Source organism: Paenarthrobacter sp. NPDC057355 (assembly GCF_042667405.1).
GTDB lineage: Bacteria > Actinomycetota > Actinomycetes > Actinomycetales > Micrococcaceae > Arthrobacter.
Window position 1 is genome coordinate 1 of record NZ_JBHVAL010000014.1, and the last position, 56,211, is coordinate 56,211.

Consider the following 56,211-nt stretch of genomic DNA (forward strand, 5'->3'; position numbering starts at 1 on the left):
ACAAGATGAGCGGCCCCCGGAACAAACCCAGGAGCCGCTCATCCATGCCTCTTGACACCAGAACCTACATATCAGTCGGATGATGTTGACCACCAAATTCCAGGCGCCCCATGGTTCTTCACGTTTCCGTTTTGAATCCATGCCGACACCTCCTCCCGGAGGAACAGGGCACGGCTCGCACTGATAGTCGGCGCAACAACGTTGCGCCCTACGTGCGTAGGGCCATAGACTCATAGTGTTCGGATTTGAGGTTCTATGGCCCTCTTGCCGCACCAATGAGCGAACCGCTCAGAACAAAGACCCGATTGCAGTCGGGTCTTTCGTTCGTTAACGGCACAGCAGGCTGTTGCCTGATGATGTAATCCTAGGGCAGTTACCCCGCTACTCCCTGTACATCCGCTCGGCATACGACGGGCCGTAGTAGGTCTCAAGATCCTCCAGCGGCGTCTCCGGCTGCGTGTACGCCTGGGCGAGCACCGCGATGCTGGGAAGGCCCTCGGATTCCCACGTTTCCGGCTGCCAGAGGCTGCTGCGCATGAAGGCCTTGCCGCAGTGCGTGAAGACTTCCTCCACGGAAACGACGACGGCGGCTCGCGGCCGGTGCCCCTTCACCACCATGTGATCGAAGAAGTCCGCGTCGCGCACAATCCGGGCCGTGCCGTTGATCCGCAGGGTGTCAGTCCGACCCGGAACTACGGAGAGGATGCCGACGTTCGGGTTCTCCAGGATGTTGTGGAAACCGAAGGCAAGCTTGTTGCCGGGGCGTTCGGGGATGGCGATGGTGTGCTCGTCAAGGACGTGGATGAAGCCCGCCGGATCGCCCTTGGGGGAGGCGTCCACGCGGCCCCGCGCATCCGTCGTGGAGAGGACGCAGAACGGGCTGGAAGCGAGCCATTGCCGGTCGAAGTCACTAAGTGCTGTCCGCACCTTCTTGCGCACCCGCTCAAGGGGCAATCCGATCAGGTCTTCGAGTTCAGCGGCAGTGGAAATCGTGTCCATGGCCCCAGCCTAACCGGCTGGCTCTGGACATGGGTTTCGCCGTGGGCAAACATGGAACAAGTGGCCGCCAAATCAAACTTGAGCGTAGTAGACTCAACTTTGAAAGTATTGGTCACTCTCCAGAAAGGGAGCACTCTTTGGACGTCAAATTCACTACCAAAAGCCAGGAGGCCCTTTCTGCGGCCGCCATGAACGCATCAACCGCAGGAAATCCTCAAGTGGAGCCCGCCCATTTGCTGAAGGCGCTCATGGATCAGCGGGAGGGCGTCGCTGTTGCCCTGCTCCGCGCGACGGGGGCCGACCCTGATGCCGTGAGCGTCCAGGCGAGCTCGGCCATCAAAACCCTGCCGTCGTCGTCGGGCGCTTCGGTGCAGCAGGCGCAGTTGTCACGCCAGTCCCTGCAGGCTATCCAGGCCGCCCAGAACGAGGCCGACAAGCTCGGGGACTCGTTCGTTTCCACCGAGCACCTGCTGTTGGGGCTCTCGGCCGGAAGCGACGCCGTCGGGAAGTTAATGCGCGACGCCGGCGCCTCCCATGAGGCGCTTCTCGCCGCCCTGCCGGGTGTCCGTGGCGACCGGAACGTCAACTCCCCGGATCCGGAAAACACCTTCCAGGCCTTGGAGAAGTTCGGCACGGACCTGACCGCTGTGGCCCGTTCCGGCAAGCTCGACCCCGTTATTGGGCGCGACAGCGAGATCCGTCGCGTAGTCCAGGTCCTGAGCCGCCGTACCAAGAACAACCCGGTACTGATCGGTGAGCCCGGCGTCGGCAAGACCGCCGTCGTCGAGGGCCTCGCGCAGCGCATGGTGGCCGGTGACGTTCCGGAGAGCCTTCGCGGCAAGACCCTCATCGCCCTGGACCTCGCGTCCATGGTGGCCGGTGCCAAATACCGTGGCGAGTTCGAGGAGCGGCTCAAGGCTGTCCTGGAGGAGATCAAGAACTCCAACGGACAGATCGTCACGTTCATTGACGAGATCCACACTGTGGTTGGCGCCGGTGCCACGGGCGAGAGCGCCATGGACGCCGGGAACATGCTCAAGCCCATGCTGGCCCGCGGCGAACTCCGCCTGATCGGTGCCACCACCTTGGATGAGTACCGCGAGAACATCGAGAAGGACCCTGCCCTGGAGCGCCGCTTCCAGCAGGTCTACGTTGGAGAACCCAGCGTCGAGGACACCATTGGCATCCTCCGTGGCCTGAAGGAGCGCTACGAGGCCCACCACAAGGTAGCCATCGCGGACTCCGCCCTGGTCGCCGCCGCGACACTGTCCAACCGCTACATCTCAGGCCGCCAGCTGCCCGACAAGGCCATCGACCTCGTGGATGAAGCCGCGTCCAGGCTCCGTATGGAAATCGACTCGGCGCCGGAAGAGATCGACCAGCTCCGCCGCGCCGTCGACCGTTTGACCATGGAAGAGCTCGCCCTCCAAAACGAAACCGATCCCGCTTCCGTTGAGCGGCTTGCCGCCCTCCGCGCCGACATGGCGGACAAGAAGGAAGAGCTCAACGCCCTCAACGCCCGGTGGGAGGCGGAGAAGGCAGGATTGAACCGCGTCGGTGATCTGAAGGCCAAGATCGACGAGCTGCGCTCCGCTGCCGATAAGCACCAACGCGAAGGTGACCTGGAATCGGCGTCGCGGATCCTGTACGGCGAGCTGCCCGCCCTGGAGCGGGAGCTGAGTGCCGCTGCTGAGGAGGAGTCGGCGCGCGGTGAATCGAAGCCGGAGCTGATGGTTGCAGAGGAAGTCACTGCCGATGACATTGCCGAGGTCATTTCTGCCTGGACGGGTATCCCGGCTGGCCGCATGCTCCAGGGCGAGTCGCAGAAATTGCTGCACATGGAGGAAGAACTTGGCAAGCGCCTGATCGGACAGGCCAAGGCAGTACAGGCCGTGTCCGACGCCGTCCGCCGTGCCCGTGCCGGGATCAGCGATCCCAACCGGCCCACTGGTTCGTTCCTGTTCCTGGGGCCCACCGGCGTTGGTAAGACTGAGCTGGCCAAGGCCTTGGCTGACTTCCTGTTTGACGACGAACGGGCCATGATCCGGATCGACATGTCCGAGTACAGCGAGAAGCACGCCGTGGCCCGCCTGGTGGGTGCCCCTCCGGGATACGTGGGCTATGAAGAGGGCGGCCAGCTCACCGAAGCTGTCCGGCGCCGGCCATACTCCGTGGTGCTGCTGGACGAGGTCGAGAAGGCCCACCCTGAGGTCTTCGACATCCTCCTGCAGGTTCTCGACGACGGCCGCCTCACCGATGGGCAGGGCCGCACCGTGGACTTCCGGAACACCATCCTGGTGCTGACGTCCAACTCGGGCAGCCAGTTCTTGGTGGATCCGTCACTGGATGCCAAGGCCAAGCGGGAAGCCGTCATGGCAGTGGTCCAGGCTTCCTTCAAGCCGGAGTTCCTGAACCGCTTGGACGAGATCGTGCTCTTCGATCCGCTGTCCGTTGAGGAACTTGCACGGATCGTGGAGCTGCACGTTGACGAGCTCAGCAGGCGGCTTCGGGACCGTAGGCTCACGCTCGAGGTCACCGATGGTGCCCGCGCGTGGCTGGCCATGTCCGGTTACGATCCCGCCTACGGTGCCCGGCCGCTGCGTCGACTGGTCCAGCGCGAGATCGGCGACCGCCTGGCCAAGGAAATCCTGGCCGGCGAAATCAGCGACGGCGACACCGTGCTGGTGGATACTGCAGCGGACTTGGATGAGCTCACCATCGACGGTTTGGAAGCGTTGTCAAACGCCGACGGCGGCGCTCCCGCAGGCACGGGGCTCACCGTCCGCAGGAAGTAGTGCGGTCCGGCACTACTTCTCGAGGAGGTCTTCCTTGATGGTATTGCCGGAGTCCACCACTATGAAGCAATCAACGCGGCGGTCGCCACGGTCCCAGCTGGAACTGCTGGGGTACACGTTCTGCTGGAGCAGCACGTAGTTGGCGGCCGCATCGTTGAGCTTCACGGTCTTGCACACTTCCCGGCCCTTGTCCCGCAAAGCGTTGGCGCCGGGGAAGGACTCGTCCGCACCGTAGCTGAAGACGGCACCGAGTTGGGCAGAGTGTTCGGTGTCGCACGCAACGGCCGTGGCTTCACTGGCTTTGGGGTCGAAGCTGGCAAAGCAATCGCCTATCTGGAAATCCTTCGCGTTCGTGTCGCGGGGAAGCGGGCCAAGCGTTGCCGTGGCACTGGGACTCGCCACTGTGGCTTCAGGTCGGTTGCCCAGCAGGTTGAGCAGGACCCAGATCACCACGCCAATCAGGACCAGGACGCCGACCACGATTCCGCCAATGACCAGGCGCTGACGTTTGACCGGATCGCCGTGCGGCTCGGGTTGCCATTCCTGGCCAGGTTGCTGGCCGGGGTAGGGCTGGCCCGGGTCCTGGGCTGGATATGGCTGGCCGCCGTAAGGCTGGCCCGGCTGTGGCTGGTTTGACCGTGGCTGGTTCGAATACGGCAGTTGCCACGGGTAATGCGGCTCGTCGCCGGAGGGCGTTTCGCCGTTTTTCGGGGGTAGTGCCGGATCAGGCTGGTCCGCCGGGTCCGGGACGAAGTCAGGGTCGAGCTCAGGTGCGGGATCCGGCTGGAGACCCGACGGCGTTGTCCCCGGCCCAGCTTCGAGCTGTTCGCCGGATGCCGGACGAGGTGTTTCAGGCACGGGGGACGCGCCCTCCTTGCCCTGATCGTGTGGTGAACCATCACGCGGTGAGGTGTTGTCCTGGCTCATATTCCCGGGTGTGCCTTCCTGCTGTGGAGCCGCATTGAGCCCGACTCTACCCAATTTTCCGCCTGCTTGGAGGTGCATCCGGCTGGTTTTGATGGTGTTGGGCTTGGACTCGGGGCCGATGTGGCGCACAGGCACCCCCGAAAGCATGTAATCTAGACATACGACAAATTGACCAAACATTCCGGGGCCTCACCGATAGCCAAGGTGACCACCTCCGGTCCAAGTACAAAAGGGGGTCACGCCATGGGGCGCGGCCGTCAAAAGGCAAAAGCTACCAAGCAGGCTCGGGACATCAAGTACTACTCCCCGAACACTGACTACTCGGCACTTGAGCGTGAGCTCACGGGGCCATCCAGTCGTGTCAAGAGCCACTTCCCCGACGATCCTCCGGAGCCGGACTACTCGGCTTACGAGGACAAGTACGCGGAAGATGATGACGACGAGGTAGACACCCGCCGTATCGGATAGCTGTCGCAACCAACAGGTGCCGCTGGCACTGAGTTGCGTACCGCCGTCGTACATAAGGTCATCGAGCATCCCCGGATGCCGTACATCTTTTGAAAAGGGCCCCAGGGCAGCCGTTCATTGGCGTACTCCGGGGTCCTTTTTTGCTGTGGCCGGCGTCGTCAACGTGACAGGATGAATGGCATGAGTGAGAGAAAGCACTACGCCGGCGGCGAGCCGTGTTGGGCGGACCTGCAGACCAAGGACGTTGCGGCTGCCAAGGATTTCTACCGGCGGGTGTTCGGGTGGTCGTACAAGGACCTGCCCACTCCGGATGGACGCAGTTACGCGCAGGCGTTCGTGAAGGACAAATTGGTGGCAGTGATCGCACCGCAGAACCCCCTGCAGGAGTCTGCCGGGACGCACGGACAGTGGAATATCTACCTGGCCGCGACGGACACTGAAGAGGTGGCCGAGGACGCCGCCCATGCCGGCGGCAAGCTGCAGTTCGGTCCGGAGGCTGTTGCCGATACCGGAGTGCTGGCGTTCATCGAGCCGGCCGGCGGAGGAACTACGGGAATCTGGCAGGCGGGAACGCACCTCGGCAGCCACCTGTTCAACGAGCCCGGCGCCTTGGCATGGGCCGAACTTCTGACGCCTGAGCCGCAGGCCGCCGTCGCGTTTTTCCAGCAGCTTTTCGGCTACGAGGTCACCGAATACCCCCAGGACGACGGCGGCAGCTACAGCACGCTGATGGTTTCCGGCAATGAGGTGGCCGGCATTGTCCCCGCTGAGGAGGGCGAAGAAGCTGCGTGGCAGGTGTACTTTGGGATCGCCGATGTCCGAAAGGCCGCTGACGCGGCCGTTGCGGCCGGGGGAGAGCTCCTGGTGGAGCCTGAGGACCATCCCGAGGCCGGTTCATTGGCCACCATCCTGGATCCCCAGGGCGGGGTTCTGAGCCTGATCCAGGTCTAATACCCAACTAGGTAACAGCAACTGTCGTAATGAGCCCCCATTACGACATGTGCTGTTACCCAGTTGGGGAACGAAAAAGCGGCCCGGCAGTTGATCCCAACTGCCGGGCCGCTTCGTTCAGGCGATGTGACTCTTAGGCGTAGGCGTTCACCAAACGGACCGCGCCGCCGTCGACACCCTTGGCGCCCTGGACGTAATCCGGGCCGGTCTTGTCGATAGAGTCCGAGTTTTCCGTAACGGTACCCATGACCCAGGACGGCAGGCCGCGCTCGTTGAGGCGGGCAACGGCGGCGTCGGCAGCTTCCGGGGAAACGATCGCAACCATGCCCACGCCGAGGTTCAGCGTGCGCTCCAAGTCGGCCAGCGGGACGTTGCCAAGCTCGGAAACCAGCTTGAAGATCGCGGGGAGCTCCCACGTGGCGCGGTCAACCGTGGCGACCAGGCCCTGCGGGAGGACGCGTGCCAGGTTGGCGGCCAGGCCACCACCGGTGACGTGGCTGAAGCCGTGGACAGCGGCCCCGGCGGAAACCGGGAACGTACGGGCCAGGTCCAGGCAGTCGGCAGCGTAGACGCGGGTCGGCTCCAGGAGTTCCTCACCCAGCGTGCGGCCGAGTTCGGAAACCTGGCGGTCCAGTGCCCAGCCGGCGTGGTTGATGACGCGGCGGACCAGGGAGTAACCGTTGGAGTGCAGGCCGGAGGAGGCCATGCCGATCACGACGTCGCCGGCACGGACACGGTCCGGGCCGAGCAGTGCGTCAGCTTCGACAACACCGGTGGCGGCACCTGCGACGTCGTATTCGTGCTCACCCAGGAGGCCCGGGTGCTCAGCGGTTTCGCCACCCACCAGGGCGGTTCCGGCAACGGAGCAAGCCGAAGCGATGCCGCGGACAATGTCAGCGATGCGCTCCGGAACAACCTTGCCGCACGCGATGTAGTCCGTCATGTAGAGAGGCTCGGCGCCCACCACTACGATGTCGTCCACAACCATGCCCACCAGGTCGAAACCGATGGTGTCGTGGATGTCCATGGCCTGCGCAATTGCCACCTTGGTACCAACACCGTCGGTGGAGGTTGCCAGGAGCGGCTTCTTGTAGGTGAGGAGCTTGGAGACGTCGTACAGGCCAGCGAAACCGCCGACGCCGCCAATCACCGATGAGTTATGGGTCGCCTTGACGGCGCCCTTCATGAGTTCGACTGCGCGGTCTCCCGCTTCGACGTCGACACCTGCCGAAGCGTAGGTGATGCCGGCGTTGTTGTCAGCGGCGGGGGTTGCGGAGGTCATACAGACTCTTTCTTGTCGGCGTCGGTCAAACGATCAGCGTCGGTCAGGAGGTTCTCGAATTCGGCATCAGGCCCTGGATCGCAGCCCGTAGCGCCCGGCTTCTCAGCCGGATCCTCGGTGTCTTCCACGGAGTCTTCAGCAGGGGTGAGACCGCCCAGGTCGGTGCGCTCCAGCAGGTTCTTCCCCAGCTTGTCCGCGTGCGGCAGCTCGATGGGGTACTTGCCGGTGAAGCAGGCGGTGCAAAGGCGTTCGCGCGGCTGCTGGGTTGCACCGATCATGCCGTCTTCGGAGATGTAGGCCAGCGAGTCAGCGCCGATGGCCTGGGAGATCTCGTCGATGGTGGCGCCGTTGGCGATCAGCTCCGCGCGGGAGGCGAAGTCGATGCCGTAGAAGCAAGGCCACTGGACCGGGGGAGAGGAGATCTTGACGTGGACCTCTTTGGCGCCGGCTTCCCGCAGCATGCGGACAATGGCGCGCTGGGTGTTTCCGCGGACGATCGAGTCGTCCACCACCACGATGCGCTTGCCACGGATCACGGATTCCAAGGCGTTGAGCTTGAGCCGGATACCGAGCTGGCGCAGGGTCTGTGAAGGCTGAATGAAGGTACGTCCCACGTAGGCGTTCTTGACGAAGCCGTGTGCGAACGGAATCCCGGACTGTTCGGCGTAGCCAACAGCGGCGGGAGTGCCGGACTCGGGCACAGGAATCACGAGGTCAGCCTCGTGGGTGTTTTCGCGGGCCAGCTGGCGGCCCATCTCCACGCGGGACTCGTAGACCGAACGGCCGGCGATGGCGGCGTCGGGACGGGCCAGGTAAACGTACTCGAACACGCAGCCGGCCGGGGTGGGCTCGGCGAAGCGCTGGGAACGGACGCCGTCCTCGTCGATGGCGATGAACTCGCCCGGCTCGATCTCGCGGATGAAGCTGGCGCCGACAGTAGCGAGGCCGGCCTGCTCGGAGGCGACAACCCAGCCGCGCTCCAGGCGGCCGAGGCACAGCGGGCGGATGCCGTAGGTGTCCCGGGCTGCGTAGAGGGTTCCCTCGTCCATGAAGACGAAGCAGAAGCCGCCCTTGATCTTGGGCAGCAGTTCCAGCGCCGTCTGCTCCAGGGTCTTGCCCTCTTCACCTTCAAGGAGGGCCGTCACCAGGGCGGTGTCGGAGGTGTTGCCCTGCTTCATCTCGCCGGTCAGCTGGCCCTCGTTGCGCTCGAGGATCATTTCCCGGAGCTCAGCGGTGTTGGTCAGGTTGCCGTTGTGGGCCAGGGCAACCGTGCCGGTTGCGGTCGCACCCAGGGTCGGCTGCGCGTTGGCCCAGTGGCTTGCACCGGTGGTGGAGTACCGGCAGTGGCCCACGGCCAAGTGCCCGGTCAGGGTGTTCAAGGTCGTCTCATCGAAGACCTGGGACACAAGGCCCATGTCCTTATAGACGTTGATGCGCTTGCCGTCACTGGTAGCAATACCAGCCGATTCTTGTCCGCGGTGCTGCAGCGCATACAGCCCGTAATAGGTGAGTTTTGCTACTTCTTCACCGGGAGCCCAGACACCGAAGACGCCACAAGCGTCCTGGGGGCCTTTTTCGCCGGGGAGAAGATCATGAGAAAGTTTTCCGTCGCCACGTGCCACTGGTCGATTGTCTCATGTCGCGGGCGTGGTACGTTCCCCCGCAGCCTATATGACCCCGGCAAACGGCGGAGAACAGGCGTGTCGGGCCGAAAATGCGGTGTGTCTCACACTGGCTCCCCTGCGAAGGGCGGGCCGGGCGCCTGACTTAGCGGACGCCGTCGTTCTCTGGTCCCTCGTCGGGAACCGAATCCGGAACGGCTTCCACCACGGCGCGCTCGGAGCGCTTGACGCTCATGCGGTCCAGGACCAGGGCCAGGATGGAGAAGAGGATGACGCCGCCGCCGGCGCAGACGGTGAGGAAGAACCCGAAGACTGTGCTGGCGTCGAAGGCGGGATCGGCCGGGCGGCCGTAAGCGATGATTGCGGCCACGATTGCGCCAACCACCGCGCCCAAAATCATGAAGGGAACGAACTTGGGTGCCCGGCGAACCGTGATTTCGCGGCGGGCGGTGTTGGGGTTGGTGTCCTCTGAAGCCATGTCTTCAAGCGTACCTTTCCGAGTTTGTGTACAGATAATGCCCCTAAGAAGACTCCTTAGGGGCATTATCTGTACAAAAACTCGATTGTTTAGCTGCCGCGGTACGTCGAGAAGGCGAACGGGCTCAGCAGGAGCGGCACGTGGTAGTGCTCGCCGGCGTCGGAAACTGTGAAGTTCAGGTCCACTTCCGGGAAGAACGTCTCGGTGCCGAGACCTTCGAAGTACGCGCCGGTGGCGAAGTTCAGGCGGTAGGCGCCGCCCGGGATGCGCTCCGGGCCAAGGGTCTTGATGCGGCCGTCGGCATCGGTTTCGCCCTTGGCCACCAAGGTCCACTCGTCGCCTTCGCGGACATAAAGCACGACGGCGACCCCCGCCGCCGGGCGACCCGAACCGGTGTCCAGGATGTGCGTGGTTACTTGTGAAACGCTCATGCGTTGACTCCTTCGCTGACCAGGCCGGAGAGACGCAACAGTGCGATCTCCCGCAATTGTCCGGCCACAATCGTGTCTTCTTCTTCGGGGGTGTGGTTGAGGCGCTCCTGCAGCGTGCTGAGGATTTCCTGGGCGCTGCGTCCTGCCGCGCGGATCAGGAAGACGCGGCCGAACTTCTCCTCGTAGGCACGGTTGCCCTCGGCCAGCGCGGTTGTAATCCGGTTGTCCCCGGGGTCGACGCCGGCTTGTTCCGAACGCGACATGGCCGCCTCGGTGGTTTGCGCCTTGGGTCGTTCGCCGATGCGCGGGTGGTGGGCCATTGCTGATTCCACCTCGGCCGCAGTGAAGGGCTCAGCGGCGCGTTGGGCCTGTGCCAGGAGTTCGTCGACGCTGGCGTAGGGACGCGCGTCGACGATGGTTTCCACCCAGCGGCTGATATCCAGGCAGGGGGTGAGGGTCGTGATGGCCTCGTCCCGGTCGACGCTGTTGAATACTGCAAGCTCCATGCTTGTCATCCTCGTGCAAAATGCTGGCATCCATGGTGTGGGCTATGCGGAACTCCTGGTGTTTCAGGAGGAAGCCTTGTGCTTTCAAGCTTCCGCATCATGGAACTGTTATTTCAGCATACGTAATTCAGTTAAGCCGAGTCGCCCGGCTGGTGTCAAGAGACTACCTCGTGGTGACGCCGCGTGCGCACTGTGAGATAAAGCCTGTGGGCGGTGATGACGAGCGCGAGCCAGGCGATACCGATAGCCCACGCAGCAAGGACATCCGTCAGCCAGTGGTGGCCAAGGTACACCCGGCTCAAGCCCATGGTTGCCGCGAAGACGGCGGCGATGACTATTGTGATGACCCTCGCCCGGGTTGTCTTGAGCCGCAGGATGATCAAGTACGCCACGATGCCGGCGATCACGATCGAGTTCAACGAGTGACCGCTGGGGAATGACGCCGAATGCTCATAGGGAGGGATCGCGTCCGCCAGGTCGGGGCGGGTGCGGCCGAAGAGCGGCTTTCCCAGAACCGTGATCAGGAGCGACCCCAGGCCGGCTGAGAGCATCAGGATGACCGGAGTCCAGGAACGCCTGCGGGTTGCCAGGAAAATCATGATGCCCACCGCAATGAGGGGCATGCCCACGGTTCCGCCTACGTTCGTATAAGCGGTGATGGCCACATCCAAGGCGGGCGAACGAACTGTTTTGGCAGCGTCCAGGACCGGATGGTCGAAGCTCGCAACGCCGTCGGCTTCTGTGACGGACTCATAGACTTCACCGAAGACCCATGCCAGCGCCAAGGTGATTCCGAGACCCACCAGGAGCGTGATGATGAGCGCCGCGTAGGGGCCCAGGAACTTGGTGACCCGCTCCGCGCCCTTGGCCAAGGTCCGGCCCGCCGGGGACTTCCACCGCGTAAGGTCCTGTCCGGCGACAAAGCGGTCCTCGTTTACCTCACCCCGTACGCCCGTTTCTGTGGGCCTGTTTCCCTCAGTCGTCACTCTCGTCCCCTATCGTGGCGGCTTCGATATTAGTGAGTAACCTTAGCAGTTTGGGCTTGGGCGTTTCCGGTGTCTTCTGCGGCGCTGTATAGGGTTCAACTACGCGGAGAGGAGGGGAGAGCCTTGGTTCCAAGGTTCCTCAAGGAGCCCTCCAACACGTTGCTGCCCTTGATCTGCACAAGGCAGCTCACGCCGCCGTCGGCGTCTCTTGAAAGCAGCTCGAGTCTTGCCTCATAACGGCTGAAGGCATCTGCCATGTATGCATCGGCCTGCGAACGACAGTTCCCCGCCTCGGTGCCCGGGCCCGTGTAGACCACTTCAGCTGTATGCGTTTGGTCGCAGCTGAGATCACGGTCCGCGAACCGGTCCCAGCACTGCCTGAGCGCAGCATGGTCCGGGCCCGACAGGCCGTTCCGTATGGTGGAGCTGAGCCCCGAAGGGACGATCACCACGCAACCCACCCCATCCTGCACCGTGGGAACAAGGTCACGCCGCAAAGTGTCGGCGGGGACATTTCCTCCCGCGAACTGGGTCAGCGCCGGAAGATCGCACGGACCAGCGTCCGAAACGAGTTCGGCCGCATGGGTCCGGTCGCAGGATGCGGACGCCCACGATCCATTTAGGCAGTGTCCCTCAACAGCAGTAGGGCCAGGATCCGTGGACCTTGGGGTTTCAGTCCGAACGTTTGCCTGGCTCGATGCGGCCGTGCTCTGCCCGGGTACGCTCGCTGCCCCCAGGCCGGAAGCCGGCCCGAAGAACTGCAGCACGAACGTGGCAACCGCCACCAGGAGGGCAGCAATTGTTGCAAGGGCGGCCATCGTCCCAAGATTCAGCCACGATTTCTTGGCGGGAGGATGCTCAGGCGGGGCTGGGATGTTCATCGGCGTCAGTCGACAACGACGTCAGAGACCACAGCCTGAATGGATTTAGAATCACTCGAAGGAGTGTCATCCAAAGACAATTCAATTTTGAGGGCGTTTACACCCTTTGCCGGTACGGAGATTTCCTGAATGGTGTTGAAAGGAACCTTGCGGACATCAAGTTGCTTGCCGTTGCCTACAACCCTTACCAGAAGAATCTTGTCCGAGGACTTGGAATCATTGGCCTGGCCTACGTTGAATGTCAAGCTGTTGAAGTTATTGGCCAGGCGCAGTTCAAGGGTTTCTGCGCTTCCGTAGCTGCTGATGGTCGTGGCGATTCCGCTGACCCCCGATTTGTCCGCAACGTCATAACGGTTCTCCGTCCAGCTGCTCTCCGGCTCGAAGAAGTTGGACAAAGACAATGACGAGCCGGCTTTTTCTGTGGCAAGGGCCCCTGAGGAAGCGCCCGCGCTGGATGAGTTTGTGTCAGTTGGACGGGTCGACGACTGGCTCTTGGAGGGCGACGGACTGGAGCTGGCAGACGCAGAAGCTGATTGACTGGTTGCGCTGGGGCTGGGGGTGTTCGATCCCGGCTGCTCGGAGGTTGTCGGCGCCGGCGCGGCAGGGGCAGCGCATGAGGAGGTGGCCACAGCCGCGGCAATGATAAGGACAGCTTTGAGGCCCACAATACGTTGTTTCAAAAGATCCCCTTTTCTTCAAGCAGGCAGAACAGTATCGGCTTCCACACCGCCCGGTTCGCGCCCACATTGTGGTATTCCCCAAACTAAGGCCATGATGCCATCTGCTTGAGAAATCCATCCCTATTCTGCAGATTATGTCGCAAGGAAATTCAGTTTTCGTGGTTCGCTTCCCAAGCCCGGCTCGGGCAGAATGACCTCAACTGAAGGAGTTCGCATGCCCGACATTCTGACATCCAGGTTCCTGTTCGGTCCCGGTCCGAGCAATTGCTATCCCGAAGCCATGGCCGCTTTGGCCTACCCGGTGCTGGGCCACCTTGATCCTGTGTTCATCGAGCGCCTCGACCACACTTGCGATGGGCTCCGGACTGTCTGGGGAACCGCCAACGCGCGGACCCTTCCGTTGAGTGCCACGGGTTCCGGCGGCATGGAAGCGGCGTTCGTGAACACCGTGTCCGACGGCGACGTGGCAGTCATCGCCGTCAACGGACTTTTCGGGGCGCGCATGTGTGAGGTCGCCCGGCGCTGCGGCGCGACAGTCATCCGGGTGGACCACGAATGGGGCCAGCCGGTGGACGCCGACCGCGTCCTCTCCGCCCACCCAAACCCCAAAGTCATCGCTGCCGTGCATGCTGAGACGTCGGTCGGCGTGCTCTCCGACATCGCCGCGCTCGGCGCCGGCAAGGGCGACGCCCTGCTCATCACCGACGCCGTCACGTCCATCGGCGGACTTGAGCTGCTGGCAGACGACTGGGGTGTCGACGTCGGATACGCCGGAACCCAGAAGTGCCTCGGCGTCCCGCCGGGACTCTCACCCTTCACGGTGTCGGACCGCGCGTTCGAGCGCCGCGTCAGGGATCCCCGCTCCTGGTACCTCGACATTGGCCTGCTCGGCGGTTATGTTGGCGCGGCGAGCGGGGCCCGGACGTACCACCACACCGCGCCCGTCACGATGATCGCCGGCCTCGAGGCCGCACTGGACCGGATCCTTGCCGAGGGTCTGGACGTTGTGCAGGCCCGGCACCGGGCGGCCGGGGCTGCTCTTCAGGCCGGGCTTCAGGAGATGGGGCTGGAACTCTTCGCCGCTGAAGGCTCACGATTGCCGAGCCTCACCACGGTGAAAGTGCCCGACGGCGTCAACTCAGCAGGCGTCCGCGCTTACCTTTTGGAGCACTTCAGTATGGAGATCGGCTCGGGAGTTGGGGAGTTCGCCGACACTGTGTGGCGCATCGGCATGATGGGCCCGAATGCCAACAGTGCTTCAGTGACCCTGGTGCTGGGAGCGCTGGCGGAAGCCCTCTCTCACGTTCCGCGGGTTTGAGCCGGACGCTCGCTCAGGTTCCGCGGGTTTGAGTGCGTCGCTCGTTCACGTCCCGCGGGTTTGAGCCGGACGCTCGCTCACGTCCCGCGGGTTTGAGCCGGACGCTCGCTCACGTCCCCCGGGTATGAGCCGGACGTTCGCTCACGTTCCTTCATTTTGCTGGGATTTGCTTCTCCTCCAGTGCGCCAAGATGTTCGGTGCGCAAAGCATCGTATGTCGTGAAATTCTCCGCCACCGGTGCTGAGCTCGCGGGCATAGGAGGGGCGCTTGTTGATTTGGCCGATGTGTTTCCGGAGTAAGCAGTGCAGCCAGCCGGCGTGCGTGAGGGCTTAAGGCACGACGACGGTCCCTACCGAATGCCCTCAAGCAGCCGGCCGCGCGTCCGGCAATGGGAGAACGACCCACTCGCCCGAGTGAGCGAGCGTCCAGCGCAAGCGGGCGGGATGTGATCGGGCGTTGGGTTCAAGCGGGTGGGGTGTGAGCGGGCGTTGGGTTCAAGCGGGTGGGGTGTGAGCGGGCGTTGGGTTCAAGCGGGTGGGATTGTGATGGACGGTTGGGCCCAAGCACGGGGGATGTGAGCGAGCGACGGGCCCAAGCACGGGGGATGTGAGCGAGCGACCGGCCCAAGCGGGTGGGACGTGAGCGAGGGTTGGGCGCAAGAGCAGGGGATGTGAGCGAGGGTCAGGTTTCGCGGGTCAGGATCCACGTGTTCGTGCCGTCCTGGCGTTCGAACGTCACTGTCGTCACCAGCGCCTCGATCAGTGCCAACCCCCGCCCGGACTCGGCATCGGAATCGGGCATGGAAGCTTGCATGTCGTCGGCGAACGGTTCCCTGGCATTAAAAGCGCTGACCCGTGCCACCAAGCGGGCAGGGCGCACGCTGATGTCGACGTCGATCTCCACGGGCTTCTCTGCCACTGGAAGCGCGTGCTGCACGATGTTCGCCGCTGCTTCAATGACAGCGGTAGCGAACGTCATGCGGTCCAAGTCGGGCACGAACGAGGCGTCGTCCCACAGGGAGTCCAGCTCGTTGTGGATGGCTTCGATGGCGTCGTCGTTGGATGGCCCGTGGAAGCCCCGGCGGGCAACTACATCAGTCATTGCCGAAAGCGTCTTCGGCCGTGGGGTACGCGGTGAGGACCCGGTCCATGTTGGTCAGTTCCAGGACCATCTTGACCTGCGGCTGGACGGCGGCAATGCGCAGGTCACCACCGGCCTGACGGGCAGCTTTGAGGCAACCGATGAGCGCCCCAAGGCCCGATGAATCCATGAAGTCCGTCTCGGCCAGGTTGACCACCACTCGGCTCGAGCCAGCGGCAACAACCTCGGCCACCACTTCGCGAAGCTTGGGCGCGGCCACCATGTTCAGCCGGCCCACGCTCTTGACCTCTGCGTAGGAGTCCTTGACCTCATAGCTAAACTGCATCTGCATTCCTTTCCTCTTGGCTCTCCGGCCCACTTTCAGGCTCAAAACCCTTGTACAAAACTGCTTTGACCAGCACGCTCAGGACCACAAGGTCGAACGCCACCCACGCCACGTTCACCAAGGTGCCCAGCGGCTCGGACATTCCGGCCAGCAATCGGATGAGGCCGACAACCAACGCCACCGTCAGCAGGACCGCCACGATGATCTGCGGCCGGATCAGGCTCCAACTGGGTCCACCGCTCTGGCGGGCTTTGGGGGTAACCGCGAACCCAAGGGGACGGCCGAACCAAACGTTGCGTGCCGCCGTCGTGCAGGCTTTGATCCAGGTGGGGAACAGCGCGAGGCTGTACTGCTGGCCGCGCCAGGTGGGAATGCCGTGCCCGGCCACCAGGAACAGCAACTGGTTCACCACCATGAACGGGATGAAGCGGATGAAGAAGTCGTAGCTGAGGCTGCTCACCGGGAGGATGCCGAGCGTCAGGTAGATGATGGGCGCGGCGAAATACACGACGGCGGCGAAACCGCTGAGGTAGCTCCACATCGTTGAGAAATACATGAGCCGCTGGCCCCATTTGAGGCGGCGCTGGACCAACGGGTTCTCGCGGAGGAGGACCTGCATGGTGCCCTGGGCCCAGCGGAGGCGCTGGGTGAGCATGGTCTTGAGGTCCTCGGGAGCAAGGCCGTTGGCGAGGATTTCGTGGTGGTACACGCTCTTCCAGCCCAGGCCGTGCAGGCGCATTGCCGTGGCCATGTCCTCGGTGACGGAGATGGTGGCCAGCGGCATGATCGGCTGGGCTTCGTCGGTGCGTTCCACGGAGATGGCGTCCAGGACCGCGTGGACGGATTCGAGCGCACCCAGCGGGGACCAGTCACGTCCGGACATACGGTCGACGGCGTCACTCGCCACAGTGGTGACGCCCGAGTCCCCGACGTGGGCAAGTTCCATCGCGGCGATTTCTTCGAGGTCCGATTGCAGCGCGGAGAAGTCCGCAGCCACGAGGGTCCGGACGGCTTCGTCCACTTGGCGGCGCACCCGGTAGGTGATCTCGCTCAGGGAGGCACCGGCGTCGAGTTCCTTCTGTGCTGACTCGGTGGCGGCTTCAACCTCGTTCAGCATCTGCTCAACCAGCGGATTCTCGGCCTCGGGGGAGCGGCGTGCCTTCTTGATGGCGGTGCGCGAGGCGGCCAGGGCACGGCGGATGCTCTTCTCCGTGGCCTTCACGTACCCCACCAGACCCAGCTGCATGAGGGCTTCCCGGCGGAGGATGGCGTTGGATCCGCAGAAGAACGCAGCGTTCCAGCCGTCCTTGCCCTGCTGGATAGGGCCGTAGAAGAGGGGTGCCTGGCTGCCCAGGGGGTCGTCTTCGGGAACGTTGATGAAGTACTGCGGGGTCTGGACCAAGGCCACGAGGTCGTCGTTGAAGTAGCCCAGCGTCTTGTCCAGGATGTCCGGCTCGGGGATCTGGTCGGCGTCGAGAATCAACAGGTATTCGCCCGAGGTGAGCATGAGCGCGTTGTTCAGGTTGCCCGCCTTGGCGTGCCGCGGCATATTCGGCGTCCAGTCCGCCGTGCGGGTCACGTAGCCAATCCCGTGGGCTTCGGCGAGTTCACGCATCTCGGGCCGGTTGCCGTCGTCGAGAATCCAGGTACTGTGCGGCCAGGTGATGTCCTTGGCGGCCAGCGCCGTGGTCATCACCAGGTCCAGTGGCTCGTTGTAGGTGGTGATGAAGACGTCCACGGTGGCCGTGTCGGGGGCCGGGGGCGGTGGCTTGCGGAACTTGATGTTCCACACCGTCAGGCCGAACAGCATCACGTCGATCAGGCTGTACGTCTCAGCGATCACCAGCGGAACCGCGATCCACCAGGCATCCCAGTTCAGCGACGCCATCCAACGCCACGCCACATAGTTAACGCCCAAAATTACTGTCAGGACAACGATCAACCGAGTCCAGAAACGTGTCAAAGTCCCCCCTTTTGTGGCTTTAGTGCGTTGCGTCAGGTCTACGGCGAACGACGACCGCGGTCACGTCGTCTTCGGCTGTTGCCGCCGGTGCCAGCTCCAGCAAGGCGGCGCAGACATCGTCCGAAGTAGGGCCGGTGCGCGCCGCTTTCTCGACGTTCCGCACGAAGTCTTCCAGCGATTCGTGTGCGTCCAGCACGCCGTCACTGACGATCACCAACGAATCGCCGGGTTCCAGCTCCAGCTCGGACGCCGGCCAGTGCTGGCCATCAAGGATGCCGACGGGCGGACCTGCCGAGACGAGCCTCTGAGCCGAACCCTCTGCCGGAATGTAGAGCGCGAGCCCGTGTCCGGCGTCGATGTAGCTGAGCTTTCCGGAGGCGCTGTCCAGACGGGCGTGGAACATCGTGGCGAAGGAGCCGGACGGATCCAAGTCGGAGGTGATGGTGAGGCTGGCCGAAGCGAAGGCGTCATCGATGGCCGGGGTGTCGGCCACGGAGCGCATCACGGCGCGGACGGTCGCGGCGATCAGAGCGGCGCCCATTCCCTTGCCCATGGCGTCGGCGAAGGTCAGGTGCATGCCGTCGCGGGTTTGGTACCAGTCGTAGAAGTCCCCGCCAACGCTGCGCGTCGGACGGAAGGCGCCAGCGACGTCGTATCCCTCCAGGCGGACTGTTTCACGCGGGAGGAGGCTATGCTGCACAACTGCCGCCCGCTCAAGTTCGTCGGCCTGGCGCGGGTCCTCGGCAGGCACTGCGGGCGTGCGGGCCCGGCGGAACAGTGCGCGGATGCGGGCCTGGAGTTCCCGCGGGCTGAAGGGCTTGTTGATGTAGTCGTCCGCACCGGTATCCAGGCCGTTGAGGCGGTCAATTTCGTCGGCGCGGGCCGTGAGCATCAAGACGTAAGCGTCCGAGAATTCCCGGAGGCGGCGGCAGACTTCCATGCCGTCGATGTCCGGGAGGTTGATGTCCAGGGTCACCAGTTCGGCGTTGGTCCTGCGGACGGCCTCGACGCCGGAAAGACCGTCGGGCGCTTCTGTCACCACGAAATCGAGCTGCTCAAGGACCAGTACGAGGAGGCCGCGAATGTCGGCGTCGTCTTCGACAACGACGGCATGGCGCGGGGGCGAGGTTGAGACCATGGCTCCATTAACTAATGCTGCTGCCTATTTGTCACGTTTAGTAAAGACACACGTAACGCCCGCTCACTTTTGGTGAGCGGGCGTTACAAGATTTGTGCAGTTATGTGAGCGAGCGTCCGGCTTAAGCACGGGGGACGTGCACGAGGGTCCGGCTCAAGCGCGCGGGAGGTGCAGGAGCGTCCGGCTCAAGCACGGGGGATGTGAGCGAGGGTTAGACGCCCAGCAGCTCTTCCTTCAGCGCCTGAACGTGGCCCTGGGCGGCGACCTGGTACTGGGTGAGCCGCACGGTGCCTTCGCCGTCCACTACGACAGTGGAGCGCACCAGGCCTTCGACGATCTCGCCGTCGACCAGCTTTTCGCCCCATGCACCGTAAGCGAGGGCCACGGCGTGGTCTTCGTCGGAGAGCAGCGGGAAGGTCAGGGCGAAGTCGCCGGTGAACTTGGCCAGTGCCTCGGGGCCGTCGGGGGAGATCCCAAGGACCTCGTAGCCGGAGCCCTGCAGGCTGGCGAGGTTGTCGCGGAAGTCGCAAGCCTCGGTGGTGCAGCCGGGGGTGGCTGCCTTCGGGTAGAAGTACACAATGACGTTGCGTCCGCGGTAATCGGACAGCGAGACCTTGTTGCCGTCGGCGTCGAGCAGCGTGAAGTCAGGTGCTTGCGTTCCGACGATGAGTTTCTGGGTCATGGCGATCCTTTACATTCAACCGGTGTGCACCGGCGTTTGGTCATTCAAAATAAAGCGGATTCGAGATGTAGAACAGCGAACCTAGATGCTGTATTCCGCAGGTCCGCGCACTGTGGCATAGGGGCCTGGCACGAACTGGTAGCCACCACCACGGACGGTGGCGACGGTGTGGCGCGCGGAGCCGAGCTTCCGCCGCACCCTTCCAACATAAACGTCGATCGAGCGAAAAGCCGCGCCGGGAAGGTCAAATGACTCCAGGAAACGTTGCAATTCTTCACGACTGATGGCCCGGGAGCAGTTCACCACCAGGTAGCGCAGCAGCTTGTATTCCATGCCAGTAAAGGAAACCGGCTCGCCATCAAGGAGGACTACTTCAGCGGCAAGGTCCACCGCAAGTTGGCTGCGACGGCTCGCCAACGTTACGGGCTCGACGGCGGTGCTGCCGCCCGCTTCGGTGCGGTCGCCGAAGTCGGACGCGGCTTTTGAACGGGCCTCGGCCAGGGCATCGGCGAGGGTGAGTGTGCCGTTGGTACCGGCGTCGGCGGCTTCCTGCGGAGTGCCGCCCCAGGAAGTGTCGCCGACGCCGGAGTGCTGTGCCCCGATGGCGGGCCAGATGCGGACTTCCGCCTCCGGGGCAAGTTTCATGGCTCGGGCCAGCACAAGGCGTGCTGCCCGCTCCCAAATCTCAGGATCCACAGGGTCGCCCTCGGCCGGGTTGACCCAGAGCGCGAGACCGTGTGCTGTGAGGCCGTGCTGCCGCGCGGCCCCCGGCGCTCCGTTGCTGGAGCGCCGGGGGAACCGTGCAGGCGGCGGCCCATAGGCATTGACTGCCATGGTGGTGGGCCTAAACGTTGCCGCGGCGGAGCAGCTTGCCGCCGGGGTTTTGGCCGTCGATCGGGGTGCCGCGCAGGTAGGTCTTGCGGACGACGCCGGCCAGCGGACGGCCGTCGTACGGCGTGATCGGGTTCTTGTGCTTGAGCTTGGTGACGTCCACAACGAAGGCTTCGTCCGGGGCGAAGATGGAGAAGTCGGCGTCGTAGCCCAGGGCGAGCTGGCCCTTGTTGTGCAGGCGTGCCAGGGCGGCGGGCTTCTCGGCCATCCAGGACACAACCTGCTCCAGCGGGATGCCGCGGTGGCGGGCTTCGGTCCAGATCAGGGACAGGCCCAGCTGGAGGGAGGACACGCCGCCCCAGGCCACAGCGAAGTCGCCGTTCTCGAGGTCCTTGAGGTCGAGTGTGGAGGGGGAGTGGTCCGAGACGATGCAGTCGATGGTGCCATCCTGCAGGCCCTTCCAGAGGAGCTCGCGGTTGGAAGCCTCGCGGATGGGCGGGCAGCACTTGTAGGCGGTGGCGCCGTCGGGGATTTCCTCGGCCATGAGCGTCAGGTAGTGCGGGCACGTCTCAACGGTGAGGTTGACGCCGTCGCGCTTTGCCGAAGCGATCATGGGGAGCGCGTCGGAGGAGGAGAGGTGCAGGATGTGGGCGCGCGCGCCGGTCCAGCGGGCTCGTTCGATGACCTCGGCGATGGCCTTGTTCTCAGCGCCGCGGGGGCGGGATGCGAGGAAGGTTTCGTAGTGGTCGCCGCCGGGGTGCGGGGCTCGGTCGATCGCGTGGGAGTCCTCGGCGTGGACGATCATGAGGGAGTCGAAGGACTTCAGTTCCTTCATGTCCTCTTCCATCTCATCCGCGTCCAGGTGCGGGAACTCGTCCACGCCGGAGTGCAGGAGGAAGCACTTGAAGCCGAACACGCCTTCGTCGTGGAGCGGGCGGAGGTCGGACTGGTTGCCGGGGATGGCACCGCCCCAGAATCCGACGTCGACGAAGGCCTGGTCCTTGGCGACCACGCGCTTCTGCTCCAGGCCGTCCACGGTGGTGGTGGGCGGGATGCTGTTCAGCGGCATGTCGATGATGGTGGTCACGCCACCGGCAGCAGCGGCACGGGTGGCGGAGGCGAAGCCCTCCCACTCGGTTCGGCCGGGCTCGTTGACGTGGACGTGGGTGTCCACCAGGCCGGGGATGAGGGTTTCGTCGTCCGCGAGTTCGATGACCTCATTGCCCGTCAGGCCGTTGCCCAGGGGTTCGATGGCGACGATGACGCCGTCGCGGATGCCAACTTCGCGTGCTGCGAGGCCGGCGGTGGTCAGGATGCGCTGTCCCCGGATGACGAGGTCATAGGCGCCGATTGCTTCAGACATTGAGGTACTCCTTGTTTTCGGTCCGTTCCGCCAGGTACACGCCTATGTGCTTACCTAATTGTTCAAGCAACGGACCTGCTTCAGCGATACATTTTTGGACGTCTTTTTCCAAGTCGGTCAGGGCGTGGACCGTGTGGAAGCCGGCGTCGTTCAGTTGTTCCCTGCTCAGCGTACTCCGGCCGCAGACTGCGATCACGGGAACGCCCTGCCGCGTTGCTGCCCTTGAGACGCCCATGGGGGTCTTGCCCAGGAGGCTTTGTTCGTCCAGGCTGCCTTCACCGGTGATCACCAGGTCGGCGCCCTTCAGTTTGTTTTCCAGCTCAGTGAATTCGAGTACGACGTCGATGCCCGGCCGCCGCTCCGCCTTCAGTGCCGCGATGGCAATGTAGCCAACGCCGCCCGCCGCGCCTGCGCCTTCAGCTTTGGCCGCGAACTTGGCGTGTTGCCCGGTCGCTGCGGCGAGGACCTCGACGAAGTGGCTTGCTGCCGCGTCCAGTTCGGCGACGTCGTCCGGCGTCGCGCCCTTCTGCGGACCGAAGATGGCTGGTGCTCCGCTGGCCCCCAAAAGGGGATTGTCGACGTCGGACGCCAACACGAACTCCGTGGCTTCGATCCGGACGTCGAAGTTGGCGAAGTCGATGCTGTCGAGCTGGGCAAGGGCGGCACCGCCGCCGGGGAGCTCGTTGCCGTTCTCGTCCAGGAACACGGCGCCGAGGCCCTGCAGGACTCCTGCGCCGGCGTCGGTGTTGGCGCTGCCGCCCACACCCAGGATGATCTTCCTGCAGCCGAGGTCCAGCGCGGCGCGGATCAGTTCGCCCGTGCCGATGCTGTTGGCGGTCTTGGCCGTTTGGCTGGACGGGCTCTCGGGGAGGAGGGCCAGGCCGGAAGCTGCCGCCATCTCGATGACAGCTTCCTCGCCGCGGATGGCGAAGTCGGCCTTGACCGGTTCGCCAAGTGGGCCGGTGACGGTGGTGGTCCGGCGGGTGAAGCCGGAGCCGATGGCGGCGTCGATGGTCCCTTCGCCGCCGTCGGCCACCGGAATGCGTGTTGCTTGTATGCCCTGGCCGAAGCCCGCCAGCAGACCCGTTGCCAGGTGCTCGGCGACCTCGGGCGCGGACAGCGAGCCCTTGAATTTGTCCGGGGCGATGACAACACGCATTCCGGTGCCTCCTTACTGTTTTTCTCTAGGCTTTGGTCAGGATCGCGGTGGGGGCGTCCGCCGCGGTCTCGGCCAGCTCTTCGAACTCGTTCACGCCGTTGATTTCAACGCCCATGGAGATGTTGGTGATCTTTTCCAGGATCACTTCAACTACCACGGGAACCTTGAATTCGCCGGCCAGTGCCTTGGCCTTGTCGAAGGCGGCGGGCAGGTCGTTCGGGTTCTCAACGCGGATGGCCTTGCAGCCCAAGCCCTCGGCAACCTTGATGTGGTCCACGCCGTAGCCGTTGGTCTCCGGGGAGTTGATGTTCTCGAAGGCCAGGGAAACGTTCTGCTCCATGTTGAAGCCGCGCTGGCTCTGACGGATCAGGCCCAGGTAGCTGTTGTTCACCACAACGTGGATGTACGGCAGGTTGAACTGTGCGCCTACGGCCAGTTCTTCGATCATGAACTGGAAGTCGTAGTCACCGGACAGGGCAACAACGGTGGCGTCCGGGGTGCCGCGTACAACACCCAGGGCTGCCGGTGCGGTCCAACCCAGCGGGCCGGCCTGGCCTGCGTTGATCCACTTGCGGGCACCGAACACGTGCAGCATCTGGGCACCGGCGATCTGGGACAGACCGATGGTGGACACGTAGGTGGTGTCCTTGCCGAAGGCCTTGTTCATCTCCTGGTACACGCGCTGCGGCTTGATCGGCACGTTGTCGAAGTTGGTCTTGCGGTGCAGGGAACCCTTGCGCTCCTGGCACTCGGCAACCCAGCCCGAGTAGTCCGGCAGGGTCTTTGCAGCCTGGCGCTCACGGGCCAGTTCCAACAGACCGTCCAGCGCCGCACCGGCGTCGGACGCAATGCCCAAGTCCGGCGAGAAAACGCGACCGATCTGGGTGGGCTCGATGTCGATGTGAACGAACTTGCGGCCAGCCGTGTAGGTGTCCAGGCCGCCGGTGTGGCGGTTGGCCCAACGGTTGCCGATGCCGATCACGAAGTCGCTCTGCAGGAAGGTCTCGTTGCCGTAGCGGTGCGAGGTCTGCAGGCCAACCATGCCAGCCATCAGCTGGTGGTCATCCGGGATGGCGCCCCAGCCCATCAGGGTGGGGATGACCGGAACGTTGAGGATCTCGGCCAGTTCAACCAGCTGGGCCGAAGCGCCGGCGTTGATGATGCCGCCACCGGCAACGATCAGCGGGTGCTTGGCTGCGGTCAGCAGGTCCAGTGCCTTTTCCAGCTGCTTGCGGGAAGCCTTGGGCTTCTCCACGGGCAGGGGCTCGTAGGCGTCGATGTCGAACTCGATCTCGGCCATCTGAACGTCGATGGGCAGGTCCAGCAGAACCGGGCCCGGACGACCCGAACGCATTACCTGGAAGGCCTTCTGGAAAGCACCGGGAACCTGGCCCGGCTCCAGGATGGTCATGGCGAACTTGGTGACCGGCTTGGCGATGGACTCGATGTCCACGGCCTGGAAGTCTTCCTTGTGCAGCTTGGCTACGGGTGCCTGGCCGGTGATGCAGAGCATCGGGATCGAGTCGGCCTGGGCTGCGTAGAGGCCCGTGATCATGTCGGTGCCAGCAGGGCCGGACGTGCCGATGCAGATGCCGATGTTGCCATCAGCTGCACGGGAGTAGCCGTCGGCCATGTGGCTGGCGCCTTCAACGTGGCGGGCCAGCGTGTGGCGGATGCCGCCGTGGGCACGCATCGCCGAGTAGAAGGGGTTGATTGCTGCGCCTGGCAGGCCGAACGCCTCGGTGGCGCCTTCCTTTTCCAGGATGGCGACTGCCGCGTCAACGGTGCGCATCTTAGCCATGGTGTGCTCCTTGTTTTTGCCCTCTGGGGGCGAAGTCTGGGGTGTTTTTGGGTGTGCTGAAGCGAGTTTTCGTACACCTAACGCCCTTAAGAAGGGGTTTTCCGGGCGTTAGGTGTACAAAAACTCTTTGGTGCTGAGTGGCTTACTTCCGGCCGCTGAGCTGGAGGACCTGCTTGAAGAGGCCCGAGTGGTCGAGTCCGCCGTCGCCCTGGTTGACGGTTGCGGCGACGAGCTGTGCAACGACGGCGCCGAGCGGGACGGCGACGTTGGCTTCGCGGGCTGCGGAGGTGACGATGCCCAGGTCCTTGTGGTGGAGGGCGAGGCGGAAGCCGGGGTCGAAGTTGCGGTCGAGCATCTTCTGGCCCTTCTGGTCCAGGACCTTGGAGCCGGCCAGGCCGCCGCCGAGGACCTTCAGTGCTGCGTCGGTGTCTACGCCGTAGGCCTCAAGGAAGGCGATGGCCTCGCCGAGGACCTGGATGTTGACGGCGACGATGAGCTGGTTGGCTGCCTTGACGGTCTGGCCGGAGCCGGACGGGCCGACGTGGACGATGGTCTTGCCCACTGCGTTGAGGACATCCTGTGCTGCCTCGAAGTCTGCTTCGTCGCCGCCGACCATGATGGACAGGACGGCGTCGATGGCGCCCTGTTCGCCGCCGCTCACGGGGGCATCGAGCGGGCGGATGCCAGCTTCTACTGCTTCTTCCGAGAGGCGCTTGGCGACGTCGGGGCGGATGCTGGATGCGTCGATCCAAAGGGTGCCCTTCTTCGCGTTGGCGAAGACGCCGTCCTTGCCGCTGACTACACCCTCAACATCGGGGGAGTCCGGGACCATGGTGATGACGACGTCGGCGTCCTTGACTGCGTCGGCGATGGAGCTGGCGCCCTGGCCGCCCTCGGAGACGAGCTTGTCGATCTTGTCCTGGCTGCGGTTGAAACCGGTGACCGTGTGGCCGGCCTTGACGAGGTTGATGGCCATGGGGAGGCCCATGATTCCTAGGCCGATGACTGCAACGTTGCTCATTGTGGTTCTCTTTCTTAAGTCTTTTTAGCTCAGGTGTGCTTGTTGAGCCGGGTGCTTAGTTGGCGTTGGCGCGCTGGCGGATGGCCCAGCTGAATGCCGTCTCCTGCGGTTCCTTGTATTCCAAACCGATGTAGCCCTCGTAGCCGAGTTCGCGGCTGCGGGCGATCCACTCGCCGAGGGGGAGGTTGCCGGTGCCGGGAGCGCCGCGGCCGGGGTTGTCGGCGATCTGGATGTGGCCGAAGTCCTTGGCGTGGTTCTCGATGACGGATTCGACGTCGTCGCCGTTGACTGCCAGGTGGTAGAAGTCGGCGAGGAGCTTGATGTTCTGTGCACCGGATTCCGCCTTGACGCGGGCGATGACCTTCAGCGCGTCTTCGGCGGTGAGGAGCGGGTACTTGGGTGCGCCGCTCACCGGCTCGAGGAGGACAGTTCCGCCAATACGTGCGACGCCGGCAGCTGCCGCGGCGAGGTTCTTGGCGGCGAGTTCGTCCTGCTCTTCAGGGGTGAACTCGTCCTGGCGGTTGCCGTAGAGGGCGTTGAAGGCCTTGCAGCCGAGGCGCTCACCGATGCCGGCGACGACGTCGATGTTGTCCTTGAACTCAGAGCAACGTCCCTTCCAGGAAACCAGGCCGCGGTCGCCGCCGGGCATGTTGCCGGCGTTGAAGTTCAGGCCCGTGAGCTGAACGCCGGCGTCCGTGATGGCTGTTTCAAACTCTGTGGTCTCTTTGTCGGTGGGGACCGAAGTGGCGAAGGGCCACCAGAACTCGACGGCGTCAAAACCGGCTGCCTTCGCGGCGGCGGGGCGCTCGAGCAAGGGCAGCTCCGTCAGGAGGATGGAGCAGTTCACTGTGTACGTCATCGTAGGTCCTTCCGAGGAGGGGCTTTGATCTATCTTCCCGTGTGCTTCGTCTTGGCCTTGGTGCTTGGCCTCAGTTTCCGCTTTGTGGAATTTAGATTCTGCTTTATGAAAAGTTTAGGGAAGGTGGGGGTGCGAGTCAAGGGGGTGGGTGGGGTGGTGGGGGTTTGGGATACCAAAAGGGTCCACGCTTCGTTCGATCGAACCAAAATGAAGGTGCGTGTTGTCCGGTCGCTAGTACTTGGCAATCAAAGTGGACCTGAGCCGGGTGTGTTCGATTAGAAGGAATCTGCTGCCCCGGCACTTCCTGCCTCAAGGTTACAAGTGGCGGAGTAGTGAGCGCTCGTTATTTTGGACCACGGCGGCAACTACATCAGGGGGCAGGTTCCATACATGCGAGATTGTGTCGATCGCCAGTGCGGCATCCCATGGCGCCAGTGGGCGTCCATTACGACCGGTGAAGGGTCCGTCGGACTCCAATAGCACTCGGTTTCGGGGCATGGCAGAGACAAGACCTCGGCCCTTTGACCCAGCAAGCATGGACGGTCCCACGCTGAACCAGCATTCCCGAGCAATGGCCCGGCGGAGCTCGGGTTGGGTGCCAGAGAACCAATGGAGAATCGGTGTTCCAGACCGGGGATGTTGCTCTAGCTGATCCATTACAGCGGAGGCCGCCCGCCGGCTATGAACGCTGACCACTTTGCCGCCTGCCCGCTCGCAAGCTCGTAGTATCTCCCGAAATACAAAACGTTGATCATTTCTGCTCTCGTGATGTTCGGGAGAGCCGTCAAGCCCCACCTCGCCTACGAAATCGGTCGAGGAAAGTAGATCCTGGAACAGTGGCAACTCGTGCCTTCGTTCAGAAGCAAGTTGGGGATGGAGTCCAAGGGCCGTACGTATCGCAGGATTGCCAACAGCCAAATTGGAGGTGCCACGCCAAGCTGAGGGGGTGGTTGTTACCGATAGGACCCCAATATTGCGCCTCTTAGCCTCGTCAGCGATGGCAACAGGATTGGGGTAGAGATCGAGATGACAATGAAAATCGATCACGGGATCCGGAGGCTGTCATGGAGCTCACCCAGTTCACGTAGCCCTCTTCCCAGCATCGCGCGGAGGGCCGAAACGTTGTCAATGTTAGGTGAGTTGAGTGCGTTTCCGATCCAGCGGTCCAGGCCGTCTGTTCTGGCTGCTTCTATTGCTATTTTCACGGCTTGAACGTCGTCGAACATCGCGTAGTCGCTGTCTGCAATGCTGAGGTCTTCAAAGTGGTACGTGGTCTTGTCAAGCCTACCCCAGGCAAGGAATGACGCACGTCTGATCTGGCACGGAACGCATCTGCCGCAATGGGTGTAGTTGAATCGTTGGAATCGACCGCAACTGGTCGATATAGAGGCAAACTCCTCTAGAATTTGTTGATCGCTGCATTGAAGCATCATTTCCCCTTTTGTTTTTTCTATATAGGGGTTTGTAATCTTTACTCGTAGCCCGACTCTATCCAAAACCTGTTGTATCTGATAGAGAAAATTCGGGTGGGCCGTTCTGGTGCTCAAACTCCCAATTCTCGCCGGAGTTAGAGGTGGATTGACTGCAATAAAACCATTCTCGCAAATATAGATGGGAATGGTTTCTCCGGCCTTATATTTATCAAGGCTACTTGCGACCAGTACCGCAAATGCTAGGAAGACTATGGAGCGCGACCGTTGCGATGTTTCCTTTTGTCGGCGGCGAGTGCTGGCATTGTGATTCAATTGAATGAGTTGGAGGCCCTGACCTATTCGCTTTGCGAATAGTCTTTGCCGACTATTATCGCCACGTACAGTTTGGCTGACTCCGAATATGGTTGAACCACTCGCGGCCAGATCGATTGCTCCAATCAAGCTGTCGAGCCCACCCGAAAGCAGAGCGACCGTGTCGGCTTCCACAGAAGCATGCTTGCGTGGACGGGGAGGCAGGCACCCCCCAGGCATAAAGGAAACTGACCACATGTCTGTCGTGAGGAAGGATAGGGCGCGATCTATCTCTGGTCCGACACCGCTCCAGCGGTCAGGATCAGTTGCTGCAACTGAGAGGTGTAGCTGACGTGTCCATCCGTCAGCGCTTAAATTCCTCCGATCAATCCCATCAACGGTCACGGCGGCAAGCGCTAACGACAAAAAGTCCCACGCTTCGGCAGCAGGCTCAAGTCCACGACGGCGAATCCGTTCGACCACAGTGGCTCCAGCACTTGCATTTACCTTCCCCGACTCTTTCCCGTATAGAAGTACGCGCTGTGCCTGGGATGGCGCCGAAGTTAGCGCAGTTAATGGGCCACAAAAATATTTCAATCGAGATACTCCTCGAAGATGCTGAATGTTTGTGCAAGTGCGTGTTGAGTTAGCTCCGCGATATTGGCACTGGTTGCGGTGCCCTTCTCGCCTCGGATCCGTCGAAAACTTGCAGCCACTGACTGAGCAATGAACTCCCGTATCTCCCTTAGCCGTCCTAAGCCCGACGGCGTGTTACCCGCCGCCGCAATGACAACCTTGCCCATGTCAAGGAAAAACCGTTGATACACATCTAGGGCCGCGTAGCGTTCGATGACGAAGGAGCGTTGGACATCATCCAGCTTGAAGAGGTCTGCATCGGGGAAACGGTCGAGTAGGTCTGAGAGTGCTTCTCGAACTGACCGTCGCGAGGCTTCCCCGTCTTGTGTTCCGTCTTCAGGGCGAACAGCTGTGACGATGGCATCCATTACGGCGTTTGCGTCGGAGCCCCGGGCCAACGTCAGATCATGCAGAGTTGTCCCGTCCGCTGTCTGACCAGAGGCTAGCAGCGCCCCTAGGCGCCCGCCTGTGGCCGCGGTGCCTCCCATCCGCCGTGTAAAGGTCTTACTTCCGCCGTAGCCTGTAGAGACGTAGTAAGCTAGACCACGGCGTAAATCGGTCGAGTTCCCCAAACGGGCGAAGTTGCCGAAATTTCTCCGCGCAGGACCGAACCGTCTGGCTGGTGCGATCGGAGACGTCAACGTGCTGATGTCAGCGTCGAAAAGGGGCTGCTGTGAGGCTCCGTCCGGAGTACTCGATCCGACCTCGTCTGCCCACGGCGGCACCAATGGGACGTGCGCGCTGGGCCCGGTACTGCTCTTAGAGGTTCCCATTAGCCGCACTGTTCTTGTTGGCGGCTTTGATGGCGTTCTTGACGGGACTGCTTACAGCGGATGTAGCCCAGTGGTCGAAGATTTCTCTGGCCCAGGGATATCCGTCTATTCGGGGGATCAGCCCAGCGCGGATTTGTCCAGGCGGGCGTTCAACCAGGAAGCCTGCCAGTCGTCGTCCCTGACTGGGATCCACGTCAACGACTGCAATACAAGCTGAAAGCACCGGCGGAGTGCCCCATTCCTGCTCCTTCTGTGCGACCACAAGAAGCCTATCCAGAATTTCAGATAGGTCCGTCGGTGGTAGGGCCTTGAAATCCTCCTTAAGGGCCTCAGCCATGTCTGGGTTGGCAAGGACGGCCGTGAGAATACGACTTCCGTCGGCGGAGAGCCGCCCGCTTGAGATTTCTAGAGGCGCGTGCTCACGACTGACATACAGCGCGCCGCGCAGGTCGGTGTCCGCCAGAGGCGGGGATAGCTGAAGCCATTCCCGTATGAACGGAGCATCCCAAGGATCAGGCAAGGAGGGATCTTTGCCAGAGGCCAGCGCCTGCTCCCATTCCGCCAATATCGAGGGCTCGCCGTTAGGGCTAGAACTGACAGACGAAGTCAGTGCTGTGTAAGCACCTGTGGGCGCGAGGCGTTCAAAAAGCAACAATTTTACGAGGACCGCTTCGTCAACGCCGACGCCTTGGGCCTTTGATATGGTCATACGGATGGAAACAGCATTCAGGAATCGTTTAACTAACCTTGGATTACCAACGATTCCAGCCGATGTAGTCATTAAGGATGAGAGCCGCTCAGCAGAGTCTAGCCGGGCAATGAGGTCCGCCGGCAGCTGATCATCAATTGATTCAATAAACTTTCGGTCGACGCGACTGCCTTGCCATGATGCACGGAGTTGCTTTGCGACTCCGTCGCGGATAGCCTCTTTGCGAGGTTCAGAGAGTCCGCTATTTTCGACGTAGAGCATAGTCATATACGCTCGTACTTCGTGGGTTCCAAGAGTGGGAACTCGGACAGGTATCTGAATTAGCTTGTCAAAGTAGTTGATAACAAGGCTCTCATCCCCCAAGCCTCCAAAGTGTTTCCTTACTGCATACTTAATCATCTCATCATCGGCCGCGATCACAAAGGCCGTATTTTTTAGAAAAAGAAACAATCGAATAGCTTCAAGAGTCGAGATCGTTGTTTCCGGTAAACACCGATCAAGATCATCGATCAAAACGACCAACGTGACATTCAGTTCTTCTAGTGCCGCCTCAAATGAGTCCCGCAGGGCTTGAATTTCTTTAGGAGGGGAAGAGTCCTCTTTCGGGCGAATTAGCGCAGATGATTCGCGGCCGACATCCCTCATCATGCCATCTGCGGTCTCGAGCTGCTCCGACCCTATTGTCCCACTGGCGGCCCGACCGATAAGGTCGGTGGCTTGGCCCGCCAGGCCACTTGGCGGGATGCCGAGTGCTAATGCTGCGACTGGCAAAGCCACCAATTTCGCCAGACGCAACCACCGCACGCGCTTCAGAAAGTCGGTAACCTTGTCCATTCCCGACTCTTGATTTTTTGCCTCCTCCACAAGGGCAGAAGCGATCACGTCCAATAGAGCTGCACGAGCATCGTCGTAACCTTGATAGAGCCAAGCGTTGAAATCGACAAACACAAACTTCTTCCGGTCGCCCGTGTTCCCGGCGCGCGTCAAAGAGCATTTCGTTAGCTTGATCATCGAGGACTTACCGACACCCCAGGCGCCCGAAATCCCCACGGATATCGGTCGACCCTCGGCCTGAATGATCATTTGGGCAATGGTGTCGGCGAGTCCTTCGAAGTTGAGAAAGTCTCGATCGGTTTCGTTATCTGGCCACATGTGGTACCCCTCCCCCAAAGCGCAACTCTTCTATGAACACAAACTGTAAGGCATGTTTCCCGCATCTCACCGGACACGCGCTCTCTGCACCTGCACCAAGTTGTAAAGTGGTGACAACTCTGGCCAGGGTGCTCAGTCCAGCGTTGGCAAGAATACGCGGTCGAAGGCTTCTTCCATTAGGCGGTTTTTCGGAAAGCCCTCAATGCCTAGCACGCTCAAAACGGCGGCCGCTATATTCCAGCCCGGCTCTGTCGCATCATTGGCAATATTTGATAACGCGCGACCTAAATCGTCCGGATCGAGTGTAGAGATCAACTCAATATCACGAAGTGTAACTGTAAGAATGGGAATGTCTGTGTCCGGAAGAAGCTCACGAATGCTAGGGTCATTAGCGCTATATAATGGTTCTGCGGCCACTACAAGCCCTATCAGGGGTTTATCGCGGGGAATATGTGCGAAGCTCGGATTGCCATTTTTTATTTGCTTGGCATTCTCATCGAGTTGCTTATAAGCTTTTGTTATATGCTCCTCAAATACCGTTGGAAATGACTGCGATCCCGCTTTTGCAAGCAGGCTCATGCGTGCCGATTTGCATTCTATGATAAATGTAGCTGACGGAGTTATGAGAAACCAGTCGGAGGATCGTGCTTCACTGCCTGATTTTTGGTACTTAAACTCCCTCTCCACTGTAAATTTTCCTGAATGCATGAGCTGCATGCCCGTATAGGCCTCCACTCGGGCTCCGTAGGCTTTCCCAAACTGTCGATCTGCCCACTGGCGCATTCCACGATAGTAGAGATTCTCCGGACTCATGGTATGTAGTATGAACTCAGGCTGTGGCGCAATTCGTGTACCGGGTGTGAGTTCAATAATTGGTGTTCGAGACAGGGGGTTGTACGAGAATCTCTCTAGAGATGCAGGGACTTGGGATCTTGCGGCTGCTGCGGCAGCGTCCAACTTCACCTCTTCAATGGAGGCAGTCAATAACGTTAACGTCTTATACGCTGACTCTCGTGATACACCCTTTTCCAGCCGGGTGTAAGCCTGACTATCAATAAAGCTTCCGTCAATTACGCCATTGCCATTTATAGCCACTACGTAAAACATGAAAGCAGCGCTGAAGGCCTCGTTGATTGATGCGCCGAGGAGCTCTTTCCAGTCATCGGCATTGGGCATCGCCAGAGCCTCGTCAACACTAGTTTCACAGAGCATCAGATAGCTGCGGATAAGCTCGTCTCGCGATGTTCCCTGCAGAGTAAACTGCTCATACATAAAAGCAGAGACTAGTGCCCAGATGTCGATTTCCGGATCATGGGCAGCGTCCTCGGCTTCCCAGAAGTAGTTAACGAGTTTTATGATCACAGATTCGTCAACGCTGCTGTTGCGGAACTCATTGCCGTATAGCATGCTAATCCGTGCGATGGCCGCATAAGCCAGGATCCGCTGTTGTTCTTCGGTGGTTAGGCTATTCGTGTAGAGCCTTTTGCTGGCAATTTTTGAACTTCTTGCGGCCAACGCCGGCAGGAGTTCCGAGGGCGCATAGCGCCTAACTGCGTGTCTGAATTCTGAAAAGGTGACCATGCTGCGTCACTATAGTGCCAAGGCTGCTGCAATGCGGAAATCGAACTCCTGTTACGGACGTTGGGCCACCCGGAGTGGGACATGCCGATCAGCGGAAGACTTTGGGAGGATGTCGCTGTAATCCCGATGCATGATGTCCTCGAGTCAAGGGCGCTGTGTGGCACGTCTTATTCTGGGGCAACTGTGAAAAGATGAGTAGCGCCGGCTGGCCATCATGGTGTCTGGGAGGCCCAGTGCATAGTTCCACGCGAGGGCTAGGCTCAAAACCGTTGAACGGCGCGGGGAGATATGGCGGCAGGGTCATCGTCACTGCGCCCGGAAGGACAACGAATGGCACGAGCGACAGTTCAGGACGTCGCCAGGACTGCGGGTGTGTCCGTGGGGACGGTCTCGCGCGTCCTCAACGGGAGCTCATCTGTCAGCGCGTCGGCCAAGGAAAAAGTCAACGCCGCCATCAAGGAGCTCAGCTACAGGCCGCTGGCCTCAGCGCGGGACCTAAGAAGAGACCGCACCATGCGCGTCCTCGCCCTCGCCAAGAACCTGGACTCCCTCGTGATCAGCGAAGTTTTCCGTGGAGTAGGGGACGCAGCAGCAGACAACGGCTACGTCAGCCTCATCGCTGCCACCGACGGAGACCGGGACCGCGAACAGCAACTCGTGGACATGCTCCGCAACGGTTCAGTGGACGGGCTCGTGATTTTCTCCCCAACCATGCCGGACGAGGACGTCGACACTGTCGCCGAGCAACTCAGTGTCATCCAGGTCTGTGAAATCGTCGACGCCGAGGCAGCTTTCGGGGTGTCCATAGATGACCGCCAGGCAGGCTACGACATCACCAAACACCTGATCGACACAGGTGCAAAGAAGCTGGCAATGCTCGCCCACAGAGGTGCCCGTTCTGGCCGGCTCAGGGAAGAAGGCTTCCGCCAAGCGCTCAAAGAGGCGGGCCTACAGCCGGATCGGGTCCTCCTGGGTGAAGGCAACTTCGGCTTCCACGCCGGACGCCATCTCACCAAGAAACTCTTGGAAGCCAAAGACCTCCCCGACGCCGTCTTCTGCGGGACCGACGTCGTCGCCGCCGGGTGTGTCCGCGAGCTCACGGATGCTGGGCTAAGAGTCCCGCAGGACGTCGCGGTCGCCGGATTCGATGACTCTGCCCAAGCAGAAATGTGCGTCCCGGAGCTGACCACGGTCAGGCAGCCGGCGTACGAGATGGGCCAAGCGGCGTTCGCTGAACTCTTGGAACGGATGACCGTAGAGGGCGCGCACCGCAAGGGTCGGACCTTCTTCCCGCACCAACTCGTCATCAGGGACTCCACCAAATAAAAGGGTTGACAGCCACGAGCAACCACTGCCAAACTACTTTGGAATCGATTCCACGGGCCGCAAGGCCTTTTTTCAAAGCATCATTTGGAATCGATTCCACCACTCAGCACAACACCCGGCAATGAAGCCAGGCTCAGGGCACGCAAGAGCCAAAGCGAACCCCGAGCCACCCATCCCCACAGTCACCAAAGGAGCCACTCGTGGACTTGAACCGACCTGCTCTTCCGCTCCAGAACAAAGCCACAAACCGGAAAGCCCTCGCCGCCACCGCCCTAGCCACAGCCCTCCTCCTCAGCGCGTGCGGCGGGGGAGCAGCTCCCCAAGGTGCGGAACAAGCGGCAGCTGCCGATCCGTCGTCGGGCGCTAATGCCAGCGGTGCCGTGAACATCTGCGGCGTGAAGGACGCGAGCGGCATCTACAAGGGCACGGCGGAAGCGTTCACAAAGGCCAACGGCAAGGTCACGGCAAAGTACACCGAGATCGGCGCCACCACGGACGAGGCCCGCACGCAGATTGTGCAGCGCCTCGAGGGCAAGTCCACCGAGTGCGACATCTTCCTCTCGGACGTCATCTGGACCTCCGAGTTCGCATCCCAGGGCTGGCTGCTGGACCAGACCAAGCTGGTGGAGGCCAACAAGGACCGGCTCATTCCCTCCACTGTGGAAACCACCAAGTACCAGGACAAGTACTGGGCCTCGCCGTTCTTCACCAACGCCGGCCTGATCTACTACCAGAAGGACAAGGTAGCCAAGCCGGAGACCTGGCAGCAGCTCTACACCGAGGCCGCCAAGGCTCCGGGCAACGGGTTCGTCTACCAGGGCAAGCAGTACGAGGGCCTCACGGTGAACTTCCTCGAAATGCTCTACAGCGCGGGCGGCGAAGTCCTGGATGACCAGGGCAACGTCAAGATCGACTCCCAGGAGACCCGCGACGTCCTCAACTTCATGACCGAAGGCCTCAAGAAGGGTTCAGCCGACCGCGCCGTCCTCACCTACAACGAGGACCCGGCCCGCCTCGCCTACGAGTCCGGCAACTTCGGATACCAGCGCAACTGGCCGCATGTTTACCGCCTGCTGAACGCGACTCCGCTGGCGTCCACCTTCGGCGTCGCGCCGCTCCCGGCATGGGAAGGCGGCAAGGCTTCGGGTGTGCTCGGCGGCTGGAACCTCGCGATCTCGGCCCACTCCACCAATCAGGCCGGAGCGGTTGCCTTCATCGATTTCGCCACGACGCCGGATTGGCAGAAGCACGTGGCCATGGACTACTCGCAGGCCCCGGTGAATGAGGCTGCCTACTCGGACCCGGCCGTGCTCGCCAAGATGCCGTTCGCTACCGAACTCCTCGCCTCCGTGAAGGGTGCCAAGCCGCGCCCGATCTCCCCGGTCTACCCGCAGATCTCGCAGGCCATCTACAAGAACGTCTACGCCGTGCTCTCCGGCACCGCCTCCACCGAGGACGCTGTGAAGAAGATGGCCGACGAAATCACCACCGCCAAGGCGAGCTTCTAAGTATGGCTACCAAAACCCTCCAGCCGGAAAGCCCACCAAGGGCGCCTAAGACAAACGCCCGCGACCGCGCCGAACGCCGTCTCGCCCTCCGCATGACGGCACCTTCGCTGATCCTGATGGCACTGGTGGCGGCGGTCCCGATCGGCTACGCGCTCTGGCTCTCCCTGAACCAGTACAGCGTCCGCACCGCAGGGCTCTCCCGCTTTGTCGGCCTGGAAAACTACATCAACGCCCTCGCCAGCCAAGAGTGGTGGGCCGCGTTCGGCCAGACCTTCCTCTTCGCGGGCCTCTCGGTCACCCTGGAGTTGATCCTCGGCACGGCCATGGCGTTGCTGCTCAACCTCGCATTCAAGGGCCGCGCGGTCCTGCGCACCGTGGTCCTGCTGCCGTACGCGATCATCACGGTGATCAGCGCCATCACCTGGCAAACGATGTTCCAACCCAACCTCGGCCTGGTCACCAACGTCCTCTCCGCGCTGGGACTGCCGGGCGGCGACGTCGTCTGGCTCGGCGAGCACGGCTACGCAATGGCCGTGATCGTTATGGCCGACGTCTGGAAAACCACACCGTTCGCGGCACTCATCATCCTGGCCGGCCTGCAGGTCATCTCCGCCGAAACATACGAGGCCGCCGAACTCGACGGCGCCAGCAAGTGGCAGACCTTCCTCCACATCACGCTGCCACTGTTGCGTCCGGCAATCGTCCTCGCCGCGATCTTCCGCACCATGGACGCCCTCCGCGTCTTCGACCTCCCGTTCGTCCTCACCCGCGGCGCCAACGGCACCGAATCGATGTCCATGCTGGCCTACGGCGAACTCCGCGAAAACCGGCTCGTTGGCGAAGGCTCGGCCCTCTCCATCCTGACCTTCCTCACCGTCATGGTGGTCTCGGTCATCTACATCCGCTTCGGCGGCGGCAACATCCGCGACGTCGCGAAGGAGGAGCAATGAGCACGCTGACTGCAGAACGCACGACGCCGGCACCCGGCACCGCGCGGAAGGCACCCAGGCGCCGGCTCAGGGGGGAGGCGAAACTCCATCCTTTGGTGTGGGTGTTCGTGGTGGCCGTCATGGGCTTCTCGCTCATCCCGTTCTACTGGCTGGTCAACACCTCCCTTAAGAAGGGCGCGAGCCTGTCCAAGGGCGAGCTTTTCCCGAGCCAACCGACCTTCGAGAACTACGCAGTCGTCTTCCAGAACCCCGAGTTCCTCCTGGCGCTGCGCAACTCGGTGATCATCGCCGTCGTGACTACAACGGTGGCGCTGGTGTTCGCGTCCTTCGCAGCGTATGCGCTGGCGCGGCTGAAGATGCGCCGCAAGGCGATGACCCTGACGCTGATCCTCTCGGTGACCACGTTCCCGGCCATCGCGATCGCGGCTCCGATGTTCTCCATCTCGCGCGAAATCGGGCTTTACGACACATTGCTGGGCCTCATCATCCCGAAGCTGACGTTCGCGTTGCCGCTGGCGATCTACACCCTGACGTCGTTCTTCAAGGAGATCCCGCGGGAACTCGAGGAGTCCGCGTACATGGACGGTGCCACACCGTTCACCGCGTTCCGCAAGGTGATCCTTCCCCTCGCGGTCCCGGGCCTGGCAACCACGGCAATCCTGGTGTTCATCTCGGTCTGGAACGAATTCCTCCTGGCCGTCACGCTGACCACCTCGCCGGAAGCCCGACCCGTCCCGGTGGCGATCGCGTTCTTCAGCGGAACCAGCGAGTTCGACCAACCCCTCGGCACCATCAGCGCGGCCTCGGTGATCATCACCGTGCCGCTGGTGATCCTGGTGCTGCTGTGCCAGAAGCGGATTGTCTCCGGTATGACTGCAGGCGCGGTCAAGGGCTAAGCACCTCCAAAACCATCAAGAAACCCAGAAAGAACAGGAACACAGTGAGCATTCAGCAGCAGGCCCCATCCGCAACCCTCAAGGTGGGAGTTGTTGGCATCGGTTGGGCCGGCCAGCAGCACCTCAAGGCGTACAGCAACATCGACGGCGTCGAAATTGTCGCCGTCGCGGGCATGGAGCCGGAACTCCTCGCCCAGCTGAAGGACGAGTACACCATTCCGCACGCGTTCCCCCGCTGGGAGGACATGATCGAGCTCGAAGACCTCGACGCCGTCAGCATCGCGGTGCCCACCTTCCTGCACGCGCCCATCGCCATTGCTTCGCTTGAGCGCGGACTGCATGTGCTGAGCGAGAAGCCGATCGCGCGCAACGCCGTCGAAGGCCAAGCGATGGTCGAAGCCGCCCGCAAGGCTGGACGCGTCCTGGACGTCGCGTTCAACCACCGCCGCCGCGGCGACATCCAGGCGCTCAAGAAAGTGATCGACGACGGCACTCTCGGCCGTCCGTACTACGCCAAGGCGTCGTGGCTTCGTCGCCAGGGCATTCCGATGCTCGGCAGCTGGTTCACGAACCCTGAGCTTGCCGGTGGTGGTCCGCTGGCTGACATCGGCGTGCACGTGCTGGACTACGCGCTGCACCTGCTTGGCGAGCCGAAGGTCCTGGCAGTTTCCGCCTCGACACACTCCGAACTTGGTCCGCGCGGCCTCGGCGGCAACGCACGGTATACGGCGTCGAACTCCAGCCATAAGTTTGAAGTGGAGGACTTCGCCTCCGCGTTCATCCGGCTGGAAGGTGGCGGCACTTTGATCCTCGAAGCGGGTTGGGCCGCGTACCGCGACGAGCGCGACCTGATGGACTTCACGGTTTACGGGACCGACGGCGGTGCGGACCTGCGCTCGGTGGGCGCCTCCGAGAACCCCGTCGCGGATGTGCACATCTTCACCGAGAAGGATGGCGAGAATGCCGACTTCGAGGTGGTGGCCGAACCCGGAAAGGCGCACCAGGCCGTCGTCGACGATTTTGTTGCTGCCGTGCGCGGCGGCGAGACCGTGTGGGGAAGCCACGACGGATCGCTCGCCCTCAGCCGTGCGCTGGTGCTCGATGCCTGCTACAAATCCGCCCTTGAACAACGAGAAGTGAGCCTCTGACATGACCGAGTCCAAGTTGAAAATTGTTGTCTGGAACGAAGGCGTCCACGAGGCACGCAACGAGCCCGCCACGATCGGCGACATGTACCCGGAAGGGATCCACGGCGCCATCGCAAGCGGGTTGCGCGGCTTCTACCCGGACTCCGAAATCGCCACGGCAACGTTGGCTGACCCGGAACACGGCTTGTCCGAGGAAGTCCTGGCGCAGACTGACGTGCTGCTCTGGTGGGGCCACATTGCCCATGAGGACGTTGCCGACGAAGTAGTGGAGCGCGTGCAGCGGCATGTGCTCGGCGGCATGGGCCTGGTGGTGCTCCACTCCGGGCACTTCGCCAAGATCTTCACCCGCTTGCTGGGGACCACGTGCTCGCTGAAGTGGCGTAACGAAGGCGAACGCGAGCTGGTGTGGACGGTCAAGCCGTCGCACCCGATCGCGGCCGGGATTGAGAGCCCCATCGTGATTCCGCAGCAGGAAATGTACGGGGAACTGTTCGACATCCCTGAGCCCGACGACCTGATCTTCATCAGCTCGTTCACCGGGGGAGAGGTGTTCCGCTCCGGCGTGACGTTCTCGCGCGGCAAGGGCAGGATCTTCTACTTCAGCCCCGGCGACCAGGAATACCCCGTGTACCACCAGCCGCAGATCCAGAAGGTCATCGCCAACGGTGTTGGCTGGGTGGCGCAGCCGGGTATCTTCCGCGAGGCGCCCGAGGTCTCCAACCCTGCCCGGGACTGGTTCGCCTAGGCCATGACCACTTCTCCTACCAGCCGTCCGTTGTCCACTGGCCGTCCTGTGTCTACCGGCCGTCCCCTGGGCACTGACCGTCCCTTGGGCGTGGCCGCTATTGGCTATGCGTTCATGGGGAAGGCCCACTCGAATGCGTGGCGGAATGTGGCCAGCTTCTTCGACGTCCCGGCCTTCGAGCAGCGCGTCCTGGTCGGCCGGGACGCCTCGGCGGTGGCCGAGGCCGCCGCCAAGTACGGCTGGGCCGAATCGGCGACCGACTGGCGTTCCGTAATCGCGCGGGACGACATCGACATCGTGGACATCTGCGCTCCGGGTTGGATGCACGCGGAGATCGCTATCGCCGCGCTGGAAGCCGGGAAGCACGTGCTCGTGGAGAAGCCGCTGGCCAACACGCTGGAAGAGGCTGAGCTGATGGTTACTGCCGCAGCGTCTGCTCGTGAGCAGGGCGTGCAGTCGATGGTCGGGTTCAACTACCGGCGGGTCCCGGCGCTCGCCTTGGCCCGCGAACTGATCGCCGAAGGCCGTCTCGGAACCGTGCGGCACGTGCGTGCCGCCTACCTGCAGGACTGGCTGTCTGACGTCGAAACCCCCATGAGCTGGCGGCTCCGGAAGGAGACCGCCGGCTCCGGGGCCCTTGGCGACATCGCTTCGCACGCCATTGACCAGGTTCAGTACCTCACCGGGCAGACGGTCACCGAGGTGACCGGGACGCTGCGGACTTTTGTGGCCGAACGGCCAGGTCCGTCGGGCCTTGAGAAGGTGACAGTGGACGACGCCGCGTGGGCCACTTTGGGGCTGACCGGCGGCCTCAGTGCGTCGGTGGAAGCGTCACGGGTGGCTACGGGCCAGAAGAATTCTTTGAAAATTGAGATCTATGGGTCTTTGGGTTCGCTGACGTTTGATCTGGAAAACCTGAACGAGCTCGGCTTCCTGGACGCTACGCTGCCCGTGCGGGAGCAGGGTTTTCGGCGGATCCTGGTCAACGAGCCTGAACACCCGTACCTCGAGGCATGGTGGCCGCAGGGGCACATCATCGGCTGGGAGCACACGTTCACGCACCAGATCCGGGACTTCCTGTGCGCCATCCGCGATGGTGAGTCGCCGTCGCCGTCGTTCGATGACGGGCTGCAGGTCCAGCGGGTGCTGGCCGCCGTCGAAGAGTCGGCGCGGAACCGGAGTGTGGTGACGGGGGTGGCTGCCTTCGCTGAACCCGGCAAGTATCAGTACGCTTTCACAACTGCAACCAAGTAGAGTCCATCACGATCAGTTGCCCCTTTCGTCAGCCGGCTCCTCGGACACAAAGCCTTGTGCTAGGGCAGTATCGATAGCCTCGGGCGATGGTAGCGATGCCTGTTCCTGGGCCGGCAACGCGTCATAAGTATAGGAGCTGACCGCTATGGGCTGAGACGACCCGTCAAGGGCGTAGCGGACCGTCCGTTCGTGCTTTGAGCCGCAAACGAGGATCCCCACAGTCGGCGCCATACCGGGGAACCGCACCACGTCATTTATGGCCGCTACATAGAAATTCAGTTGGCCTAGGTGTTCCGGCCGGAACTTACCTGATTTCAGTTCAACAACGACGAAGCGGTTTGTCGGTACGTGAACCAACAGAAGGTCAATGTAGAAATCTTCTCCGTCAAGGTCTAGATGGAACTGGCGTCCGTAGAATGCAAAGCCACGTCCGAACTCCGCCAGTGTCTGCGACATCCGCAATGTCATAGCCTCTTCGATCGCAAGCTCCTCAGCCTCCTTTGTCAGCCCAAGAAAATCCAGGACCAGCGGGTCCTTGGCTAGGTCTGCGGCAAGACCTATGCCGTCGCCAGGTAGGCGATCTTCGAGATTGTTCGGCGCATTCCCCATGCGTTTGTCTAGACGCGTTAGGACCTGGTGTTCCAGTACGGGGAGCGTCCAACCATGCAACGCAGCCTGTGTGGCATACCAGTCCCGCTGTGCGGGGTCTTTGAGCTTGAGTAATTCGATGATGTGGCCCCACGGCAATTGTGCAAAGCTGCTTTGCACTCCTGCATCTGGCCAATCCCAAGCTGCGGCGAAGGCCCTCATGTAGAAGAGATTGCGTCGGGAGAAGCCTCGCATGTGGGGGAATTCGCTCCGCAGGTCGCCGGCTAGACGATCTAGCACTTTGGTTCCCCACGGTTGCGTGGTTTGCCGATCCAGGATTGTGCGCCCGATGCCCCAATACAGCCTCAGCATCGCCACGTTAACAACACGTTGAGCGCGGCTTTGTGCGGTTCGTACTTGTTCCTTCAACGAAGTAAGGACTTCATCGTATGGACCTGGCAGCTCGGGCTCAATGGGCTTCATGGTGGAAACTTAGCCTCACCCACCGACAAAATGTCGCGCCCAGCGATGAGCCGGCCGGCTACCGCAACAATGTGACGAGCCTCGGACCGTAATTGTGCAAAGCAGCTCTGCACAATAACGGTTCAGCCGGTCAGTGCCCGTTGCTTGTGTTCATGAAACGGCTTGCGCGCGTCCGTCAGCCGCCGGCCGCAGCAAATGCCAGGTTCGCGACTGCCTCCTTGCCGTTCGCGAAGGAAGCGAGTCGTCGCCGTCGTTCGACGACGGGCTGCAGATCCAGCGGGTGCTGGCCGCCGTCGAAGAGCCGGAGCGGAACCGGTGTGGTGACGGAGGTTCGGGAAACGGGTTGCCGTCAGTTAACCAGCAAGGGCCGCGACCCCTAAAGGTCGCGGCCCTGAGCCTGCGGTACTGCTACTTAACCAGGGCTGCGGCCTGCTGCATGAGGTCGTTGGCCGTGGCAACGCCGTTGGCTTCAGCGCCCTTGCCGGACGCCGTTGCGGAAATCAGCACCCCATCCTTGATGGCGTAAGCCATGTAGGTGGTTTGTGCCGAACCGCTGGCCGTGGACATTTCCGTCTTGTAGGCCACGGTTCCGGGAACTGCATTGATGCCGTCGAACTTTTCAGTGGAGACGTTCATCGACTGACCGGACATGGAAAGTGTCATCTTCGAGCACTTCTCAACCTCGGCGCCGCTCTTGTCGATGCTGTCCTGGAGCTTCTGCTTCTCGAGTCCGGACGTCAGGGTCACCATTGTCATGACCCCTGATGCAGCGTCCAGATCTGCACCGGCGGCTGTTGTCGAACCGGCGAGGGTTTCAGTTCCGCCCAGCGTTGCAAGGTCCTTGCACTCCGCCGGTTCAATGGTGAACATGCTCATGAGCGCCTTGATGGGGTTCTCCTGGGCGAGTTCCTCGCTGGAAGCCACGGTCAATTCCTTGCCCGACTTCGGCTTGATCTGCTTGACGAGTTCAACGAGCTCGTCGTTGGTGTACTGCTTGGCGGCGGTGGGCGTGGGTGACGCCGTAGCCTCCGGCGAAGCGCTATTCGTGGAGCCCGTTGACCCACCACATCCGGTCAGTGCCATCACTACCAACGCCGATATTCCGACGCTCTGCAGCGCAAACTTCTTCACTCTATTTCCCCCATTGGGTCTGCATTTACTGCCGGGGATTCCCAGCTGAGATAAGACTATCGGTCGCTTTCGTACGGCAGCGCTCGCTGGGTTGCCGGAGACGTGCGCCCCCACAGTGTGTCCCGGCTCTTCCCTTGGCGGTTTTGCGCTTAACGTCAGGCCCGCTTGCGTCTCGCGATTTGCTCAGAGAGCTGCTGCACCTGCGTGGGGTCCGCGTCCAGTGCAAGGGCGACGTAGTGGTCCATGACGGCCGGCCGGTAACGCACCGGCAGCGTCTGCCCCGGGGAGAGCCGGGTGAGAGCCGTGATCGTTAAGCTTTCGTCTGCGATACCGCGGAACGAGATGCCGTCTGCGGTTTCCACATCGAGCATCAGGACAACGCGTGGGTTGCTGTTCACCTCACGCCAGTCGACGAGAACGCCGAGCGCCAGCGTCCCAGTGCGCAGTTCTGTGTTGCGCTTCCGTGCTTGGTTACTCAGGAGCGGATTGGGGGCGACGCCGGGAAAGTTGGGTCCGACGCCGAGCGACTCGCGACTCAGATCGGGCCTAAGCAGCTCCACCAGACTATTGAGCTTCTTCTTCGAACCGAACATCCTGACCTCTTCCCCCAATACCGGTGCCGGAATTTCGGCTTTTAGCTGCGCACTCACGGCGATCCTACGTCATAGCCATTCCCGAGCACGTTGCGAACATGGCACACCCTTTCGCATCCCAGGACGGCATCCCAACTAATGAAAAAGAATGTAGAAGACGATCACAAGCGCAGGGAACAGCGCTTGCCCAATGGCACTGATCAGGAGGCGTTTCTCTGTAACCCACAGCCAGAACCCCAGGAATACATGACAAGCGCAACAGAAGATGACTATTGCCGAGCCGCTGCTGGGATTGTCTGAGAAATTCACCATCAAGAGCCCGACGGCGATTCCCACGCCGAAGGTGACGTTGTAGGCGCCTACGTTCATGGCCCACATCCGTGCAGCTCGCACATCTTCAGGTCGAATCAGAAAGATCCTGTGGAAGCGTTGATCGCCATGGAAGAAGATCTCCAAGATGCCGACGCTTATGAGCGCCAGTCCGGTGGATCCCGCGAGTATTTGGCTCAGCAAGTTCATGCTGCGCTCCTAGGCTCATCCCCCAAACCGACGCTTCTGTGGGCAGAGTACGCTTCACGCACGAAGACGTTCAAGAGTCTGGCTGCTCGAAGAACCCGGTCAGGTGGGCTCGCGAGTTCTACCTGACGCGCTAGATCAACGGGAAGAGAGCCAAAACAAACTCCTCAACCTTCTCGAACATCTCGGATTGCGCTTTTTGGGAAGCGCGCCAATCGTTTCGAATCTGCAAGGAATGATCTGCTCCCGGCACTTCAAGGAAGGTACCAGCGGTCTCGGATACGCGGCCCCCGTCCCAAAGCTTGTCCAGTGAGCCGCCGATAAAGAGGTCGGTCTTCGACGTCGCCGCGATCGTGCTTCTCACCCGGGCGTCGGTGAGTAGAGGTGTCAACCAGATGCCCGGAGTCAGGTTTTCTTCAGCCCAAGGAATGCACAAAGTGCTGAACGACTTTGCCACTATCAGACGCTTACGCGCTTCAGGTGCTGCTGCGAAGGCTTGCTCAACGGCCATGGCCGCGAACTCGTGAGGATTGGCGCCAAGTGAGTCTTCGGGAGTCCACTGAACGGCCTGCACGTGCCATCCCAAGGAACCTAGCATTTCACCGATCCAGAATAGAACCGGCCCTTCCACCGGATAGCCGGAACCAGGCAGTAGGACAGCGACTTTGTTGGTTTCAGGGCCACCTTCTGTGGCGCTTGCCCACGTAAACGATTTCATAGTGCTTTCTGATCCGTAGAAGTTTTCTTTTCGGGCGCATGAAAGTAGCCATAACGTCGCAGGCAGAGATACATTCCGGCGAAGCTGGCCAGTCCCAGAAGGGGACCAGCCCAGCCAGCGACCGGCGAGTCGCGCAGCAGTATGGCAATCAATGAGAATGCAGCGGCCGGTAGGGTGATCGCGGGGCTGTCACGCATCACGTTCCCTCGGACGCCGATGCCAATCTGACCAAATAGGTAACCAACAACGAGCGGAAAGAAAATGAAAACGCCGCCCACGATCAACAGCCAAGGCATGGCTATGGTTGTGGCAACGCCGATTGTCAGCCCGTAACAAGCAGCCAAGGTTAACCAGTAGTTGTTTCTACGATTTCGCGTCTTGATCACCTCTTGTGCTTTCCGGCCTCTGCCACCTCAAGAAACTCCCTCTCTGCAGGATGCACCACCGAAACTGCACTCGTGAGCAAAAAATAGGAAATGAGTGCCGGTTAGGCCGCATCTAGGTGCTCCCGACGCCAAAACGCGCCAAAAATGAGTGGTGTTTGGAACTGACTAGGTGGTGAAACGGTATCAGGGCCGCCAAAAGAGGCGGCAGGCGATGCCGAGTTCACCCGCAACCCACCACCTAGACGAAGCCTCTTCACCACCTAGATGAGGCCAAACAACCCCTAGATTGGCCCGATTCACCACCTAGTTTTCCGAATCCGCACTGTGGTGACCAAAACCGCCCGTAGGGTCGTTCAAGGAACAAGTACCAGCGCAACACTTGGGGGAGTGCCATAGATGACAACCACACCAGAGCGAGCCACCGACGCCGTCCTGCAGACGTTGGAAGGGGCGGGCCTGCCCCAGGCTCACATGAAGAGCCATGGAATCCGGCTTTACGATCAGCTCATCGCAAACCACCCGATTGAGCTTCCCGGGATCCTGGCTGCCGTGCGGGAGACCTCCGGGCCAATCCTTGAGTTGGCGCCCGGCTTTGGCCTGCTCTCAGAGGGGCTAAGTCTCCTGGGGAGGGAAGCCTCCACTCAGGAGGTGAACCCGCCAGCGCCGCAACCGGACGGGGTCTTTGGGTGTGCAGTTCTCGGGGCCAGTTACATCACGCTTCTCGAGCCGGACAGCAGGAGAACGTTGTTCCGCACGGTGAACCGGTGCTTGTCGGTGGGCGGCCGTTTTCTGATGACCGTGGTTAATGCGGACCACCGCCACGGACCGGAAACAAGCGGCGCCACAATTTCACAGTTGGGTGAGGATTCCTTTGTCATAACCCTTGAAAGCCGGGATTCCATGAATGGTGCCCGGCACGTGAGCATGAGCCACATCAGCTTCAACGAGCACGGAACGTACAGGTCCTCGGCCTGCACCAGTGATATCGCATTCGTCAGCACCGAACTGATTGAAGAAGAGCTAACCGCCGAGGGCCTCCGGATCCTGGAGCGCCGGCCCGTCAAGGTGAGCGTCCAAAATACCGGAATCAAAGAACTTAACCTCTGGGTGTGCGCCCCGAGCCAAGAGACGGCACAAGCTGAGGACCGATCATGAGCAACACATCGCTGAGCTGGTTGTTACTGGCCATGGTTCTGAGCTTTTACGCCCTCTATGTCTTCATCTCAGGCGCCAGTGATTCCTTGTGGTCGCTCATCACGGGCGTCATCTGCGCCATCGCTGCCTGCACGGCCTACTGGCGCTCCAAGTTGGAACGCAGTGCGGACCGCGGCTGAGGTCGCCGCGGTCCGCTTTACGGTAACGAAGTGCGCTTTCCAGGCAAAACGCTATTTGGGCTTCGGACCTTTTCCGGGACCCCGTCCATCGTCTGAGACAACCATCGCCGAGCCCCCTCCCCGGCGGGTCGGCTCGGCAACCGCGGTGAGCTTCCCGCCGTCGCCAAATTCAATGGCGGTCGCCGCACCGATCTCAGCCGCCGAGGTGAAAGCATCACCCGCAGGCATCAGCTTGTGGCCCTTCACCTCCAGCGCCGGGCCATAGGCATCAATGAACGCCGGTTCCGAGCTAACTGTGGTGCCGTTCCTGGGTGCAGCACGCGGAGCCGCGAGGGCCTCGGAGACCGTCATGCCCAAGTCCACGCGGTTGATGATGGTCTGCAGGACAGTCGTGATGATGGTCGAACCACCAGGAGAGCCGAGCGCCAGGAAGGGCTTGCCCTTATCCAGGATGATGGTCGGCGACATGGAGGACCGCGGCCGTTTGCCGGGTTGGATTCGGTTGGGATCAGCGGCGTCGTAAACCGTGCTGAAGTCCGTCAGCTCGTTGTTCAGAAGGAACCCACGGCCGGGAACAACGATTCCGGACCCGCCCGTCTGCTCGATAGTCAACGTGTACTCCACCACGTTTCCCCACTTATCCGCAACGGTGAGGTTGGTCGTGGAGATGTTCTCGGTATCGGATTCCTTGGCGAGTGGCGCTGGCGAAGTCGGGCACGCGCCGTCGTAATCCGCGACGTCGCCGGGAAGGACAGGCTTGGCGGCCGCCGTAGTGGGATTAATCAAGCAGGAGCGTTCCTTGCCGAAGTCCGGGTCCAGGAGTGCGTTGGTGGGAACCTGCACAAAAGCGGGGTCGCCGACATATTTGCCGCGATCGGCGAAGGCCAACGAACTGGCTTCAAAGTAGTGGTGCAGCGCGTCAGTCGGCTTCATCTCGGAGAGATTGAACGGCTCCAGGATGTTCAAGGCTTCGCCAACTGTGGTTCCGCCGCTGCTGGATGGGGCCATGCCGTAGACGTCATAGCCGCGGTAATTCATGTGCGTGGGGTCTTGATCCACGACCTTGTAATCCGCCAGGTCCTGGGATGTCATGAATCCAACGGGAACGGGCAGGGCCGGTTTGGCAACTTTAGGCGGCGCCTGCACAGTTTTGGCGATCTCGCCCGCAAGGGGGCCGCCGTAGAAGGCGTCGGTGCCTTCCTTGGCAAGCAGCCGATAGGTCGCCGCGAGATCGTGGTTCTGGAAGACGCTTCCGACGGCGGGAGCGTCACCACCGGGAAGGAACAGATCCTTGGTGGAAGTGAAATTGCTGAACCGGGCTTGGTTGTCCTTGGTCTGGTTCCGGAAGGTTTCGTCCACCACGAAACCACGGGTTGCCACCTTGATGGCGGGCTTTAGCGCATCTCCCAGACTCAGCGTTCCCCAGCGTTCCAGGGCGCGTTCCCACGTAGCCGGGGTGCCGGGGACACCGACGGATACGCCGCTGGTCACAAGTTGGGGCGTGAAGGGGTACGGCTTGCCGGTGCTTGGGTCGATGAAGGCATCGTTCGGCATCCCGGCCGGAGCGGTTTCCCGGCCATCGATGGTTCCGACCTGGCCGGTCTTGGCGTCGTAGAAAACGAAGTAGCCGCCGCCGCCAATGCCCGCGCTGTATGGTTCGGTGACGCCAAGGGTTGCCGCGGCAGCAACGGCGGCATCGGCAGCGTTGCCGCCCTTCTTCAGAACCTCGACGGCGGCCGCGGACGCTTCGGGATCCACGGTGCTCACGGCGCCGCCATAGCCGGTGGCCGTGGCTGTTTTCTCCGTTTGACGGGGATCAGCGAAAGCCGGACCGGCAATGCCCAGGCTTGTTGCGCCCAGTGCGAAGGCTGCCGTGACAGCAGCCAGCTGACGTCTCACATGAGTCATGGTTTCTCCCAGAATTTTCCCAGACGATGATGTGGCGAACGGTTCGGCCACCCTACCCCGGGGGTTCTGCGAGGGACAAAGGTTGATTCTTGAAGCAGTGCGGGCACTTTAGGGCTGGCTGGAGATCTTCCGCGCTGCGATCGCTCTGATGCCTGCACCAGCCAGCCCAATGCCCACGGCGAGCAACAGCGTTTGCCAGGCACCGCCGTCGGGCCCCAATGCGGCGGTGAGAACCGAGCGACCCATGGACAGCATCTCGGGGATGTCCCCGGCGATCGCGCGGGTCGCCAACACCGACTGGACCGCAGTGAAGACGGCGGGGATCACCCAAAGGAACGCGAGGTTCAGGACCCAGACGATGATGCGGACGGCGGGTTTGAGGCCGCACCAAGCCAGCGCGCAACCCACCAGCACGGCGGGAACCCAGTGGGCTATGGTCGGCACCTCGAGGGGCATGTTGCTTCGCCCCGCAACGCCGATGACCCACTGCACCGCCCAGGATGTGACGGGGACGACCACTAGACCAACGCCCAGTGCAGCGGTGGCGCGAGACTTTGCTGCAACCAGGAGGAGCGCCACCATGCCGGCGATGATCGAGGAGATGGCTCCAGCAAGCAGGCCGAAGTAGTAGAAGTCGGTCAGCTTCCCACCCGCGAGACCATCCTTGAGCACTGAGAATGATTGGACCGTTGCCACCACCTGGACCATCAGGACACCGCCAATCGCGCACCACGTCGCAATGGTTCGGTGACCGGGGTTCCAAAGCCGCACCGCCAGGCCCGCAAGCGCGCCACCAGTGGTCAGGAGCGCGATCAGGGCGAGGATCTCGTATTGACTCAGGGGCAGTAGCGCCAGAGGCATCTGCTCCGGCATGACAGGGGAGGCCCAGAGGTTCTGCAGCGGCAGCTTAGCGCCGGTAATCCACCAGGGGAGCAGGCCGAGCGCGCCGGCAAGGGTACCGATCAACAACGCGACCGCGGCTTGGAAGCCCGCCCTGGCCGGGCGGTGTTTCGACGCCGGCACCTGCTCTGTTACGTGGTGGGCGTGGCTCACGGAAGCTCCTTGGTGGCTGCGTTAAATACCGCAGGTCCAGCTCGTCATACCATCCGGAAGACTGCCAGACCCGCTTCGCAGGGCTACTGCCCATTGCACTATTGATGCTACTTCATTTCTCGGATTGAGTGCGTTGCTCGCTGCCCACTTCATTTCAGGCCAGGGTGGTGAATCAAACCACCAACCGAAGCGCCCTCTGCCCCAACTGCACCGTGATCTCCTGCCCCCACGAAGCCGTCAGCCGGTCCTCCTCCATGCCATCGCCGAAGACCACCAGTTGGTCTGATGCGACGGTGATCCGCAGCGTTTCGCCTACTTCCAGCACACCCTCGGTCAACGAAGCTCCCGTAACCGGAGATGGCCATGCCTCGCGGACAAACCACGCGAGCCGGGGATCAGTGGGTGCGGGCAAGGCCCGTCCGCCGCGTTCAAGGGCAATGGAAGCGCACCATCCCGTAGCGCCCGTCCCGGTGGAAACAATCAGGCCCGACGACGACTGCCGCTCGGTCTGTCCGCCGGCTTGGGTGAAACTCGGCGCAGTCAGGGTGTACTTGGCCGACTGGTGCGAGGCGTGCCCGACGAAAACCTCGTTCAGGGCCGAAAGCTGCTGACCGTCGTCGAGCGTTGCCGTCACGGTGGTGAGGTCCTGGCAGCGCAGCCGTCCGACGTCGGCGGAAGCCAGAAGGGCTGCAGCCGCGGCAGGGGTGTGCCGCACCAGCACGCCGGGGTTCGCTCCGGGCTCCGGATCGATGCCGATCACAGGCTGGCCTTTCAGATACTTGGCTACGTTCGCCACCAGGCCGTCCTGCCCAACGACGGCGATGATGTCTTCATCCGTCAGCAGGAAGCGGCTGAGGTCCGCGCGTTCCACTTCGGCCTGGCGCCAATCCGACGGCACGGATGACCGCACTGCCGCGAGGGCTTCGGTGAGGCGGTCGTGTCGGTCCTGCACGTCCTGGATGCTGCGGCCGCGGGTGCGGAGGAAGAACTCCGCCTGACCCCGGGTGGCGTGCCGGTCCAGCAGTTCCTGGAGCTCGGTCCGCCGGTGGACGATGACGATGCGCGGGGTTGCCATGGTGTGACCTTACTTGCTGGTTTCGGCGGTGGCGGTGTCCTTGAACAGCCCGGCGAGTGCTCCGCTGAGCAGGTCCGGGGTGATCGTTAGGTTCCCGATGTTCGGCAGGCTTCCGGCTGCGTCCTTGAGGGCCAAGGCCAGCAGGGTGGTTTGGTCCATGCCGCGGTAGACCTCCATGGTGGCGGCTTCGCGGGCGGCTGCTGCTTCGCCCACCAGGCGGATCTGGTTGGCTTCCGCGGCGGCGCCGATTCCCTGCCGTTCAGCGGATCCTTGCGCTTCGATCAGCCCGGCAGCTGCCTTCTCCTCGGCGGCACGGCGGGCGTTTGCTCCTTCCTGCGCCACCAGGTTCTCGCGGCGGACGGCCAGTTCGATCTGGCTCGCCATTTCGTTCTCAGAGATGGTCCGTTCACGTTCGACGGCGACTGCCCGCCTTTCGTACACGGCCCGGTCCGCTTCGGCTTGGAGCTGTTCGCGGACGGGGGTCTGCAGGGCCCGTTCCACATCGGCTTCGGGTCGCACAGCGAGAACCTGAACGCCGAGGATCTCAATACCGGTTGACTGGAGCCTTGCGTCGGCGCGGAGTGCATCGGTCAGGACAGCTCGAAGTTGGCTGACTCCGCGTTCCAATGCCTCGGCCAGGGTGGTGGTGGCGATCTGGTCGATCGCGTGGCTCTGGCACAGCTGGCCGATGATGGTGGACACCTGTTCGCGTCCGGTCGCTGGGGCCCTTCCTGCGGTCTGAAGTCCGAAGTCGAGGCGGGTGGAGACCGCAACGGGGTCGATGAAGCGGTAGGTCACGTTGGCCTGGACGCTGACGTCCTGGTGATCCCGGGTGATGGCGTGGAAGAGGGTGGGCAGTTCCTGGTCGTCCACCGGGACTTCGCTGAGGACTGAGTTTGCGGGGCGGAAGAAGAATGCCTGGCCGACTCCTTGGTGCTTCACCGCGCCCTTTTGCAGGTGGACGACGTAGCCGGTGGGGCTGCCAAGGAAGTGGCTGATCCAGGGGTAGCGCTTGATGGTTGCCATGATTTTCTCCTCTTAGAGTTTGGTTATCGTCAACTTGACGATAACCAAACTCTAGGCAGCTCTGAGCCTTATTGTCAATATGACGATAATTCCCCTACGATTGCTTCATGCCAGAAACCCATCCGGCGCCCGAGCGCTTTCCGGTGACTGTCGACGTCGTCGCCCTTACCGTGCGCGACGGCGAGCTGAACGTCCTGCTCATCACGCGCCTCATCGAGCCGTTCCGCGGCAAACTCGCACTGCCCGGCGGCTTCGTCCTCGCGGGCGAGGACCTGCTGGAGGCGGCTGGCCGGGAACTTGCGGAGGAGACCGGCGTCGAGCGCTTGCCTGGGCACCTCGAGCAGTTGGGGAGCTACGGGCCCAAGGGGCGCGACCCCCGCGGGGATGTGCTCACTGTCGCGCACCTGCTGCTTGCGCCCGACTTTCCGGTGCTGGCCGCCGGCAGCGACGCCGAGCAGGCGGCCTGGTATCCGGTCCGCGAAGTTCTCAACGGGCAGGTGGAGTTGGCCTTCGACCACTTGCGAATCCTCGAAGACGCCCTGGAGCGGGCCAAGTCCAAGCTCGAATACTCACCTCTGGGGGCAGCCTTTTGCGGCGAGGAATTCACCATCGCCCAGCTCCGCGCCGTGTACGAAGCTGTCTGGGGCACCCGCCTGGACCCGCGCAACTTCCATCGAAAGGCGACCGGGACGCCCGGCTTCCTGGAGGACACCGGCCGGATGACAACGGGCGACGCCGGACGCCCGGCGGCGCTGTTCAGGCTCGCTCCCGAAGCTCGTCCGACGGCGGGCCACCCCATCCGAGCGGTGCTGAACCCCCCGCTGATGCGCCCCCGCCCCTAACCCATTGGAGTTTTTGTACAGATAACGCCCTTAAGAGCCGCTCTTAGGGGCGTTATCTGTACAAAAACTCCCCGGTGGGGGTGGGGTGCCGCTCGTTCGTGTCCTGCGCACCCTGTCCCGCGAGTCGGGCCGGAACACGCCGGGAAGCGGGTGCTGGACAGGCGCCGCGAAACGGTAGTAAGTTTCCTGACGAACTACTACGCCAAAGGAGGATGCGCGCTTATCATGATGCTATGAACGCACCGCCGAAGGGAAAGATTCGTTTGGATCCTTTTCCACGGGGTACGTAAAAAATAGGGAGATGAATTTCTCCAACCGGTGCCCGTTGGCATGGGTGGCGCTCCACATGGTGTGGGGTACCAGCGGACGCCTTCCTGAATAGACAAACAGTTATTGAAAGGGATGCGTAGCTCAATGAACACACTCCTCATAATCGCAGGTGTAATCGCGATCATCTTGCTTCTTGTAGGCGGTCTCAACCAGGCCCTTAGTTTCCTGCTCTGGGTAGGAATTATCCTGCTGGTGCTGGCACTTATTGGTTGGGTGGTCGGCAGGGGCCGGTCGCGCGTATGACAACTGATCCAAGCGAAGTTGCCGGTTTTTCCCAGGTTCGCGATGGAACCACCACCCCTGGCCATCCCATTCCCAGGGACCCGGGGGTGCCGGAGACCAGCGGTCCGGGGGATGCCGGTGACACATCGTCGGGTAGTCAGGATGACGCCGTCGATGCTGGTCCCAGCGAATCTGCCAATCCACCCGGACCGGCGGAAGAAAAGGATGAAAAGACCGCGGACGACCGTGGTCTGACAACCGAAACCAATCCCACGGATTGATCGGATCAGCGGGCGGCGGACGGGAAGTATCCGGTCCGCCGCCGCGCTACTTTAGGAAACGTTGTCACTAATTGCTGAACGTCGTTAGTTGGCGATTGGGGTAGAAATGAGAATCGGTTCTATTCTGGGTCTATTCGTCGTTGTTTGGCTCATTATTGGGGCAGTTGCCGCAGGCCAAAGGGGGTACTACAGTGCTCCGCCTGCCCAATGCTCGCAGGTGGCTACGATTGCCCTGAATATCGTCGCCGGCCCACTGAATTACACCGGTTTGAATCCACAGGGCGGGTGCGAGATTCCGAAGCCGTCATGAGTAACGCCCGGCAGTTCCACGGGGTGGTCCTGACCCTCCTGCTGGTCCTCGCCGCGCTGCTGGCCGGCTGCTCACAGCGTCCTTCCGCCGACGCCTTGGAAGGGCCAGCCAAAGAGGTCTCTTCCGCCGTGCGCGCGGCCAGCCTTGCGGTGGACCTCAGGATCGCAGACAGCACGACGGCGGCCGCCGCGTCCACCACTGCCGACGACATGCTGGGCGACGTCGAATCCGCCACGGATCACGTCCACCGGCTATCGGCGCAAACCCAGGAAGAGGGCATGCTCCGGAATGACGTCCTGGGCGCGTTTTCTTCTGTTTCCCGGGCCCTCCTGCATGCGCGGGATGCGCTCTCCCCGACTTCCGGCGTGTCCGATGATGCGCAGGGCCGCGCTGAGCTTTCCACGGTCCAAGCGGAACTCCGCGTTGCCACAGATCAACTCGACAACCTCATGACGAAGGCCGGCATCCAGTGAAACGGCTCCTCGGTGTTGCACTCGGCATCCTGACTGCGATCGGGGGCTTTGTCGACATCGGGGACCTGGTGACCAATGCCGTCGTGGGCTCGCGGTTCGGGATGTCGCTGGCATGGGTGGTGCTGGTGGGCGTAGTGGGAATCTGCCTCTTTGCCAATATGTCCGGCCGGGTGGCCGCGGTCTCCGGCAGGGCCACCTTCGAGGTCATCCGCGAACGCCTCGGAGCGCGGGCGGGATTGGCCAATCTGGCAGCGTCCTTCCTCATCAACGTCATGACCGTAACTGCAGAAATCGGCGGTATTGCCCTGGCGCTCCAATTGGCCAGTGGCGTGGCCTACCTGCTCTGGGTTCCTTTCGCCTTGCTGGCCGTGTGGCTTGTGATTTGGCGGGTCAAGTTCAAAATCATGGAAAACGTCACCGGGCTGGTTGGCTTGTCCTTGGTGGTGTTCGCCGTGGCGCTGTTCTTGCTGAAACCTGATTGGGGTTCGCTGCTCGGGCAGGCTTTTCCACCGGCCGTGCCGGCCCACGAGAGCGTGGGGACCTATTGGTACTACGCCATTGCCCTGTTCGGGGCTGCGATGACGCCGTACGAAGTGTTCTTCTTCTCCTCGGGCGCTGTGGAGGAGCGCTGGAAGGTCAAGGATCTGGCGCAATCGCGTATCAACGTCCTCCTGGGTTTCCCGCTGGGCGGGTTCCTGTCCATAGCGATCGCCGCGTGCGCCGCCGTCGTTCTTCTGCCTGCAGGCATCAGCGTGACTTCGTTGTCGCAGGTAGCGCTTCCGGTGGCGCAGGCCGGCGGCCAACTGGCTTTGGCGGTCCTGATTCTGGGGGTGGTGGCAGCGACGTTTGGCGCGGCGTTGGAGACGACCCTTTCCAGCGGCTATACCTTGGCGCAGTACTTTGGCTGGTCCTGGGGCAAGTTCCGCAGGCCGGCGCAGGCTGCCCGTTTCCACGTATCCATGATTGTGGTGCTGCTGGCCGGTGTCGCGGTGCTGGCCACGGGCATCGATCCCATCCTGGTGACTGAATACTCAGTGGTTTTCTCGGCGATAGCCCTGCCGCTGACTTACCTGCCAATACTCATCGTCGCCAACGATCCGCAATACATGGGCAAGCACGTCAACGGCCGGGCCGTGAATATCGCCGGGGTGATCTACCTCTTCATCATCCTGCTGGCTTCCCTGGCCGCCATTCCACTGATGATTGCCACAGGAGCGGGAGCATGAGCAAGAGCAAGCGCGTCCAGCCGCAGGAAATACACGCCGCGCCACAGCTGGCGGGGCTGGTGCTCGATGCCCAGCTGCACTTGCTGGACAGGCAGGTATTGGACGTCGACGGCGTACCCGTCACCACTGTTGACGACATCGAGTTGGGTGGTCCCGGACCCAACGAAGAGATCCCCAAGGGAACACCTGCGCCGCAGATCACGGCGCTGCTGACCGGACCGGTTCTTGGGACGCGCATCTTCGGCGGCAGGCCGCCGTCGAGCCGTTTGATCCGCATCCCCTGGAAAGTCGTGGCGGATGTGGACACTGTGCTGACGTTGGGTGTGCGCGCGGATTCACTGGATGCTTCGTGGGTGGAGCGCTGGCTGCGGACGCATGTGATCGCCCGGATCCCTGGAGGAAGCCATGAACCTTAACGATCTGCTGGCCAGCGATGTGGTGGACACGGCTGGGCAGCGACTGGGTGAGGTCTCGGACTTCCATTTCGTGTTGGATGCCGCGGGAGGCCAGCTCTTGAGTCCTGCCAGGCTCGTGGGCATTGTGGTGAGCCCACGGACGGCGGCGTCATTCCTTGGTTTTGAGCGGCAGGATCTCACTCAGCCTTGGCCGGTGGCGCAACTGCTCCGGTGGTGGCACAGGGGTTCATTCCTGGTGCTGTGGGAGGACATCGCCGTGATGGGGCCGCGGGAAGTGCGGCTGCGGCCTGGCTTCACTGCCTACGACGCGCGGCTGACACGATAAAGCATA

55 protein-coding genes are annotated in these 56,211 nt (G+C 62.1%); 19 read left to right on the plus strand and 36 right to left on the minus strand.

The genetic code is table 11. From position 1 onward, the window contains the following. Positions 1-381: 381 nt before the first annotated feature. On the minus strand, positions 382-999 hold the full coding sequence (locus ACFUOZ_RS14930; RefSeq protein ID WP_377549480.1) for an MSMEG_1061 family FMN-dependent PPOX-type flavoprotein: 618 nt from the start codon (positions 997-999) through the stop codon (positions 382-384). Between the two features lie 137 nt (positions 1,000-1,136). On the opposite strand from ACFUOZ_RS14930, the gene clpB reads away from it, so the two are divergent. Next, positions 1,137-3,794, plus strand: coding sequence for an ATP-dependent chaperone ClpB (gene clpB / locus ACFUOZ_RS14935; protein ID WP_377549482.1), 2,658 nt, complete (start codon positions 1,137-1,139; stop codon positions 3,792-3,794). A gap of 12 nt (positions 3,795-3,806) precedes the next feature. On the opposite strand, the gene ACFUOZ_RS14940 is transcribed toward clpB, so the two are convergent. Then, complete coding sequence (locus ACFUOZ_RS14940) at positions 3,807-4,652, minus strand: septum formation family protein (protein WP_377549484.1); 846 nt, start codon at positions 4,650-4,652, stop codon at positions 3,807-3,809. A 312-nt stretch (positions 4,653-4,964) separates the two neighbouring features. On the opposite strand from ACFUOZ_RS14940, the gene ACFUOZ_RS14945 reads away from it, so the two are divergent. Further along, positions 4,965-5,189, plus strand: a complete 225-nt coding sequence (locus tag ACFUOZ_RS14945; RefSeq protein WP_011776148.1) for a DUF3073 domain-containing protein — start codon at positions 4,965-4,967, stop codon at positions 5,187-5,189. Positions 5,190-5,369: 180 nt separating this feature from the next. Then, on the plus strand, positions 5,370-6,140 hold the full coding sequence (locus ACFUOZ_RS14950) for a VOC family protein (RefSeq protein ID WP_377549486.1): 771 nt from the start codon (positions 5,370-5,372) through the stop codon (positions 6,138-6,140). A gap of 133 nt (positions 6,141-6,273) precedes the next feature. Here ACFUOZ_RS14950 and purM read toward each other — a convergent pair whose 3' ends face one another. From purM to ACFUOZ_RS14990, 8 genes are all read right to left on the minus strand, one after another. Beyond that, entirely contained in the window at positions 6,274-7,422 is a 1,149-nt protein-coding gene (gene purM / locus ACFUOZ_RS14955) for a phosphoribosylformylglycinamidine cyclo-ligase (protein ID WP_144661276.1), read from the minus strand. Next, the gene (purF, locus tag ACFUOZ_RS14960) at positions 7,419-9,044 is read right to left on the minus strand and encodes an amidophosphoribosyltransferase (RefSeq protein WP_377549488.1); all 1,626 of its coding nucleotides are present in this window, start codon (positions 9,042-9,044) and stop codon (positions 7,419-7,421) included. Before purF ends, purM begins: the two co-directional genes overlap by 4 nt. 145 nt (positions 9,045-9,189) lie before the next feature. Next, positions 9,190-9,522, minus strand: a complete 333-nt coding sequence (locus ACFUOZ_RS14965) for a hypothetical protein (RefSeq protein WP_306844422.1) — start codon at positions 9,520-9,522, stop codon at positions 9,190-9,192. Between the two features lie 89 nt (positions 9,523-9,611). Then, positions 9,612-9,953: a hydroxyisourate hydrolase gene (gene uraH / locus ACFUOZ_RS14970; RefSeq protein WP_377549490.1), complete on the minus strand. Its 342-nt coding sequence runs from the start codon at positions 9,951-9,953 to the stop codon at positions 9,612-9,614. Continuing rightward, positions 9,950-10,459 carry a 2-oxo-4-hydroxy-4-carboxy-5-ureidoimidazoline decarboxylase gene (gene uraD / locus ACFUOZ_RS14975; protein WP_377549492.1) on the minus strand — a complete coding sequence of 170 codons (510 nt, stop codon included), beginning with the start codon at positions 10,457-10,459 and terminating at the stop codon, positions 9,950-9,952. Before uraD ends, uraH begins: the two co-directional genes overlap by 4 nt. 155 nt (positions 10,460-10,614) lie before the next feature. After that, on the minus strand, positions 10,615-11,445 hold the full coding sequence (locus tag ACFUOZ_RS14980; protein ID WP_377549494.1) for a phosphatase PAP2 family protein: 831 nt from the start codon (positions 11,443-11,445) through the stop codon (positions 10,615-10,617). 95 nt (positions 11,446-11,540) lie between these two features. After that, positions 11,541-12,326, minus strand: a complete 786-nt coding sequence (locus ACFUOZ_RS14985; protein ID WP_377549496.1) for a hypothetical protein — start codon at positions 12,324-12,326, stop codon at positions 11,541-11,543. A 5-nt stretch (positions 12,327-12,331) separates the two neighbouring features. Further along, a complete protein-coding gene (locus ACFUOZ_RS14990) occupies positions 12,332-12,727 on the minus strand; it encodes a hypothetical protein (protein ID WP_377549498.1) in 396 nt (131 codons plus the stop codon). A 493-nt stretch (positions 12,728-13,220) separates the two neighbouring features. Here ACFUOZ_RS14990 and ACFUOZ_RS14995 point away from each other — a divergent pair, with 493 nt between their 5' ends. After that, positions 13,221-14,324 carry a pyridoxal-phosphate-dependent aminotransferase family protein gene (locus ACFUOZ_RS14995; RefSeq protein WP_377549500.1) on the plus strand — a complete coding sequence of 368 codons (1,104 nt, stop codon included), beginning with the start codon at positions 13,221-13,223 and terminating at the stop codon, positions 14,322-14,324. Positions 14,325-15,005: 681 nt separating this feature from the next. On the opposite strand, the gene ACFUOZ_RS15000 is transcribed toward ACFUOZ_RS14995, so the two are convergent. The 16 genes from ACFUOZ_RS15000 to ACFUOZ_RS15075 form a co-directional block, all read right to left on the minus strand. Further along, the gene (locus ACFUOZ_RS15000; RefSeq protein WP_377549502.1) at positions 15,006-15,425 is read right to left on the minus strand and encodes an ATP-binding protein; all 420 of its coding nucleotides are present in this window, start codon (positions 15,423-15,425) and stop codon (positions 15,006-15,008) included. Further along, positions 15,418-15,750 carry an STAS domain-containing protein gene (locus ACFUOZ_RS15005; RefSeq protein WP_377549504.1) on the minus strand — a complete coding sequence of 111 codons (333 nt, stop codon included), beginning with the start codon at positions 15,748-15,750 and terminating at the stop codon, positions 15,418-15,420. The genes ACFUOZ_RS15000 and ACFUOZ_RS15005 overlap by 8 nt, the downstream gene beginning before the upstream one ends. Beyond that, positions 15,740-17,713, minus strand: a complete 1,974-nt coding sequence (locus ACFUOZ_RS15010) for a glycosyltransferase family 2 protein (RefSeq protein ID WP_377549506.1) — start codon at positions 17,711-17,713, stop codon at positions 15,740-15,742. The genes ACFUOZ_RS15005 and ACFUOZ_RS15010 overlap by 11 nt, the downstream gene beginning before the upstream one ends. Before the next feature lie 19 nt (positions 17,714-17,732). Further along, on the minus strand, positions 17,733-18,851 hold the full coding sequence (locus ACFUOZ_RS15015) for a PP2C family protein-serine/threonine phosphatase (RefSeq protein WP_377549508.1): 1,119 nt from the start codon (positions 18,849-18,851) through the stop codon (positions 17,733-17,735). A 211-nt stretch (positions 18,852-19,062) separates the two neighbouring features. Then, positions 19,063-19,533 (minus strand): thioredoxin-dependent thiol peroxidase, encoded by a 471-nt coding sequence (gene bcp, locus ACFUOZ_RS15020; RefSeq protein ID WP_377549510.1) that lies wholly within the window; start codon positions 19,531-19,533, stop codon positions 19,063-19,065. Between the two features lie 81 nt (positions 19,534-19,614). Beyond that, on the minus strand, positions 19,615-20,367 hold the full coding sequence (locus ACFUOZ_RS15025) for a winged helix-turn-helix domain-containing protein (protein ID WP_377549512.1): 753 nt from the start codon (positions 20,365-20,367) through the stop codon (positions 19,615-19,617). 10 nt (positions 20,368-20,377) lie between these two features. Beyond that, positions 20,378-21,727, minus strand: coding sequence for an allantoinase AllB (gene allB / locus ACFUOZ_RS15030; protein ID WP_377549514.1), 1,350 nt, complete (start codon positions 21,725-21,727; stop codon positions 20,378-20,380). Next, complete coding sequence (locus tag ACFUOZ_RS15035; protein WP_377549516.1) at positions 21,720-22,886, minus strand: glycerate kinase; 1,167 nt, start codon at positions 22,884-22,886, stop codon at positions 21,720-21,722. Before ACFUOZ_RS15035 ends, allB begins: the two co-directional genes overlap by 8 nt. Before the next feature lie 25 nt (positions 22,887-22,911). Then, the gene (gene gcl, locus ACFUOZ_RS15040; protein WP_377549518.1) at positions 22,912-24,687 is read right to left on the minus strand and encodes a glyoxylate carboligase; all 1,776 of its coding nucleotides are present in this window, start codon (positions 24,685-24,687) and stop codon (positions 22,912-22,914) included. Positions 24,688-24,829: 142 nt separating this feature from the next. Then, positions 24,830-25,708: a 2-hydroxy-3-oxopropionate reductase gene (locus ACFUOZ_RS15045; protein ID WP_377549520.1), complete on the minus strand. Its 879-nt coding sequence runs from the start codon at positions 25,706-25,708 to the stop codon at positions 24,830-24,832. A gap of 55 nt (positions 25,709-25,763) precedes the next feature. Further along, complete coding sequence (locus tag ACFUOZ_RS15050; RefSeq protein WP_377549522.1) at positions 25,764-26,567, minus strand: hydroxypyruvate isomerase family protein; 804 nt, start codon at positions 26,565-26,567, stop codon at positions 25,764-25,766. Between the two features lie 315 nt (positions 26,568-26,882). Next, positions 26,883-27,614, minus strand: coding sequence for a Qat anti-phage system TatD family nuclease QatD (gene qatD, locus ACFUOZ_RS15055; RefSeq protein ID WP_377549524.1), 732 nt, complete (start codon positions 27,612-27,614; stop codon positions 26,883-26,885). After that, a complete protein-coding gene (gene qatC, locus ACFUOZ_RS15060; protein WP_377549526.1) occupies positions 27,611-28,774 on the minus strand; it encodes a Qat anti-phage system QueC-like protein QatC in 1,164 nt (387 codons plus the stop codon). The genes qatD and qatC overlap by 4 nt, the downstream gene beginning before the upstream one ends. A 110-nt stretch (positions 28,775-28,884) precedes the next feature. After that, on the minus strand, positions 28,885-29,700 hold the full coding sequence (gene qatB / locus ACFUOZ_RS15065; protein ID WP_377549528.1) for a Qat anti-phage system associated protein QatB: 816 nt from the start codon (positions 29,698-29,700) through the stop codon (positions 28,885-28,887). Further along, positions 29,687-31,561 carry a P-loop NTPase fold protein gene (locus ACFUOZ_RS15070; RefSeq protein WP_377549530.1) on the minus strand — a complete coding sequence of 625 codons (1,875 nt, stop codon included), beginning with the start codon at positions 31,559-31,561 and terminating at the stop codon, positions 29,687-29,689. The genes qatB and ACFUOZ_RS15070 overlap by 14 nt, the downstream gene beginning before the upstream one ends. 132 nt (positions 31,562-31,693) lie before the next feature. After that, on the minus strand, positions 31,694-33,142 hold the full coding sequence (locus ACFUOZ_RS15075; protein WP_377549532.1) for a hypothetical protein: 1,449 nt from the start codon (positions 33,140-33,142) through the stop codon (positions 31,694-31,696). A gap of 330 nt (positions 33,143-33,472) precedes the next feature. Here ACFUOZ_RS15075 and ACFUOZ_RS15080 point away from each other — a divergent pair, with 330 nt between their 5' ends. The 7 genes from ACFUOZ_RS15080 to ACFUOZ_RS15110 all read left to right on the plus strand — a co-directional run bounded on the left by ACFUOZ_RS15080 (position 33,473) and on the right by ACFUOZ_RS15110 (position 40,969). Then, positions 33,473-34,468, plus strand: coding sequence for a LacI family DNA-binding transcriptional regulator (locus tag ACFUOZ_RS15080; protein ID WP_377549534.1), 996 nt, complete (start codon positions 33,473-33,475; stop codon positions 34,466-34,468). 200 nt (positions 34,469-34,668) lie between these two features. Next, positions 34,669-35,976, plus strand: a complete 1,308-nt coding sequence (locus ACFUOZ_RS15085) for an ABC transporter substrate-binding protein (RefSeq protein WP_377549536.1) — start codon at positions 34,669-34,671, stop codon at positions 35,974-35,976. 2 nt (positions 35,977-35,978) lie between these two features. Continuing rightward, the gene (locus tag ACFUOZ_RS15090) at positions 35,979-36,926 is read left to right on the plus strand and encodes a carbohydrate ABC transporter permease (RefSeq protein WP_377549538.1); all 948 of its coding nucleotides are present in this window, start codon (positions 35,979-35,981) and stop codon (positions 36,924-36,926) included. Beyond that, a complete protein-coding gene (locus tag ACFUOZ_RS15095) occupies positions 36,923-37,822 on the plus strand; it encodes a carbohydrate ABC transporter permease (protein WP_377549540.1) in 900 nt (299 codons plus the stop codon). Before ACFUOZ_RS15090 ends, ACFUOZ_RS15095 begins: the two co-directional genes overlap by 4 nt. A 44-nt stretch (positions 37,823-37,866) precedes the next feature. Continuing rightward, complete coding sequence (locus ACFUOZ_RS15100) at positions 37,867-38,970, plus strand: Gfo/Idh/MocA family protein (protein WP_377549542.1); 1,104 nt, start codon at positions 37,867-37,869, stop codon at positions 38,968-38,970. Position 38,971: 1 nt separating this feature from the next. Continuing rightward, on the plus strand, positions 38,972-39,715 hold the full coding sequence (locus ACFUOZ_RS15105; RefSeq protein ID WP_377549543.1) for a ThuA domain-containing protein: 744 nt from the start codon (positions 38,972-38,974) through the stop codon (positions 39,713-39,715). Between the two features lie 3 nt (positions 39,716-39,718). Then, positions 39,719-40,969: a Gfo/Idh/MocA family protein gene (locus ACFUOZ_RS15110; protein WP_377549545.1), complete on the plus strand. Its 1,251-nt coding sequence runs from the start codon at positions 39,719-39,721 to the stop codon at positions 40,967-40,969. 12 nt (positions 40,970-40,981) lie between these two features. Here the strand turns inward: ACFUOZ_RS15110 and ACFUOZ_RS15115 are convergent, their stop codons facing one another. The 6 genes from ACFUOZ_RS15115 to ACFUOZ_RS15140 form a co-directional block, all read right to left on the minus strand. After that, positions 40,982-42,040 carry a YhcG family protein gene (locus tag ACFUOZ_RS15115; protein WP_377549547.1) on the minus strand — a complete coding sequence of 353 codons (1,059 nt, stop codon included), beginning with the start codon at positions 42,038-42,040 and terminating at the stop codon, positions 40,982-40,984. A 408-nt stretch (positions 42,041-42,448) separates the two neighbouring features. Then, the gene (locus tag ACFUOZ_RS15120) at positions 42,449-43,171 is read right to left on the minus strand and encodes a hypothetical protein (protein ID WP_262276100.1); all 723 of its coding nucleotides are present in this window, start codon (positions 43,169-43,171) and stop codon (positions 42,449-42,451) included. 155 nt (positions 43,172-43,326) lie between these two features. Then, a complete protein-coding gene (locus ACFUOZ_RS15125) occupies positions 43,327-43,821 on the minus strand; it encodes a hypothetical protein (protein WP_377549549.1) in 495 nt (164 codons plus the stop codon). Positions 43,822-43,899: 78 nt separating this feature from the next. Beyond that, positions 43,900-44,283 carry a DUF1304 family protein gene (locus ACFUOZ_RS15130; protein WP_377549551.1) on the minus strand — a complete coding sequence of 128 codons (384 nt, stop codon included), beginning with the start codon at positions 44,281-44,283 and terminating at the stop codon, positions 43,900-43,902. Between the two features lie 130 nt (positions 44,284-44,413). Then, positions 44,414-44,854, minus strand: coding sequence for a hypothetical protein (locus ACFUOZ_RS15135; protein WP_377549553.1), 441 nt, complete (start codon positions 44,852-44,854; stop codon positions 44,414-44,416). A 140-nt stretch (positions 44,855-44,994) separates the two neighbouring features. Beyond that, a complete protein-coding gene (locus ACFUOZ_RS15140; RefSeq protein WP_377549555.1) occupies positions 44,995-45,384 on the minus strand; it encodes a hypothetical protein in 390 nt (129 codons plus the stop codon). A gap of 396 nt (positions 45,385-45,780) precedes the next feature. Here ACFUOZ_RS15140 and ACFUOZ_RS15145 point away from each other — a divergent pair, with 396 nt between their 5' ends. After that, on the plus strand, positions 45,781-46,539 hold the full coding sequence (locus ACFUOZ_RS15145) for a class I SAM-dependent methyltransferase (RefSeq protein WP_377549556.1): 759 nt from the start codon (positions 45,781-45,783) through the stop codon (positions 46,537-46,539). After that, positions 46,536-46,718, plus strand: coding sequence for a hypothetical protein (locus ACFUOZ_RS15150; protein ID WP_377549558.1), 183 nt, complete (start codon positions 46,536-46,538; stop codon positions 46,716-46,718). The genes ACFUOZ_RS15145 and ACFUOZ_RS15150 overlap by 4 nt, the downstream gene beginning before the upstream one ends. Positions 46,719-46,769: 51 nt before the next feature. Here ACFUOZ_RS15150 and ggt read toward each other — a convergent pair whose 3' ends face one another. From ggt to ACFUOZ_RS15170, 4 genes are all read right to left on the minus strand, one after another. Next, complete coding sequence (gene ggt, locus ACFUOZ_RS15155; protein ID WP_377549560.1) at positions 46,770-48,626, minus strand: gamma-glutamyltransferase; 1,857 nt, start codon at positions 48,624-48,626, stop codon at positions 46,770-46,772. 108 nt (positions 48,627-48,734) lie between these two features. Further along, positions 48,735-49,679, minus strand: coding sequence for a hypothetical protein (locus ACFUOZ_RS15160; RefSeq protein ID WP_377549562.1), 945 nt, complete (start codon positions 49,677-49,679; stop codon positions 48,735-48,737). 172 nt (positions 49,680-49,851) lie between these two features. Beyond that, positions 49,852-50,754 (minus strand): hypothetical protein, encoded by a 903-nt coding sequence (locus ACFUOZ_RS15165; protein WP_377549564.1) that lies wholly within the window; start codon positions 50,752-50,754, stop codon positions 49,852-49,854. Between the two features lie 9 nt (positions 50,755-50,763). Further along, complete coding sequence (locus tag ACFUOZ_RS15170; protein WP_377549566.1) at positions 50,764-51,780, minus strand: SPFH domain-containing protein; 1,017 nt, start codon at positions 51,778-51,780, stop codon at positions 50,764-50,766. A 107-nt stretch (positions 51,781-51,887) separates the two neighbouring features. Between ACFUOZ_RS15170 and ACFUOZ_RS15175 the strand changes: the two genes are divergently transcribed. The 6 genes from ACFUOZ_RS15175 to ACFUOZ_RS15200 all read left to right on the plus strand — a co-directional run bounded on the left by ACFUOZ_RS15175 (position 51,888) and on the right by ACFUOZ_RS15200 (position 56,205). Then, on the plus strand, positions 51,888-52,622 hold the full coding sequence (locus tag ACFUOZ_RS15175) for an NUDIX domain-containing protein (RefSeq protein ID WP_377549568.1): 735 nt from the start codon (positions 51,888-51,890) through the stop codon (positions 52,620-52,622). Between the two features lie 569 nt (positions 52,623-53,191). Next, on the plus strand, positions 53,192-53,455 hold the full coding sequence (locus tag ACFUOZ_RS15180) for a hypothetical protein (protein ID WP_377549570.1): 264 nt from the start codon (positions 53,192-53,194) through the stop codon (positions 53,453-53,455). 306 nt (positions 53,456-53,761) lie between these two features. Then, positions 53,762-54,238 carry a hypothetical protein gene (locus ACFUOZ_RS15185; RefSeq protein ID WP_377549571.1) on the plus strand — a complete coding sequence of 159 codons (477 nt, stop codon included), beginning with the start codon at positions 53,762-53,764 and terminating at the stop codon, positions 54,236-54,238. Continuing rightward, positions 54,235-55,464 carry an NRAMP family divalent metal transporter gene (locus ACFUOZ_RS15190; RefSeq protein ID WP_377549573.1) on the plus strand — a complete coding sequence of 410 codons (1,230 nt, stop codon included), beginning with the start codon at positions 54,235-54,237 and terminating at the stop codon, positions 55,462-55,464. Before ACFUOZ_RS15185 ends, ACFUOZ_RS15190 begins: the two co-directional genes overlap by 4 nt. Next, complete coding sequence (locus ACFUOZ_RS15195) at positions 55,461-55,880, plus strand: hypothetical protein (RefSeq protein ID WP_377549575.1); 420 nt, start codon at positions 55,461-55,463, stop codon at positions 55,878-55,880. Before ACFUOZ_RS15190 ends, ACFUOZ_RS15195 begins: the two co-directional genes overlap by 4 nt. Next, entirely contained in the window at positions 55,870-56,205 is a 336-nt protein-coding gene (locus ACFUOZ_RS15200; protein ID WP_377549577.1) for a PRC-barrel domain-containing protein, read from the plus strand. Before ACFUOZ_RS15195 ends, ACFUOZ_RS15200 begins: the two co-directional genes overlap by 11 nt. Positions 56,206-56,211: the final 6 nt, after the last annotated feature.

Excerpts from the sequence above, each read along its gene's own strand:
- ACFUOZ_RS15105 (WP_377549543.1), top strand. The coding sequence starts at position 38,972 with ATGACCGAGTCCAAGTTGAAAATTGTTGTCTGGAACGAAGGCGTCCAC.
- ACFUOZ_RS15175 (WP_377549568.1), top strand. The coding sequence starts at position 51,888 with ATGCCAGAAACCCATCCGGCGCCCGAGCGCTTTCCGGTGACTGTCGAC.
- ACFUOZ_RS14985 (WP_377549496.1), bottom strand. The coding sequence starts at position 12,326 with ATGAACATCCCAGCCCCGCCTGAGCATCCTCCCGCCAAGAAATCGTGG.
- ACFUOZ_RS15035 (WP_377549516.1), bottom strand. The coding sequence starts at position 22,886 with ATGCGTGTTGTCATCGCCCCGGACAAATTCAAGGGCTCGCTGTCCGCG.
- ACFUOZ_RS15015 (WP_377549508.1), bottom strand. The coding sequence starts at position 18,851 with ATGGTCTCAACCTCGCCCCCGCGCCATGCCGTCGTTGTCGAAGACGAC.
- ACFUOZ_RS15115 (WP_377549547.1), bottom strand. The coding sequence starts at position 42,040 with ATGAAGCCCATTGAGCCCGAGCTGCCAGGTCCATACGATGAAGTCCTT.
- ACFUOZ_RS15090 (WP_377549538.1), top strand. The coding sequence starts at position 35,979 with ATGGCTACCAAAACCCTCCAGCCGGAAAGCCCACCAAGGGCGCCTAAG.
- ACFUOZ_RS15025 (WP_377549512.1), bottom strand. The coding sequence starts at position 20,367 with ATGGCAGTCAATGCCTATGGGCCGCCGCCTGCACGGTTCCCCCGGCGC.
- gcl (WP_377549518.1), bottom strand. The coding sequence starts at position 24,687 with ATGGCTAAGATGCGCACCGTTGACGCGGCAGTCGCCATCCTGGAAAAG.
- uraD (WP_377549492.1), bottom strand. The coding sequence starts at position 10,459 with ATGGAGCTTGCAGTATTCAACAGCGTCGACCGGGACGAGGCCATCACG.
- qatB (WP_377549528.1), bottom strand. The coding sequence starts at position 29,700 with ATGGGAACCTCTAAGAGCAGTACCGGGCCCAGCGCGCACGTCCCATTG.
- ACFUOZ_RS14965 (WP_306844422.1), bottom strand. The coding sequence starts at position 9,522 with ATGGCTTCAGAGGACACCAACCCCAACACCGCCCGCCGCGAAATCACG.
- ACFUOZ_RS15050 (WP_377549522.1), bottom strand. The coding sequence starts at position 26,567 with ATGACGTACACAGTGAACTGCTCCATCCTCCTGACGGAGCTGCCCTTG.
- allB (WP_377549514.1), bottom strand. The coding sequence starts at position 21,727 with ATGTCTGAAGCAATCGGCGCCTATGACCTCGTCATCCGGGGACAGCGC.
- ACFUOZ_RS15045 (WP_377549520.1), bottom strand. The coding sequence starts at position 25,708 with ATGAGCAACGTTGCAGTCATCGGCCTAGGAATCATGGGCCTCCCCATG.
- ACFUOZ_RS15095 (WP_377549540.1), top strand. The coding sequence starts at position 36,923 with ATGAGCACGCTGACTGCAGAACGCACGACGCCGGCACCCGGCACCGCG.
- bcp (WP_377549510.1), bottom strand. The coding sequence starts at position 19,533 with ATGACCCAGAAACTCATCGTCGGAACGCAAGCACCTGACTTCACGCTG.
- ACFUOZ_RS15145 (WP_377549556.1), top strand. The coding sequence starts at position 45,781 with ATGACAACCACACCAGAGCGAGCCACCGACGCCGTCCTGCAGACGTTG.
- ACFUOZ_RS14945 (WP_011776148.1), top strand. The coding sequence starts at position 4,965 with ATGGGGCGCGGCCGTCAAAAGGCAAAAGCTACCAAGCAGGCTCGGGAC.
- ACFUOZ_RS14950 (WP_377549486.1), top strand. The coding sequence starts at position 5,370 with ATGAGTGAGAGAAAGCACTACGCCGGCGGCGAGCCGTGTTGGGCGGAC.
- uraH (WP_377549490.1), bottom strand. The coding sequence starts at position 9,953 with ATGAGCGTTTCACAAGTAACCACGCACATCCTGGACACCGGTTCGGGT.
- ACFUOZ_RS15170 (WP_377549566.1), bottom strand. The coding sequence starts at position 51,780 with ATGGCAACCATCAAGCGCTACCCCTGGATCAGCCACTTCCTTGGCAGC.
- ACFUOZ_RS15200 (WP_377549577.1), top strand. The coding sequence starts at position 55,870 with ATGAACCTTAACGATCTGCTGGCCAGCGATGTGGTGGACACGGCTGGG.
- ACFUOZ_RS15075 (WP_377549532.1), bottom strand. The coding sequence starts at position 33,142 with ATGGTCACCTTTTCAGAATTCAGACACGCAGTTAGGCGCTATGCGCCC.
- purM (WP_144661276.1), bottom strand. The coding sequence starts at position 7,422 with ATGACCTCCGCAACCCCCGCCGCTGACAACAACGCCGGCATCACCTAC.
- ACFUOZ_RS15080 (WP_377549534.1), top strand. The coding sequence starts at position 33,473 with ATGGCACGAGCGACAGTTCAGGACGTCGCCAGGACTGCGGGTGTGTCC.
- ACFUOZ_RS15110 (WP_377549545.1), top strand. The coding sequence starts at position 39,719 with ATGACCACTTCTCCTACCAGCCGTCCGTTGTCCACTGGCCGTCCTGTG.
- ACFUOZ_RS14995 (WP_377549500.1), top strand. The coding sequence starts at position 13,221 with ATGCCCGACATTCTGACATCCAGGTTCCTGTTCGGTCCCGGTCCGAGC.
- ACFUOZ_RS15000 (WP_377549502.1), bottom strand. The coding sequence starts at position 15,425 with ATGACTGATGTAGTTGCCCGCCGGGGCTTCCACGGGCCATCCAACGAC.
- ggt (WP_377549560.1), bottom strand. The coding sequence starts at position 48,626 with ATGACTCATGTGAGACGTCAGCTGGCTGCTGTCACGGCAGCCTTCGCA.
- ACFUOZ_RS14930 (WP_377549480.1), bottom strand. The coding sequence starts at position 999 with ATGGACACGATTTCCACTGCCGCTGAACTCGAAGACCTGATCGGATTG.
- ACFUOZ_RS15130 (WP_377549551.1), bottom strand. The coding sequence starts at position 44,283 with ATGAACTTGCTGAGCCAAATACTCGCGGGATCCACCGGACTGGCGCTC.
- ACFUOZ_RS15070 (WP_377549530.1), bottom strand. The coding sequence starts at position 31,561 with ATGTGGCCAGATAACGAAACCGATCGAGACTTTCTCAACTTCGAAGGA.
- ACFUOZ_RS15150 (WP_377549558.1), top strand. The coding sequence starts at position 46,536 with ATGAGCAACACATCGCTGAGCTGGTTGTTACTGGCCATGGTTCTGAGC.
- ACFUOZ_RS15005 (WP_377549504.1), bottom strand. The coding sequence starts at position 15,750 with ATGCAGTTTAGCTATGAGGTCAAGGACTCCTACGCAGAGGTCAAGAGC.
- ACFUOZ_RS15195 (WP_377549575.1), top strand. The coding sequence starts at position 55,461 with ATGAGCAAGAGCAAGCGCGTCCAGCCGCAGGAAATACACGCCGCGCCA.
- ACFUOZ_RS15185 (WP_377549571.1), top strand. The coding sequence starts at position 53,762 with ATGAGTAACGCCCGGCAGTTCCACGGGGTGGTCCTGACCCTCCTGCTG.
- ACFUOZ_RS15180 (WP_377549570.1), top strand. The coding sequence starts at position 53,192 with ATGACAACTGATCCAAGCGAAGTTGCCGGTTTTTCCCAGGTTCGCGAT.
- ACFUOZ_RS15165 (WP_377549564.1), bottom strand. The coding sequence starts at position 50,754 with ATGGCAACCCCGCGCATCGTCATCGTCCACCGGCGGACCGAGCTCCAG.